Genomic DNA, 56,539 nt, shown 5'->3' on the forward strand with positions numbered 1-56,539 from the left:
GGGCCGGGACGGTCTGGACGGGCGGGCCGGTGAGCCGGAGGGGCCCGCCGCGCCGGCGCTGCCGCCCTCGCCGCCCGACCGCATCCGCATCCCGGCGATCCGGGTGGACGCGCCCCTGACCGGGCTCGGGCTGACCGGGAGCGGCAGCCTGGACGTGCCACCGGCCGCGCGCGCGAACCTGGCCGGCTGGTACGAGGCCGGCACCACCCCCGGCGAGCGGGGCACGGCGATCGTCGCGGGCCATGTCGACAACGCCGAGGGGCCCGCCGTCTTCTACGGCCTCGGCGCCCTGCGCAAGGGCAGCACGATCGAGGTGGACCGGCGGGACGGCAGCGTCGCCGTGTTCACCGTCGACGCCGTCGAGGCGTACGCCGCGAAGGACTTCCCCGACGAGAAGGTCTACGGCGCCGCCCGCCGCCCCGAGCTGCGGGTCATCACCTGCGGCGGCGCCTACTCACGCGCCACCGGCTACCAGGGGAACGTCGTCGTCTTCGCGCACCTCACCGGGAGCCGGTGACCCGCCCAGGACGTGGGTCCTGCCCCACACCCCGAGCGGTTCCAGCGCCTCGTTCAGGGCCACGCCCCGGGGCGTCAGGGAGTACTCCACGCGCGGCGGCACCTCGTCGTACGCCTCGCGGTGCACCAGCCCGTCGGCCTCCATCTCGCGCAGATGCGAGGCGAGCACCTTCTCGGTGATGCCCGGCAGCTCCCGGCGCAGCTCGCCGAAGCGGCACGGCCGCTCGTGCAGCGCCCACAGCACGAGCACCTTCCACTTGCCGCCGATCACGTCCATCGCGGCGTCGATCCCGCACACGTACGCCCCCGGGCGCCGCCCCGTCGTCCCCATGCCCGCGCTCCTCCCCTGCCGCTGCCTGGATCCTTCCCGCGAGGTAACCACCCACTTCCATGTGCGTACTTGAGCAGGCGCTGCCCCTGCGACGAGCCTAGACGCCATGACCGACAGCGCAGTTGCTCCCCGCACCCCCGTCACCCTGCTCGGCGCCGGCGCCATGGGCAGCGCCCTGGCCCGTGCCTGGCTCGCCGCCGGGCATCCGGTGACCGTCTGGAACCGCACCCCCGCCCGGGCCGAGGCCCTCGCCGCCGAGGGCGCGGCCGTCGCGCCGAGCGCCGCCGCGGCCGTCGCCGTGAACCGCCTGGTGGTGGTCTGCCTGCTGGACGACGCCTCGGTGGGCGAGGCCCTCGACGCCGCCGACCTCACCGGACGGGACCTGGTGAACCTGACCACCGGCACCCCGGGCGAGGGCCGTGCGCGGGCCGCCTGGGCCGGGGCGCGCGGCGCGCGGTTCGTGGACGGCGGGATCATGGCCGTACCGCCGATGATCGGGGTCCCGGAGTCCGGCGGTTACGTCTTCTACAGCGGTTCCCAAGAGCTGTTCGAGGAGCACCGCGACACCCTCGCCGTCCCGGCCGGCACCCGCTGGGTGGGGTCCGACCCCGGTTTCGCCGCGCTGCACGACGTGGCGCTGCTGAGCGCCATGAACGGCATGTTCGCGGGCGTGCTCCACGCCTTCGCCCTGGTGCGCGGGGAGGACATCGCCCCGAAGGACTTCGCCCCGCTGCTCGCCGGGTGGCTGACCGCGATGGCCCCGGCCGTCCACCAGACCGCCGAGCAGCTGCAGAGCGGCGACTACACCAAGGGCGTGGTCTCCAACCTGGCGATGCAGGCGGCGGGCATCCCCACCTTCCTGCGCACGGCCGAGGAACAGCGCGTCAGCCCCGAGCTGCTGACGCCGTACCTGGAGCTGATGCGCGAGCGGGTGGCGCGGGGGCACGGGGACGAGGACGGCACGGGGATGATCGAACTGCTGGACCTGCGCGCCCGCTCCTAGGCGATCCACTGCTCGTACGCCAGATTGCCCACCAGCGCGAACACCACCGTCAGCAGCACGATCCGGACGAAGCCGCTGCCCTTCTTCAGGGCGGTGCGGGCCCCGAGGGTGCCGCCCGCGAGGTTGAAGACGGCCATCAGGGCGGCCAGCTGCCACAGGACCGCGCCCTGCCAGGCGAAGGTGGCCAGGGCGCCGGCGGTGGGGGTCCCCCTGTTCGAGCGGAGACGAGAGCTTGGGGGAGCAGCAGTTGACGATCTTGGCCGTGGCGGAGGCCGTGACCAGGTCGAGGTGGAGCACGGCGGTGAGGGCGAGGACCAGGAACGTGCCGGTGCCCGGGCCGATGAGCCCGTCGTAGAAGCCGATGCCGAGGCCCGCCAGGCCGATCGCGGCGAGGATCTGCCGGCGGGTGGCCGGGCCGGTCGCGGGGGCCGTGCCGAACACGGGCCGCAGGATCACGAACGCGGCGACGCCGAGCAGCACCACCATGATCACCGGCTTGAGGACCTCGGTGCTCATCCCGGCCGCGAAGAAGGCCCCGGCGGAGGAGCCGGCGAGGGCGGCCAGCCCGATGCGGACCGCCGTGCGCACGTCCACCGGGCCTTGCGGGCGTAGGTCACGGCCGCGCCCGTGGTGCCGACGATGGCGACCGCCTTGTTGGTGCCGAGGGCGTGCGCGGCCGGCGTGTGCGACGGCAGGCCGAGCAGCAGCACCGGCAGCAGCAGGACGCCCCCGCCGCCGACCACGGCGTCGATCCAGCCGGCGGCGAGGGCCGCCAGACAGAGCAGGACGATCATGGTCAGCGATATGTCGGGCATGATCGCGACCCTATGCGAAGCGCGCCTCACCGCTGGTCGCCGCCCGCATCCCGGAACCCTCACACCCTCCCCGCTCCCCTGCTGAGGGCAGCGTTCCCCGTGGGAAACAGATGTGATGCTGCCGGGTAACACCGGCATCGCACGCTCGACGTCATGACCTCGAACGAGCGTGTGGTGGTGATCGGCACCGGCCTCGCGGGCGTACGGCTCGCCCGGCGGCTCGGTGAGCTCGGCACGCCCGCGACCCTGATCGGCGAGGAGGAGCACCGGCCGTACAACCGGGTGCTGCTCGCCGAGGTGCTGGCCGGACGGTACAGCCCCGAGGTGATCGCCCTGCCGGCACCCGCGCGGGTCGTGCGCGCACGGGTCACCGGGATCGACCGCGAGCGGCGCGGCGTCGCCTGCGCGGACGGCTCGGTGATCGCATACGACCGGCTGGTCCTGGCCACCGGCTCGAACCCGGTGCTGCCGCCCCTGCGCGGCCTGTTCACCGAGGACCGGGAACTGCCCGAGGGCGTGCACGCCTTCCGCACCATGGACGACTGCCTGGGCCTGTCCAAGGCGGTCCGGCCGGGTGTGCGGGCGGTCGTCATCGGGGGCGGGCTCCTCGGGGTCTCCGCGGCCCGGGCGCTCGCCCTGCGCGGTGCCCAGGTGGTGCTCGCCCAGCAGTCCGAGCGGCTGATGGAGCGCCAGCTCGACCCGGCCGCCTCCCGGCTCGTGCGGCGGCACCTGAGCGACCTGGGCGTCGAGGTGCACACCGAGTGCCGTGTGCGGGACGTGCGCTGCGTGGGCGGCGCGGTCCGTTCCGTGGAGCTGGCCGACGGGTACGCCCTCGACGCCGACCTGGTGGTCGTCGCCTGCGGTGTCCACCCCCGGGCCGGTCTCGCGCAGGCCGCCGGCCTCGACGTCCGCAAGGGCGTCGTCGTCGACGACGAGCTGCGCACCTCGGACCCGCACATCCACGCGATCGGCGACTGCGCCCAGCACGACGGCGTCCTGTACGGCCTCGCCGCTCCCGCGCTGGAACAGGCCGACGCCCTCGCGGCCCTGCTGGCCGGCGACACGACCGCCCGCTACACCGGCACCCGCTCCCTGACCCGGCTCACGCTCGACGGGCACGACAGCCCCCTGGACCTCGCCGCGTTCGGCGAGACCGAGGCGCTCCCGGGCGACGACGTCGTCCAGCTCACCGACGCCACCCGCGGCACCTACCGCAAGGTCGTCGTCCGCGACGACCGCCTGGTCGGCGGGGTTCTCGTCGGCGAACTCGGCACCGTCGGCGCGCTCGCCCGCGCCTGGGAGGGAGCAGAGCCGCTCCCCTCCGACGGCGGCCCGCTGCTCCACCTGCTCACCAACGATGGAGGCTCCTGATGACGGCCACCCCCGGGGCTACCCCCACGATCGTGCTCGTCGGCCACGGCATGGTCGGCCAGCGCTTCCTCGAAGCGCTCGCCGAGCGCGGCCTGACCGCCACGCACCGCGTGGTCGTGCTCTGTGAGGAGCCGCGTCCGGCGTACGACCGGGTCCAGCTCACCTCGTACTTCTCGGGCCGGAGTCCGGAGGACCTGTCCGTGACGGACATGAGGTTCATCGAGGACCACGGCATCGAACTGCACATCGGCGACCCGGCCGAGACGATCGACCGGGAGGCCCGCCGGGTCACCGCCCGCTCCGGACTCGCCGTCGACTACGACGTGCTGGTCCTGGCCACCGGCTCCTACCCGTTCGTGCCGCCGGTGCCGAACAAGGACGCCGAGGGCTGTTTCGTCTACCGCACGATCGAGGACCTGCTCGCCATCGAGGAGTACGCCGCGAGCAGGGCCACCACGGGCGCCGTGGTCGGCGGCGGGCTGCTCGGCCTGGAGGCCGCGGGAGCGCTGAAGGGACTCGGACTCGACGCGCACATCGTGGAGTTCGCGCCCCGGCTGATGCCCGTCCAGGTCGACGAGGGCGGTGGCGCCGCCCTGCTGCGCACCATCGAGGAGATGGGCCTGAGCGTCCACACGGGCGTGGGCACGCAGGAGATCGTCGTCGGCGAGGACGGTGCCGTGACCGGCATGAAGCTGTCCGACGGCTCCGAACTCGCCACCGACATGGTGGTGTTCTCCGCCGGTGTCCGCCCGCGCGACCAGCTGGCCCGCGACTGCGGCCTGACCGTCGGCGAGCGCGGCGGCATCGCGGTCGACGAGCAGTGCCGTTCGGTCGCCGACCCGCACGTGTTCGCGATCGGCGAGTGCGCGCTGGCGGCGGACGGCCGGGTGTACGGCCTGGTCGCGCCGGGCTACGAGCAGGCCGAGACCGCCGCCGCGACGATCGCCCGGGACGAGGCGGAGTTCACCGGCGCCGACCTGTCCACCAAGCTGAAGCTGCTCGGTGTGGACGTGGCGTCCTTCGGTGACGCGCACGGCACCGCCGAGGACTGCCTGGACGTCGTCTACTCCGACTCCCGGGCGGGCCTGTACAAGAAGCTGGTCATCGCCCGGGACGGCACGCTGCTCGGCGGCATCCTGGTCGGCGACGCGGAGGCCTACGGCACGCTGAAGGCGTTCACCGGCTCCGTCCCGCCCGTCTCGCCCGAGTCGCTGGTGCTGCCCGCCGGTGCCGGCGCCCCGGCCCAGCTCGGCCCGGCCGCGCTGCCGGACGAGGCGATCATCTGCTCCTGCAACAACGTCACCAAGGGCACCATCCGCGGCGCGGTCACGGAGCACCAGTGCACCACCGTGCCGGAGGTGAAGAAGTGCACCAAGGCCGGTACGACCTGCGGCAGTTGCGTCAAGGTCCTCGGCCAGCTGGTCACCGCCGAGCTGGAGGCGTCCGGCGTCGAGGTCGACAAGGGCCTGTGCGGCTGCTTCGCCCAGACCCGCGAGGAGCTGTACGAGATCGTCCTGGCCCTGCGCATCACCTCCTACCAGGACCTGCTGGACCGCCACGGCCGCGAGGAGGCCCGGGGCGGCGACGGCTGCGAGGTCTGCAAGCCCGCCGTGGGCTCGATCATCGCCTCCCTCGCCCCGACGATCGGCGCGAGCGGCTACGTCCTGGACGGCGAGCAGGCCGCGCTGCAGGACACCAACGACCACTTCCTGGCCAACCTGCAGAAGAACGGCTCGTACTCGGTCGTGCCGCGCATCCCCGGCGGCGAGATCGCCCCGGAGAAGCTCATCGTCATCGGCGAGATCGCCCGCGACTTCGGCCTCTACACGAAGATCACCGGCGGTCAGCGGATCGACATGTTCGGCGCCCGCGTCGAGCAGCTGCCGCTGATCTGGGCACGGCTGGTGGACGCCGGCTTCGAGTCGGGCCACGCCTACGGCAAGTCGCTGCGCACGGTGAAGTCCTGCGTCGGCTCCACCTGGTGCCGCTACGGCGTCCAGGACTCGGTGAAGATGGCGATCGACCTGGAGCTGCGCTACCGGGGTCTGCGCTCCCCGCACAAGCTGAAGTCGGCGGTCTCCGGCTGCCAGCGCGAGTGCGCCGAGGCCCAGTCGAAGGACTTCGGCGTGATCGCCACCGCCAACGGCTGGAACCTGTACGTCGGCGGCAACGGCGGCGCCACCCCGCGCCACGCCGACCTGCTCGCGCAGGACCTGTCGGACGCCGAACTGGTCCGGCTGATCGACCGGTTCCTGATGTTCTACATCCGTACGGCCGACCGCCTGGAGCGCACCTCGACCTGGCTGGAGCGGATCCCGGGCGGCCTGGACCACGTGCGGGACGTCGTCGTGCACGACTCGCTCGGCATCTGCGACGAGCTGGAACAGCTGATGCGGGCCCATGTCGCGCACTACCGCGACGAGTGGTCCGAGACCATCAACGACCCCGAGAAACTGGCCCGGTTCGTGTCCTTCGTCAACGCGCCGGACACCCCCGACCCGGTCGTCGCGTTCGTGCCCGAGCGCGACCAGATGAAGCCCGACCTGCCGCTGCTGTCCATCGGCACGCGGCCCGCCGACGTCCTGGAAGGAAGCGCCCAGCGATGACCCTGGCTCCCGAGACGACCGACCTGAAGGTCCAGCTCTCCCTGGACGGCGACTGGTTCACGGTCTGCGACCTGAGCACGCTGCTCCCGGGCCGCGGGGTGGCGGCACTGCTGCCCGACGGCCGCCAGGCGGCGATCTTCCGCGACCGCACCGGCGAACTGTTCGCCCTCGACAACCGCGACCCCTTCACGGGTGCGGCCGTCCTCTCCCGGGGGCTGACGGGCACTCACCGGGGCCGCCCCTTCGTCGCCTCCCCGCTGCTGAAGCAGCGCTTCGACCTCGCCTCCGGCCAGTGCCTGGACGACGAGACGGTGCGGGTGACGGCGTACGCGGTGCGGACCGCGTAACGGCCGGGGCCGGCTCACCGCGCACGCTGTCGAGTTGCTGTCGGGTTCCGCCGACCGGGTTCGCCTCCGGGGGTGCGTCGCGTTTCATCGGATGCGTCGCGTCACACCCCCACCTTCCTGGAGGTCCGACCATGACCCGGAACCACCCCCGGCCGTCCCGGCGCACGGTGCTCGGCGGGGCCGTGGCCGCGCTCACCGTGGCCGCCGGCACTCCAGCCGCGCAGGCCGCCGGTGAAAGCCGTTGGCCGGCCGAGTTCCCGCTGCCCGACGGCTGGCTGCCCGAGGGCATCACGATCGGCGGCAGGCCGTACGCGTACCTGGGCTCCCGCGCGAACGGCGCCGTGTACCGCACCGACCTGCGCACCGGCCGGGGCCGGGTGCTGCACGCGGGCGGCCCGGGGCTCACGTCGATCGGTCTGAAGCTGGACCACGACGGGCTGCTGTACGTGGCCGGGGGTGGCGGCGGCACCGCGCGGATCGTCGACGCGCGCACCGGCGAGCTGCTCACCACCCACCGGCTCACCGAGGACGCCGCGCCCTTCGTCAACGACGTGGTGCTGCACGAGGACCGCGCCTGGTTCACCGACTCCCGCGCCGCGGTGCTGCACGGCGTGCCGCGCGGCCGCGCGGGCAGGGTCCGCGCCCTGCCGATCGGCGGCGAGTGGGTGCAGGCGCCCGCCGGGACCAACAGCGCCAACGGGCTGGTCGCCACCCCCGACGGGAGCGCGCTGATCGTCGTCAACGCGGGCCGCCTGTACCGCGTGTCCCTGCGGACCGGTCACGCCACCGTGATCGCCCTGGAGGGAGCGGCCGACGTGACCAACGGCGACGGCCTGGTCCGCGTCGGCCGCACGCTGTACGTCGTGCAGAACCGCCTGAACAAGGTCACCGTGTGGCACCTGGACCGGCACGCCAGGACCGCCACCCTCGCCAGGACGATCACCGACCCGCGCTTCGACGTGCCGGCGACGGCCGCCCGCTGGGGCGACCGCCTCTACCTCGTCAACGCCCGCTTCACCAGCCCGCAGACGCCCGAGACGACGTTCAACGCGGTGGCCGTGCCGCTGTAGCCGCATCCAGGGGCGACGCCCGGGCCCGGTTCCGGACCCGGGCGTGGTGCGGCCCGTGACCGCTACAGCGGGGCGCCGTGGCGCTGTTCCTCCGGCAGGGGCCGGGTGTCGAGGTAGAACCACTCGGCGTCGGCGGAGGGCAGGGGCGACGGCCGGGCCGGTCCGTCCGCCGGGGCGGCGACCGGGCGGCGCCGGGGCAGTCGGCCCGGCACCGGGACCCCGGGGGCGGCGGCGTCCGGAGCGGCGGCATTCGGGGCGGCGGCGTCCGGGGCACGGTCCGGGCGCGTCTCCTCGCCCGGCATGAACAGCTCCACGCGCAGGCCCAGTTCCCGCTGCTGGGCGGTGAACTCCTCGACCTGGCTGCGGCAGGCGTGGTCCAGGTGGGTCACGCCGGTGAGGTCGAGCCGGATCCGCCGCTTCCCGGACGCGGCGGCGGCCTCCAGGGCCTCGATCACCTGCGGCAGCCGCAGGAACGTGGCGTTGCCCGCCATGACGACGTTCGCCGTGTCGTCCTCGACGTGCTGGCGGACCACGGTCCGCGACATGCGCAGCGCCGCCAGCACGATCCCCGCGGCGAGCCCGAACAGCACGCCCTCCAGCAGCGCGGTCGCCACGATGACCAGCGTGGTCAGCGTCATCACCGCGAACTCGCCCTTGTCCTGCCGCCACATCTTCGGGAACTCCGCCGGGGCGAACAGCTTCCAGCCGCTGTGCACGAGCACGCCCGCGAGGACCGAGATGGGGATGAGCGCGAGCACCTGGGGCAGCAGCAGCGCGAACGCGAGCAGCCACAGGCCGTGCAGCGTGCGGGAGAGCCGGGTCTTCGCCCCGGCCTGGACGTTGGCGGAACTGCGCGCCACCACCGCGGTGATGGGCAGCGCGCCGAGGAACCCGGCGACGGTGTTGCCGGCGCCCTGGGCGATCAGCTCGGTGTTGTAGCGGGTGCGCGGACCGCTGTGCATACGGTCCACCGCGGCGGCCGTGAACAGGCTCTCGGCGGACGCGATGACCGTGAAGGTGAGGATGGCGGTGATCACCGCCCCGTCCGCGAGTCGGGCGAACTGCTCCGCGCCCGGCACCTGTACGGACGCGAGCAGATTGCCGACCTGGAGCGTCCTCACGTCCACGCCGGGCAGCGCGGCGACGACGATGCCGATGCCGACGGCGACCAGCGCGGCCGGGATCTTCCCGGCCGGGCCGGGCACCTTCTTCCACACGAAACTGAGCACGATCGTGACCACGCCGAGCAGGGTGGCGATCATCGCCTGCGGGTCCGTCAGGACGCCGGCCAGCAGGGCGGGGATGCCAGCCATGTTCTCGACGGGCGTGCCGGGGGCCTTGGCGTCGGCCATCGGATACGCCTGGCTGAACATCAGCGGCACGCCGATGCCGGCCAGCATGCCCTGCACCACGGCGACCGAGATGGCCTGGAACATCCGGCCGAGCCGCACCAGCCCGAGGACGATCTGCAGCAGGCCGGTGAACAGCACGATCACGCCGAGCATGGCCACGCCGACGTCGGCGACGGTCTCCGCGACCAGCGCGGCGAGTCCGGCCGCCGGGCCGCTGACCTGGAGCGTGCTGCCCCGGATCGCGCCGACGACCAGCCCGCCGATCACCCCGGAGATGATCCCGAGCTCGGCCGGGACACCGGAGGCCACGGCGACGCCGATGCACAGCGGCAGCGCGACGAGGAAGACGACGAGCGAGGCGGTGACGTCGACGCCGATATCGCCCCGGGCCCCGCCCTTACCGCCGAGAGCTCCACGGAGCACCCCGCCGAGTGCACCAAGTCCCCCGGCGCCGCCGGATCCGCCGACAGCCACTTCCTGAGCGCCCCGGGCCGCGCGTGCCGCACGTGCCTCGGGCTCCCGGACGGCACCCACCCGCGGCCCCCCGGCCGCGCCCCCTGCCCCGGCAGGTCGGGCGGTACCTCCACCCGGACCCCATGCGGCGCCCCCGGTGCCGCCCCCGCCGAACAGGTCCGCGGTCTCCCACCCCCCGGTGCCGGCCGCCGGGCCGGACCCCCACTCACCGGCCGTACCGCCGCCGCCCCACTCCCCGGCCGAACCGCCGCCGCCCCACTCCCCCGTCGTACCGCCGTCGCCCCAGCTCCCCGCCGTACCCCCGCCGCCCGGGGCCGTGACCGGGCCGCTGGCCGTTGCCCGGCCGGGGGCCGGGGCGGCGGCTCCGGCCCGGCCGCGGCCGCGGCCGCGGGCGTGTGCCCCGCTCACGCGGCATGCACCCGGAAGTCGCCCTCGGGGCCGAGTTCGTAGACGAAGCCCGTGTCGACCTCGTAGTACCAGCCGTGCAGCCGCAGCCGGCCCGCGTCGAGGCGCTGCCGGACCACGGGGTACGTGCGCAGGGCCGCGAGCTGGTTGACGACGTTGCCCTGGGAGACCTCCGGCAGCGACGGGTCGTCCGGGGCCGACTCCAGCACGGAGGCCAGCTCGGGGCGGGCGATGCGCAGCCAGGCGTCCACGCCGGGCAGCGCGGACAGGTCGTCGCCGGACTTCAGCGCGCCCATCGCGCCGCAGTGTGAGTGACCGCACACCACGATGTCCTGAACCCCCAGCACCTCCAGTGCGTACTCGAGGGTGGCCGCCTCTCCGGAGGCCGCGGGCCGTCCGCAGGGCGGCACGATATTGCCCGCGTTACGCAGCTCGAATATCTCGCCGGGCCGTGCGCCCGTGATCAGCGCGGGAATGACACGCGAGTCCGAGCAGGTGATGAACAACACCTCCGGATATTGCCCTTCGGCCAGTTTCCGAAATGTGCCGCTGTCGAAATCCACGCGCGTCCTGAACGTACGGGCGCGATCCAGCAGTGCCTTCAACTCGACCTCCTGAGCTGCGGTTTCACCTGGTGCATCCACCGTAGACGGGCGACCTGCAGAGGAAGGTTAAGGAAAGTCCAGCATCCGTCCAGGAATGGAACATTCTTTGTCCTGCATTCCCACGGGCAGCGTCTTCTTGTAGCGTGTGGACTCCGCGGCAGGCCATGCGAATTCACGCTGCCCGGATTCATGCCGGATTCACGGAGAGACAGGACGTATGGGCCTACGAGTGCTGCTCATCGAGGACGACGAGACCATCGCCGAGCCGCTCACCGAGGGGCTCGGCCACTTCGGGCTGACGGTCGACCACGTGGCCACCGGGACGGACGGCCTGAGAGGCCCGTACAACGACGTCGTCCTGCTCGACCTCGGACTGCCGGACATGGACGGCATCGACGTCTGCCGGGGCATCCGGCAGGTGTCCGACGTGCCCATCCTGATCCTCAGCGCCCGGGGCGAGGAGGCCGACCGCGTGCTGGGCCTGGAGCTGGGCGCCGACGACTACCTGGCCAAACCCTTCAGCGTGCGCGAACTGGTCGCCCGCGTACGCGCGGTGACCCGCCGCACGCAGCGCACCTCCCAGGCGTTCCCCGAGGCGCCGGCCGCCCCGGACCCCGCCGTCGCCCCCGCTCCCGTTCCCGAGCCCGCGCACGCGCAGGACCCGGGCCCGCTCGTCGTGGACCGCCGCACCCGCCAGGTGTGGGTCGGTGACGCCGCCGTCCCGCTCACGCCCAAGGAGTTCGACCTGCTGGCGCTGCTCAGCGAGGACCCCGGCGCGGTCTACTCGCGCCAGCAGATCCTGGACCGCGTCTGGGACCCGCACTACGACGGCCCCACCAAGACGCTCGACGTCCATGTGGCGGCGCTGCGCCGCAAGCTGGGGCACCCGGCGTGGATCCGCACCCTGCGCGGCGTCGGCTTCCGGCTGGCGGTGCACGGGCCGCACGCCCCGGCGGCCTCTCCGTGACCCGCCGGCTGCTGCTCGGCTACCTCAGCCTCGCCGTGCTGGTGCTGCTCTGCCTGGAGATCCCGCTGGGCTTCGTGTACTCGCGCGGGGAGCGGGAGCGGGTGGTCAACGCGGCGACGGACGAGGCCGAGTCGGTCTCGGCGTACGCCGCGCTGTCGCTCGCGGCGGGGCGGGGCGAGCGGGACCTGCCGGAGCGGGTGGCGCACTGCGCGCGGCGCATCGGCGGGAAGGTGGTGATCGTCGACGCGGCCGGGACGCCGCTCGCGGCCTCGCACCCGGGGGACGCCGGGATGTCCGGCGGCCTGGCGTCGCGGCCGGGCATCGCGGCGGCGCTGCGGGGCACGTCGACGGTGGACGTGCGCACCTCCACCATCGGCGGCGTGGAGTACCTGTCGGTGGCCGCGCCGGTGGGGCAGGAGGCGCGGCCGGTGGGTGCCGTGTGGCTGACGGTGCCCACGCGGACGGTGCATGAGCGGGTCCATCACGTGTGGCTGCTGCTGGCGCTGGGCGGGTTCGCGGTGCTGACGGCGGTGGCGGTGGTGGGGTTCGCGTTCGCCCGGTGGGCCGGGCGGCCCATCCGCGAACTGGAGGAGGCCACGCACGAGTTGGCCGAGGGCGGCCGGTTCGCGCCGGTGACGATCACCAAGGGCCCGCCGGAAGTGCGCAGTCTGGCCGCCGCGTTCAACCGCACGGGGGCGCGGCTGGCCCATCTGCTGGCCTCGCAGCGGGCGTTCGCGGGTGAGGCCTCGCACCAGCTGAAGACGCCGCTGGCGGCGCTGCGGCTGCGGCTGGAGAACCTGGAGCCGGACGTCGCCGCACGGGCGCGGGGCAGCCTCACCGCCGCCGTCACGGAGACGGACCGGCTCGCCCGGATGGTGGAGCAACTGCTGGCGATGGCCCGGCTGGAGGAGCACGCGGCCATCCCCGTGACCGTGGACCTGGGCGGGGTCTGCGCCGAGCGGCACCGCACCTGGCGGCCCGTGTTCGCGCAGCGGGACGTCTCCCTCGTGCTGTTCGCGGGGAGCGTGGGCCCGGTGCTGGCGGTGCCGGGAGCGGTCGAGCAGATCATGGACAACGTGCTGTCCAACGCCCTGCGGGCGTCCCCGGCGGGCAGCACGGTCACGATCGAGCTGCGGCTGCGGGTCCCCTCCCGGCGCGCGTTGCGCGAGTCCCGGCCGCGCTGGGTCGACCTGCATGTGACCGACGAGGGGCCCGGCATGACGGAGGAGCAGCGGGCCCGCGCCTTCGACCGCTTCTGGCGCGCCCCGGGCGCGCCCAAGGGCGGCACGGGCCTCGGACTGGCCCTGGTGCAGCGTCTGGCGCACGCCAGCGGCGGCGAGGCGACCCTGCAGGCGGCGGCGACGGGCGGCCTGGACGTGGTGATCCGCCTGCCGGCGGCCCGCCCGCCCGACGAGGAACCGGGCCCGGACGGAGACCGCCCCCGCAGGCCCAGACGAGAAGCCCCGGCCCTCCCCGCGTAACCCTCCCGGCAACACCGCCCCGCCCTCCCGGAGCCCCGCCGCCTCTCACCCACAGGCGGCTCACAGCATGCCGCTCGCCGGCCACTGGCTGTCCACGCCCCGTCAACCCGGTGCCTCTAGCGTCCCTTTCCGCCTCCCCCCACGCACGACCCTGCCGTCGACCGGCGGCGGGGCGGTACGGCACCTCTGGAGTGAGAGTGGAACGTCGTAGCCTCCTGCGTGCGGCCGTCCTCGGCGGTACGTCCGCCGCCCTGGGCGGAACCCTGTGGCGCGGCGCCGCGTACGCGGCCCCGGCCCAGCCCGGCACCGGCCCCTACGGGGCGCTGGGCGCCCCGGACGCCAACGGCATCAGACTCCCCAGCGGCTTCACGAGCCGGGTGATCGCCCGTTCCGGCCAGCGGGTCGGCAGCACGTCGTACACCTGGCACAACGCCCCGGACGGCGGCGCCTGTTACGCCGACGGCACCGGCTGGATCTATGTCTCCAACTCCGAGATCAACCCCTCGGGCGGCGCGAGCGCGGTGAAGTTCTCGTCGACCGGCGCGATCACCGGCGCGTACCGCGTCCTGTCCGGCACCCGCCAGAACTGCGCGGGCGGCACGACCCCGTGGAACACCTGGCTGTCCTGCGAGGAGGTCGACCGCGGCTACGTCTACGAGACGGACCCCTGGGGCGTGAAGGCGGCCGTCCGCCGGGACGCGATGGGCCGGTTCAAGCACGAGGCCGCGGCCGCCGACCCGGTCCGCCGGGTCGTCTACCTGACCGAGGACGTCACCGACGGCTGCTTCTACCGCTTCCGGCCGACGACCTGGGGCGACCTCTCCTCCGGCACGCTGGAGGTGATGGTGGCGGGCAGCGGCACGAGCGGCCCGGTCACCTGGGCGCGCGTGCCCGACCCGACCGGCGCGACCGCCACCCGCAACCAGGTCTCCGGCGCCAAGCGCTTCAACGGCGGCGAGGGCTGCTACTACGCCGACGACACCTGCTGGTTCACCACCAAGGGCGACAACCGCGTCTGGCAGTACAACGCCGCCGCGCAGACCATCGAACTCGCCTACGACGACTCCCTGGTCACATCCGGCACGGCCCCCCTCACCGGCGTGGACAACGTCACCGGCTCCTCCTCCGGCGACCTCTTCGTCGCCGAGGACGGCGGCACCATGGAGATCTGCGTCATCACCCCCGCCGACGTGGTCGCCCCCTTCCTGCGCGTCGACGGCCAGTCCGCCTCGGAGATCACGGGCCCGGCCTTCTCCCCGGACGGCACCCGCCTGTACTTCTCCAGCCAGCGCGGCACCACCGGCAGCTCCTCGGGCGGCATCACCTACGAGGTCCGCGGCCCGTTCCGCGTGTAGGCCCCACCCGCCGGGCTTCACGTGACCATCACAAAATGGTCACCTCTCCCTCATCCAGGGCCGCCCGGTCCTACGGTCATCCCCTCACGTACCACCGCTGGGGGGATGACCATGACCAATCCGTACGCGGGACCGCACAACGGTCCGTACCCACGGCCGGACCGGCCGGCGCCCCGCTGGGCCCGCAAGCGCTATGTGCTGCCCGCCCTCGCTCTGGCCCTGTTCCTCGGCGCCGGGATCGGGGCCGGCGGCGGGGAGAGCGGCACCGACGCGAAGCCCGCGTCCGCGAAGCCGCGGCCGACCGTCACGGTCACCACGACGGCCACGACCACCGCGACCCCGGCCGCCGAGAAGCCGGAACCGGCGCCCACCGTCACCGCGACGAAGACCGTGCGGGCCACCACCACCGTCACCGCCCGGCCGGCGGCCGGCGGCTCCGACGACGGCGGGAGCGACGCCGGCACGGGCGGCGGCGCGGCCGTGTACTACGACAACTGCAGCGAGGTCCGGGCCGCCGGCGCCGCCCCCATCCGCCGGGGTGAACCGGGCTACGCCTCCCACCTGGACCGGGACGGTGACGGGGTCGCCTGCGACACCTGAGCAGGACCCGTCGGTGACCATCGGCGGGTTCGGCCGTTCCTCCGTTGGGGGCAGTTCGTCCGGGCTGTCCTGCCGACGGAAGGGACATCACCGTGGACACGACCGCGCCCGCCACCGACGTACCGCGCGTGCTGCCGCGTGCCGAGTGGGTCAAGACGCTGCCGCAGACCATCGTCGCGTCCTGCGTCCTGCTGCTCGACGCGGAGGACCGGATCCTGCTGCTGCGCTACGCCGCGGGCCAGCCGGGTGCCGGGCTCTGGGGGCTGCCGGGCGGCATGCTCGACCACGGCGAGGACCCCGTCGGTGCCGCCTGCCGGGAGGTGCACGAGGAGACCGGGCTGGTGCTGGACGGCCCGCCCCGGCTCGTCGGCTACGACCACCGCGCCGACGTGAAGGGCACGGGCCCGGTGATCGACTTCTACTACTACGGCGGCCGGCTCCCCGCCGAGGCGACCGTGCGGCGCAGCGGCGAGCACGACGACCACGGCCTGTTCGCCCTGGACGAGCTGGGCTCCACGGCCCTGCTGCCCGCGCTGCCCGCGCTCACCGCCCTGCACACCGCGGCCCTGGCCGGCACGGTCGTACCGCTGCGGGAAGGCCTGCCGGTGTGAGTCCTGCGGGGCGTCTCGTGGCCGCGCTCCCCGGTCCACGTCGGCCCCGGTGCCGTGCGGGCGGTGAGGGCCGTTCAGGGGGCGGGCAGGAGGTCCACGGCCCGTACCCGGTCCTGGTGGATCAGGACGTCGTAGGTGCGGGCCAGTGCGATGTCGTAGGTGTTGCGGGGTTGCGGGTAGGCGGTGCCGACGCTGCGCGTGGGCCGGGCCCCGGCCAGCCAGCGGCGGGCCGGGGCCGGGGCGGTGCGCAGGTCCAGCACCCAGCGGTCGTGGCGCACCCGGTCGAGGGTGTGCTCGTTGCTGCCGGGCGGCATGGGGCCGACCGTGTGGGTGAGCATCCGCGTCTCCTCCGGGTCGGTGGCCTTGAACGAGCCCTGCCCGAAGGTGAGTCCGACGCTCGTGTAGCCGCCGCCGAGCCGGTCGCGCAGGACCGCGCCCTGGGTCCGGGGCAGGACCTGCGGGTCCTCGGGCCGGTAGCCGATGTGGTTGTCGTGCCCGGACAGCAGGACGCGGTGCCCGGTGTGGGCCTGCCACCAGAGCACGTTGTCCGCCATGTCCTGGTCCCGCCGGCGCATGGCGTCGGCGACCTGGTCCGGGTCCTCGAAGTCGAAGCCGTACCCGGTGGCGGTCTGGTCGATGACCGTGGCGTGCCGCAGGACCTCGGCGAACTCCCGGCGCGCGGCCGTCTGGCCGGGCGCGAGCGCGCGCAGCAGGCGCAGGGCGCGGCCGGTCCTGGCGGCCATCTCCCGCCGTTCGGCGAGCGGCCGGGCCAGATACGCCCGCTGGTACTCACCGGAGGGCACGGCCGGCCGCAGCCCCCGGTAGAGCGCCTCGAACCGCGGCACGAGCCCCGGCCGGACGCGGGCGACGTAGTCCGTCACCCGGTCGTACAGCTCCGGGCCGGTGTAGCCCCAGTCGTCGCCCATGAAGCGGACCGGGTCGTGCGGATGGCGGCGGTTGTACTCCCGCATCCACCGCACCAGGGCCAGGTTCTCGGCGGTGGGGTTCAGCGCGTACGTGTACTGCAGGTCCTCGCGCATGATGCGCTCCGGGTCGCCCTTGCCGTGCACGACGTAGTCGTCCAGCCGGACCCCGGTGCTCCAGGCCGTCTCCAGCGCGAACGTACGGAAGCCGCGCCGCTCCACGAGGTACCGGAAGACCCGGTCCTTCAGGGTGAGGAAGTCGTGTGACCCGTGCGTCGCCTCGCCCATCCCGACCACGGCGGCGTCCCCGACGGCCCGGCCGAGCGGCTCCAGGTCACGCGGGTCCCCGCCGGGCTCGGCGGTGCGCAGCGGACGCGCGCCCCGCTCCAGGGCCGCCACGACCGGATCCGGCGGCGTGCGCCCGGCGGCGGCCGCGGGCGCCGGGGCGAGGAGGGCCACCGCCAGCACGAGGAGGGTCCAGGGACGCAGTGACGACATGCCGGCATACGTGCCCGGCCCGCCCCGGCGGCGAACCCGCGTCCACCTGAACGGAACCCGCGCCCACCTGAACGGAACGCGAGAGCGGGCCCCGCCCCCGCACAGGGTGGGGCCCGCTCTCCTTCGTGGACCGGAGCCGCCGCGATCGGTGAGGGTCGGGGACCGCCGACGGCTCCGGGTTCTCCACCCCCGGGTCAGCGGTGGTCGCTGCCCTGGGACTGGACGGCCGCCCGGCCCGCCTCCAGGCGGGCGACCGGGATGCGGAACGGGGAGCAGGAGACGTAGTCGAGTCCGACCTCGTGGAAGAAGTGGACCGACTCGGGGTCGCCGCCGTGCTCGCCGCAGACGCCGAGCTTGAGGTCGGGCCGGGTCTCGCGGCCGGCCTTGGCGGCCAGCTTCACCAGCGAGCCGACGCCGTCCTTGTCGATCGTCTCGAACGGGGAGACCCCGAAGATGCCCTTCTCCAGGTACGCGGTGAAGAAGCTCGCCTCCACGTCGTCCCGGGAGAAGCCCCACACCGTCTGGGTGAGGTCGTTCGTGCCGAAGGAGAAGAACTGGGCGGCCTCGGCGATCTGACCGGCGGTCAGGGCGGCGCGCGGCAGCTCGATCATCGTGCCGATGGACAGCTTCAGCTCGGCACCGGAGGCCGCCTCGACCTCGGCGATGACCTGGTCGGCCTCCTCGCGGACGATCTCCAGCTCCTGGACCGTCCCGACGAGCGGGATCATGATCTCGGCGCGCGGGTCGCCCTTGGCGGCCTTGCGCTCGGCCGCGGCCTCGGCGATCGCCCGGACCTGCATGGTGAACAGACCGGGGATGACCAGGCCGAGACGGACACCGCGCAGACCCAGCATCGGGTTCTGCTCGTGCAGGCGGTGCACCGCCTGGAGCAGGCGCAGTTCGTTCTCGTGCGGCTCCTGGCGGGACTCCGCCAGGGCGACGCGGACCGACAGCTCGGTGATGTCGGGCAGGAACTCGTGCAGCGGCGGGTCCAGCAGGCGGACGGTGACCGGCAGGCCGTCCATCGACTCGAAGAGCTGGACGAAGTCCTGCTTCTGCAGCGGCAGCAGCTGCTTGAGGGACTCCTCGCGCTCGGCGTCCGTGTCGGCCAGGATCAGCCGCTCCACCAGCTCGCGCCGGTCGCCGAGGAACATGTGCTCGGTGCGGCACAGGCCGATGCCCTGGGCGCCGAAGCGGCGGGCGCGCAGCGCGTCCTCGGCGTTGTCGGCGTTGGCCCGCACCCGCAGGCGGCGCTTGCGGTCGGCGAAGGCCATCATGCGGTGGACGGCCTCGACGAGCTCGTCGGCGTCGTCGGCGCCCGGGTGCATCCGGCCCTCGAAGTACTCCACGACCGGCGACGGCACGACCGGCACCTCGCCGAGGTACACCTTGCCGGTGGAGCCGTCGATGGAGACGACGTCGCCCTCCTCGACGACGTGTCCGCCCGGCACGGTCATCCGGCGGCGCTTGGTGTCGACCTCCAGCTCCTCGGCGCCGCAGACACAGGTCTTGCCCATGCCGCGGGCGACGACGGCCGCGTGGGAGGTCTTGCCGCCGCGGGAGGTGAGGATGCCCTCGGCGGCGATCATGCCGTCCAGGTCGTCGGGGTTGGTCTCGCGGCGGATCAGGATGACCTTCTCGCCGGAGCGGGACCACTTGACGGCCGTGTAGGAGTCGAAGACGGCCTTGCCGACAGCCGCGCCCGGGGAGGCCGCGATGCCGCGCCCGACCTGCTCGACCTTGGCGCTCTCGTCGAAGCGCGGGAACATCAGCTGCGCGAGCTGGGCGCCGTTGACGCGGGTGAGCGCCTCGGCCTCGTCGATCAGGCCCTGGTCCACCAGCTGCGTCGCGATGCGGAAGGCCGCGCCCGCGGTGCGCTTGCCGACGCGGGTCTGGAGCATCCACAGCACACCGCGCTCGATGGTGAACTCGATGTCGCAGAGGTCCTTGTAGTGGTTCTCCAGCGTCTCCATGATCTGCATCAGCTGGTCGTACGACTTCTTGTCGATCCGCTCCAGCTCGGCGAGCGGCACGGTGTTGCGGATGCCCGCGACGACGTCCTCGCCCTGCGCGTTCTGCAGGTAGTCGCCGTAGACGCCCTGCTGGCCGGAGGCGGGGTCGCGGGTGAAGGCGACGCCGGTGCCGGAGTCGGGGCCGAGGTTGCCGAAGACCATGGAACAGACGTTGACGGCCGTGCCCAGGTCGTGCGGGATGCGCTCCTGGCGGCGGTAGAGCTTGGCCCGGTCGCCGTTCCAGGAGTCGAAGACGGCCTTGATGGCCAGGTCCATCTGCTCGCGCGGGTCCTGCGGGAAGTCCCGTCCGGCCTCGGTCTTGACGATCTTCTTGAACTTGGTGACGAGCTTCTTGAGGTCGGCGGCCTCCAGCTCGGTGTCGACGGTGACCTTCTTGGCCGCCTTCGCCGCCTCCAGCGCGTCCTCGAACAGCTCGCCGTCGACGCCCAGCACGGTCTTGCCGAACATCTGGATCAGGCGGCGGTAGGAGTCCCACGCGAACCGCTCGTCGCCGGCCTGCTTGGCCAGGCCCTGCACGGACTTGTCGGAGAGGCCGATGTTCAGGACGGTGTCCATCATGCCGGGCATGGAGAACTTGGCGCCCGAGCGCACCGACACCAGCAGCGGGTCGTCGGCCTGGCCGAGCTTCTTGCCCATGCGGGCCTCCAGCGCGTCGAGGTGCGCACTCACCTCGTCACGCAGTGCCGCCGGCTCCTCGCCGCTGTCCAGGTAGACCTTGCAGGCCTCGGTGGTGATCGTGAACCCGGGCGGGACCGGAAGGCCCAGGTTCGTCATCTCTGCGAGGTTGGCGCCCTTGCCACCGAGGAGGTCCTTGAGGTCCTTGTTGCCCTCGGTGAAGTCGTAAACGAACTTCACGCCCTCAACGCTCGCGGCCTGCTCGGCTACCGGGAGATCTTTGTTTTCCGACACGGGTCTCGACTCCTCGAGGACGCGGTGGCTGCCCTGACGGCGAGGAACATACCCAGATCAAAGGCTTCTGGGGAGGTCCACTCGCGCGTCATGCGCCTGTAACCACTCGTCCGCCAGCGGATCGAAAGTCAAGGCTCGGCAAGCGATCACAGCCGCATGTTTTCACTTCTTGAACGCAAGAACCTTCCTGCACCCTGCTGAGCGCTCATGTGAGCGGTGTTTCCGCACACTTGATTTCGCTCGATGAACGATCAAAGGGTGGCACTCAGTGCCACCCTTTGAGGAAGTGCAGCCGCTCAAGATCCGCTCATCTGAGCGCAACCCTTATCAAGGGTGGCGAGAATCACGCTGCCACAGCCGACGGGATTTCACCATGCGGACGCGTCTTCGGCCCGAAACGCGCTCGTCACACGCCGAGCGCGCGCAGCCGCTCCTCGGCCCGCTCGGGCGCGTAGAGGTGCTCCACGACCATCGCACCGGCTCCCACCAGCCCGGCCCGCTCGCCCAGCCGTGCCGTGACGACGTCGAGGTGGGCGGTGGAGCGGGGCAGCGCCCGCTGGTAGAGCAGTTCGCGCACGCCCGTGAGGAAGGCGGTTCCGGCCAGATCTCCGGCGATCATCAGCACGCCGGGGTTGAGCAGGGTCACGACGGTCGCGAGGACGTCCCCGACGCGGCGCCCGGCCTCCCGGGCGAGTCCGACCGCCTCGGGGTGCCCCGAGGCCAGCAGGTCCCGTACGTCCGAGCCGGACGCGGCCGGCACCCCCGCCTCCGCGAGCCGCCGCGCGACCGCGCCGCCGCTCGCGACGGCGGCCAGACAGCCGTAGGAGCCGCAGCGGCACAGCGCCTGGGCGCCCTCGGGCACCCGGATGTGCCCGATGTCCCCGGCTCCGCCGTCGACGCCCCGGAACACCGCGCCGTCGACCACGACCCCGGCGCCGATGCCGGTGGAGACCTTGACCAGTACGAAGGCGGAGCAGTCGGGATAGCCGGTGCGCTGCTCGCCGTAGGCCATGAGGTTGGCGTCGTTGTCCACCAGGACCGGCACCGGGCCCGCGCCCGTGTGCTCGGTGAGGGCGCGCGCCATGCGGGCCGTTATGTCGTAGCCGTCCCAGCCGGGCATGATCGGCGGCTGCACGACGCGGCCGGTCTCGCTGTCGACCGGCCCGGGCACCGCGAGTCCGACCCCGCACACCGCCTGGGCCTGCTGCCCGGCCTTCTCCAGCAACTCGGCGAACCAGCGGCCCAGTTCGCCGAGCACCACGTCCGGGCCGTCCTCGACGACGAGGGTGCCGGAGTGCTCGGCGAGGATCTCGCCGCTCAGCGACAGCACGGCCGCCCGGGCGTGCCGGGTGTCGAGGTCGGCGGCCAGCACCACCGCGTGCTCGTCGTCGAACTCCAGCGTGATGGAGGGCCGTCCGCCCAGCGGGGAGTCCACCGGCCCCCCGGCCCCCTCGCGCAGCCAGCCCGCGCGGAAGAGCCGGTCCAGCCGCTGTCCCACGGTCGCCCGGGACAGTCCGGTCGCCTGCTGCAGCGCTCCCCGGGTCGTGGCGCGACGACTGCGCACCAGTTCGAGCAGATCCCCGGCGCTGGCCTGAACGCGTCCCGTCATGCGCACCCCCTTGTGTTTCCCAACCCTGCATTACATATTAGGTTTTGCGTGTTAAATAGACGTAACCCTACGGTAGCCCCTGCCGATCCTGGCAGGAGTACGTCTTTGGGAGAGCCCCGAGTGGATCGCATCGCCCAGCTCACCACGCGCCCCGCGGGGCGCGAGATCGCATACGATCCGGCCGCCGCGCCGCCCTCTTTGCAGGTCAGGGCCGCGCAGGTGCTGGAGGGCAACTGGACGGGCCGGTCCACCGTGCCCTCCCGCGGCCTGTATCCGCACCAGTGGTCGTGGGACTCGGCGTTCATCGCGATCGGCCTGCGGCACCTGTCGCCGTTACGGGCCCAGACGGAGCTGGAGACGCTGCTCGCGGCGCAGTGGGGGGACGGGCGGATCCCGCACATCGTCTTCAACCCCTCCGTCCCGCTCGACGCGTACTTCCCGAGCCCCGACTTCTGGCGCTCGTCGGCCGCGGGGCGCGCCGCGGGCGCCCCGCGCACCGTACAGACCTCCGGGATCGTGCAGCCACCGGTCCACGCGCTCGCGGTGTGGCTGGTGCACCTCGCCGACCCGGGCCTGTCGCGGGCGCGCGGCTTCCTGCGCCGGGCCTACCCCCGGCTCGCCGCCTGGCACCGGTACCTGGTGGCCCGGCGCGACCTGGGCGGAGGCGGCCTGGTCTCCGTCGTGCACCCCTGGGAACAGGGTATGGACAACAGCCCCTGCTGGGACCGCCCGCTGTCCCGGGTCACTCCCGCCCCGGCCCGTTCCTTCCGCCGCGCCGACCTCGACCACGGCGCGCCCGAGGACCGGCCGACGGACCTGGACTACGGGCGCTACGTGCGGCTGGCGGCGGACTACCGGGACGGCGGATACACCGACGGGCAGGGCGAGTTCGCCGTGGAGGACCCCGCCTTCAACGCGCTGCTCATCGCCTCCGAGCACGCCCTGGCCCGGATCGCCGGCGAGCTGGGCGCATCCGGCCGGGAGCGCGCGGCCCGGGCCGAGCGGCTGACGGCGGCGCTGGTGGAGCGGCTGTGGGACCCGGCCGCCGGGATGTTCCTGTGCCGGGACGTGCGCGCCGGGGAGCCGATCCCCGAGCGCGGCGTCTCCGGACTGATCCCGCTGCTGCTGCCCGGCCTGCCGCGCGACCTCGCGGCCACCCTGGTCCGCACGGTCTGCGGCCCCCACTTCGGCCTCGGCGGCACGACCCGCCTGGTCCCGAGCTACGACCTGCTGGGCGAGGCCTTCGACGCGCACCGCTACTGGCGCGGCCCGGCCTGGTTCAACACCAACTGGCTGCTGGAGCGCGGCCTGCGGCTGCACGGCGAGCGCGGCCGGGCCGACGCCCTGCGCAAGGGCATCCTGCACACCGCCGGCGCCTCCGGCTTCGCGGAGTACGTCGACCCGTACACGGCACAGGCCTGCGGCACCACCGGCTTCGGCTGGACCGCCGCGCTCGCGCTCGACCTGCTGCACGACCGTCCCTCAGGGGACCGGAACGGCCTCACGGCGATCAAGGGAGGGGACCGGGGATGACGGACCGGCATCATCTGCTCGTGCACGGCCAGACGTTCGCCGCCGTGGGCGATCGCGGCGACATCAGCGGCTACCGGGGCGGCAGCGCCCCGGACGGCATGTTCGTACGGGACGCGCGGCACCTGAGCCGCTGGCAGCTCACCGTCGACGGCGCCGTGCCGGAGACGCTGACGCCGGTGGCCGACGGGGACACCGCGCGCTGCGTCCTCGTGCCGCGCGGCGGCCGCAACGAACCGCCCGCCTGCACGCTCTTTCGCGAACAGGCCGTCGGGGACGCCTCGTTCGTGGAGTCGCTGCGCGTCACCAGCAACCGGCCGGTGCCGACGACGGTCCGCCTCGCGGTCACGGCCGACGCCGACTTCGCCGACCAGTTCGAGCTGCGCTCCGACCACCGCACCTACACGAAGGCCGGAGCCGTCCGCTCCCGTCAGGTCCTCGACCACGGCGTGGAGTTCGTCTACCGGCGCGGCGAGTGGCGCTCGGTGACGAGCGTGACGGCCGAGCCCCGGCCGGACGCCGTGGAGGAGACCGGCACCGGCGCCCGCCGCCTGGTGTGGACGGTGGACCTCGCCCCGCACGGCACCGCCGAGCTGGTCCTGCGGGTCATCGCCCGCCCGCACGGCGACCAGCGCGCCCTGCGCGTGCCCCGCTCCCCCGCCGCAGTCCAGGAGCACCTCATCGCGCGGGAGGGCGCGTTCATGGAGGGCGTGGCGTTCCCCAGCGGCTGGCCCGAGCTGGCCGCGGCCTGCGCGCGGGGCCTGGCGGACCTGGCCGCGCTGCAGGTCCCGGCGACCGGCCCGGACGGCGAGGAACTGCGCGTCCCGGCCGCCGGCGCCCCCTGGTTCCTCACCCTGCTGGGCCGGGACGCCCTGCTGACCTCGCTGTTCGCCCTGCCCTACCGGCCGGGTCTGGCCGCCGCGACGCTGCCCGCGCTCGCCGCGACCCAGGCCACCCGGACCGGCGCCGACGAGGTCGCCCAGCCGGGGAAGATCGTGCACGAGGTGCGGCACGGCGAGCTCGCCCACTTCGGCCAGGTCCCCTACCGCCGCTACTACGGCTCGGTCGACGCCACCCCGCTGTTCCTCGTGCTGCTCGGCGCGTACACCGAGCACACCGGTGAGACGGCCCTGGCCCGCCGCCTCGAACCCCACGCCCGCGCCGCCGTCGGCTGGATGCTCGACCACGGCGGCCTCACCTCGCGCGGTTACCTGGTCTACCGCGCCGACCGGGGCGGCCTCGCCAACCAGAACTGGAAGGACTCCCCCGGCGCCATCTGCTCCGCCGACGGCACCCGCCCGCACGGCCCCGTCACGGCGGCGGGCGCCCAGGGCTACGCCTACGACGCGCTGCGCCGCACGGCGTGGCTCGCGCGCACGGTGTGGCAGGACGGGACGTACGCGGACCTGCTGGAACAGGCGGCCGGTGATCTGCGCGACCGGTTCCAGCGGGACTTCTGGATGCCGGAGCGGTCCTTCCCGGCCCTCGCGCTGGACGGCCGCGGCGACCGGGTGGACGCGCTCGCCTCCGACGCCGGGCACCTGCTGTGGTCGGGCCTGCTGGACAAGGAGTACGGCGAACAGGTCGGGCGGCGCCTGCTGGAGCCGGACTTCTTCTCCGGCTGGGGCGTGCGCACCCTGGCCGCCGGGCAGGCGGCGTACCACCCGCTGTCCTACCACCGCGGTTCCGTCTGGCCGCACGACAACGCGCTGATCGCCCTGGGCCTGGCCCGCTACGGACTGCACGACGAGGCCCGCGCGGTCGCCCACGGCCTGGTCGACGCGGCGGCCGTGACCGGGCACCGGCTGCCGGAGGTGCTCGCCGGGTACGGGCGCGACACCCACCCGGAGCCGGTGCCGTACCCGCACGCCTGTGTGCGCGAATCCCGGTCCGCGTCCGCCCCCTTGGCGCTGCTCACGGCGGTCGGCGGCGCCTGAGGGGCCGGTTGGGCGTTCGTTTGCCGGGTGTTTGCCGAGCGTCGGCCCGGCGGGCTGAACACACCCGCCGGGCGCCCCGTACGGAACGGAGGCGGACCCGTCCCCCCACGCGGGTCCGCCACTTCGCCGGGTTTCGTACGGGAAGGACCTCCGGGTGCCTGTCTTCACACGCCTGAGCCAGTCGTCGCCGTCGGGCGGTCCGGAGGCCGGGCCCGCGACGGAGCCGGAGGCGGCACAGGAGGCGGGGGCATCCGCCCCCGTGTCCCGGCTCGCGCACCTGCGGGCCTGGCGCACCCGTCACCCCCGGGCCGCCCGCGCCCTGCGCCGCACCACCACCGCCCTCGCGTCCGCGCTGGTCCTCGGTGCCCTGCTCCTGCCCAACACGCTCCCCGCCCTCGCACCGGGCAGCTTCACCCGGGTCCCGGCGGAGGCGGTCGCCGGGGTCGTCGTCGCGCTGGCACTGCCCCGCCGGCCCCGGCTGGCCGCGGCCGTGCTCTACGGACTCGGCCTCACCGTGCTGACCGCCGTGAACCTGCTCGACATGGGCTTCAACGAATACCTGGGCCGGGGCTTCAACGCCGCGCTGGACTGGGACCTGCTGCCGGACGCCCAGGCGTACGTGGCGGACACGCTGGGCGCAGCGGTCGCGACGGCGGCCGCCGTCGGCGCGGTCGTCCTGATCCTGCTGCTCGCCGCCGTCCTGGTGGCTGCCACGGTCCGGCTCGCGGAGACGCTGGCCCGCCACCGGGCCCGGGCGACCCGGGGGGCGCTGGCCGCCGGGACCGTCTGGGTCACCTGCTCCGCCCTCGGACTCACGCTGTTCGGCGGTCCGATCGCCTCCGAGCGGGCGGCCGGTGCGCTGCGCGCGCACGCCCAGCGCACGGTGGACTCGCTGCGCGACGAGGCGGCGTTCGCGCGGCAGGCGAAGGCGGACAGCTTCGGCGCCACCCCGCCCGGTCAGCTCCTGCCCGACCTGCGCGGCAAGGACGTGATCTTCACGTTCATCGAGAGCTACGGCCGCAGCGCCATCGAGGACCCGGTCATGGCTCCCGGCGTCGGGCGGACCCTCGACACGAGCACCGAGGCCCTGGCCGAGGCCGGCTTCCACGCCCGCAGCGGCTGGCTGACCTCGGCGACCTTCGGCGGCAGCAGCTGGCTCGGCCACTCCACGGCCATGTCCGGACTGTGGATCGACAACCAGCGGCGCTACCGCACCGTGACCGCGGGCGAGCATCTGACCCTCACCAAGGCGTTCCGGAAGACGGGCGCGTGGGACACGGTCGGTGTGATGCCGGGGGTACAGAAGGGCTGGCCGGAGGAGGAGTGGTACGGCCTCGACCGGCTCTACGACGCCTTCGACCTGGGCTACCGCGGCCCGAAGTTCAGCTGGTCGACGATGCCGGACCAGTACGCGCTGGAGGCGTTCCAGCGCCGGGTGCACGGCAGGAAGCGGGACAAGCCGCTGATGTCGTTCGTCATCCTGACCTCCAGTCACCAGCCCTGGGCACCGATTCCGAGGATGGTCGGCTGGGACGAACTCGGCGACGGCTCCGTCTTCGACGCGATCCAGAAGGCCGGCAACAAGGCCTCGGACGTCCTCACCGACACCACCAGGTCCCGCGAGGAGTACGGGAAGTCCATCCAGTACTCGGTCACCAGCCTCACCCAGTGGCTGGAGCGCTACGGCACCGACGACACCGTCCTGGTCTTCCTCGGCGACCACCAGCCCATCGCCCGGGTCAGCGGCGACCGCGCCTCGCGGGACGTGCCGGTGTCCCTGGTCGCCAAGGACCCGAAGGTCCTGGAGAAGATCGACGGCTGGAACTGGACGGAGGGCCTCAAGCCCGCGGCCGACGCGCCGGTGTGGCGCATGGACTCCTTCCGCGACCGCTTCCTGAAGGCCTACGGCTCGACACCGCACCCCTCGAAGGGCTGATCAGCCGCCGGAGGTGTCGAGTTCGGCGTCCTCGCCGACGCCGGCGCAGTCGTAGGGGTCCTTGAGCCAGCCGTCCGGCAGCACCACCCGGTTGTTGCCGGAGGTGCGGCCGCGGGGTCCGTCGGCGCCGGCGGGCCAGGGCTGGTCGAGGTCCAGCTCGTCCAGGCCGGAGCGCAGCTCCTCCAGGGACGAGGTGATCGCGAGACGCTTGCGCATCTCGGAGCCGACCGCGAAGCCCTTGAGGTACCAGGCGACGTGCTTGCGGAAGTCGATCACGCCCCGGGACTCGTCGCCGATCCACTCCCCGAGCAGGGTGGCGTGCCGGACCATGACGTCGGCCACCTCGCGCAGGGCGGGGCGGGCGATGTCGTCGGTGCGGCCCTCGAAGGCGGCGACCAGGTCGGCGAAGAGCCACGGCCGCCCCAGGCAGCCGCGCCCGACCACGACTCCGTCGCAGCCGGTCTCGCGCACCATCCGCAGGGCGTCCCCGGCCGACCAGATGTCGCCGTTGCCGAGGACCGGGATCTCCGGGACGTGCTCCTTGAGCCGGGCGATGGCGTCCCAGTCGGCGGTGCCGCCGTAGTGCTGGGCGGCGGTGCGGCCGTGCAGCGCGATGGCGGTGACGCCCTCCTCGACGGCGATCCGGCCGGCGTCGAGGTAGGTGATGTGGTCGTCGTCGATGCCCTTGCGCATCTTCATCGTCACGGGCAGCTCGCCCGCGCCGCTGACGGCCTCGCGCAGGATCGCCCGCAGCAGGTTCCGCTTGTACGGCAGCGCCGAGCCGCCGCCCTTGCGGGTGACCTTCGGCACCGGGCAGCCGAAGTTCAGGTCGATGTGGTCGGCCAGGTCCTCCTCCGCGATCATGCGGACGGCCTTGCCGACGGTGACCGGGTCCACGCCGTAGAGCTGGATCGACCGGGGCCGCTCACTGGCGTCGAAGTGGATGAGCTGCATGGTCTTCTCGTTGCGCTCGACCAGCGCCCTGGTGGTGATCATCTCGCTGACGAACAGCCCCTTGCCGCCGCTGAACTCCCGGCACAGGGTGCGGAAGGGCGCGTTGGTGATCCCGGCCATGGGGGCCAGGACGACGGGCGGCTGGACGGTGTGCGGGCCGATCTGCAGGGGCGTGGACATGCCTCCATTGTGCCGTGCAATGGAATGGCAAAATTCATTAGTTAGGCACACTATCGAAATCGGCGTACGATGGACCGCATGCCCGAGCTCAGTCCCCGCCGCCGCGTGCTCGTGCTCGCGATCTGCTGCATGAGCCTGCTGATCGTGAGCCTGGACAACACGGTCCTGAACGTGGCCCTGCCCGCCATGCAACAGGACCTGCACGCCAGTACCTCGGGCCTGCAGTGGACGATCGACGCCTACACGCTGGTCCTGGCCTCGCTGCTGATGCTCGCGGGCTCCACCGCCGACCGGATCGGCCGCAAGCGCGTCTTCATGGCGGGCCTGGTCGTCTTCACGCTCGGCTCGGTGCTGTGCTCCCTCGCGCCGGACCTCGACGCCCTGATCGCCTTCCGGATGGTCCAGGCGGTGGGCGGCTCCATGCTGAACCCGGTCGCCATGTCGATCATCACCAACACCTTCACCGACCCGCGCGAGCGGGCCCGGGCGATCGGCGCGTGGGGCGCGGTCGTCGGCATCTCCATGGCCGCCGGCCCGCTGGTCGGGGGCCTGTTGGTGGAGTCGGTCGGCTGGCGCTCCATCTTCTGGATCAACCTGCCGGTGGGCCTGGCGGCCCTGCTGCTCACCCTGCGCTTCGTCCCCGAGTCCCGCGCGCCCCGGGCCCGTCGCCCGGACCCGGTCGGGCAGGTGCTGGTGATCACGCTGTTCGGTTCGCTGACGTACGCGATCATCGAGGCGCCGAGCACGCCCCCCGCGTCGCCGGCCCCGCTGCTGGTGCTGGCCCTGGCGGCCCTCGCCGCCCTGCTCCGGTACGAGCCGCGCCGCGCCGAGCCCCTGATCGACCTGCGCTTCTTCCGCTCGGCTCCGTTCAGCGGCGCGACGGCCATAGCCGTCAGCGCGTTCGCGGCGCTCGGCGGATTCCTGTTCCTGTCGACCCTGTACCTGCAGAACGTACGGGGGCTGACCGCCCTGGAGGCGGGTCTGTGGATGCTGCCCATGGCGGTGCCCACGTTCCTGTGCGCGCCGCTGTCCGGCCGCCTGGTCGGCACGCGGGGCCCCCGGCTGTCCCTGGTGATCGCGGGCCTGGCGATGACGGCGAGCGCCGTCCTCTTCGCCGCGTTCGAGGCGGAGACGTCGAACGTCACCCTCTTCCTCGGCTACGTCCTGTTCGGTGTCGGCTTCGGCTTCGTCAACGCACCCATCACCAACACGGCGGTCTCCGGCATGCCGCGGGCCCAGGCGGGCGTGGCGGCGGCGGTCGCCTCGACGAGCCGGCAGCTCGGGCAGACGCTGGGCGTCGCGGTGGTCGGGGCGGTGCTCGCCTCGGGCGTGGGCGCGTCCTCGTACCGGGAGGCGTTCGTCTCCGCCGCGCGGCCGGGGTGGTGGATCCTCGTCGCGTGCGGGCTCGCGGTGCTGGCGCTCGGGGCCGTGACCAGTGGCCGGTGGGCCCGCGCGACCGCCGAGCGCACGGCCGCGAGGCTGGCGTCGCCGGAGGTGCGGGACGTGGCGGTGGCCGCGGAGCGCGCCTGACCGCGGGCGGGCCGGATGGTCGGTGCGATGCGCTTCACTGAGCGCCATGGAGCTCACACAGGCGACCGTCGGCGACCTGCTGGACCGCATCGGCCCGGAGGACGGCTGTCTCCACCCGCCCGGTGACACCGACCCGCAGGAGCTGACCGAGCTGCTCGGGGACCGCTACGGGGCACCGCGCACGCTCGTGCTCGACGGCGTCGCCGATCCTGCGGCCGGCGAGTCCGGCTGCTCGGACCTCCTCCTGCCCTTCGGGGACCGGGCCGTGACGCTCAGGGTGTGGGCGTACGGGGGGCAGTGGGTCGGTGCGGGGACGGCGCGTGACGGTGAGGGGGTCGTGCGGCCGGTGCCGGCCGTCGCCCGGCGCGAGGTGCCCGAGCCGCCGGCGGCCGGCCCGGGCGAGGGCGTCGACTGGGTGGAGCGGCTGGAGCGGATCACCGGCTGGACGCGGACCGGCCGGCGGCCGGAGGCGGACTGGGCGCAGACCGCGGCCCGCCTGGGCACCCCGCTGCCGGGCGACTACCGGCGCATGGTCGAGACGTTCGGCGCGGCGGCCTTCGACGCCTATCTGGACCTGTACCAGGAGCCGTGGACGCATCTGAGCGAGGACGGCCTGCTCGTCTGGGCGGGCACCGAGCACGAGGACCAGTACTGCTGGCGGACCGACGGCGACGACCCGGACCGCTGGCCCGTGGTCGTCCGGTCCTTCGACGACGAGGACGTGCTCTTCGCCTGCGGCAGCGCGGAGTTCGTCTGCCGCATCCTCACCGACCCGCGGCACCGCTTCACCATGGCCCGCTGGTTCGACACCCACTGGTTCATGCCCTACCGCGCGAGGGTCTGAGGGCCGCGTCACGTGATCGCGGCCGCGCGGTCTGACAATCCGCCCCCGGGGAAACCCTGTTGATGTTGGTCTTGCTGCACACTCCTTGCTGCGGGCCGACCGGACGGGCCGGATTCCTGGACGCGGGAGGCGTCATGGCACACATCGACACGAGCAAGGTCAGCCGCTGGGACCTGCACGGGCGCGAGCACGTGGTGCAGGTGCTGCGCACGGGCGTGCAGCGCACGATCAGATGCGACACCTGCGGCTGGCGCCGAGGCGCCCAGTTCCTGCCCTGGCTGAAGGCGCAGGAGCACCTGGCCCAGGCCCACCAGGCGACGGTGGACCCGACGGCGGCGTGAGCGGACGGGGCGGGAGCGGTCCTAGTAGAGGATCGAGGGCAGGTAGGCCCCGTCCGGCCGGTTGTAGAGGCCGACGGTCATCAGGCTCATCAGCTGCACGACCTTGAGACCGTGGGACAGGCACCACCGCAGCAGCACCGCGTCGCTCACGGGGACGAGGATGCCCGGGCCGCCGAACTGCGGGGCCGCCGCGATCAGTGCCTGGAGGTCCGGGGTGGTCTCGCCCACGGCGTGCGCGAAGAACGCCAGGTCGGTGGCGTATCCGGTGACGCGTCCCGCGCGCTCCACGACCCGGGCCGTGCCCTGTTTCAGCGCGTCGGCGACCTCGCCGCCGCGGTCGACGCCGTGGACCTGCCGGCACAGGTCGTTGCAGACGCCCAGGTCCGCGTCCGTGGCCTCCCGCACCGTGTACCCGGGCAGCGCGCGCTCGAGCGGCGGTCCCTGCACACAGGCGACGGTGGCGCGGTGGACGAAGCCGAGGCTGACATACAGGGAGAACGACCGGTTGTGGTAGCCGCTCTGCAGCAGGCGGACGCCCGGTGCCCCGCGCTCGGCGGCCCGCTCCAGCACGTCGCGCATCAGGCGGCGGCCCACGCCCGCGTTCTGCACGGCCGGGTCGACGGTGACCGGCCCGACCCCGACGACGGCCGAGCGCTCGTCGAGGAAGTTGCTGCCGACGATCCGCCCGTCGAGCTCGGCGACGACACCGTAGAACCCCGGGTGCGTCAGGGCGCCCTCGATCAGCGCGGCACCGGTCTCGGGGCTCGGGATGCCCGGCGGGAAGGCGTGCTCCGCGGCGACCCCGGCGAAGGCCTCGTAGCAGATGCGGCCGCACTCCGCGGCGTCGTCCGGGGTGCCCGGGCGGAGTATGAGTTCCACGATCGCCATCCCCTTCTTCGCGCATCCCCCGCGGCGACCCGCCCCTCGGTTTCCATCCTGGGCCTCCCGGGACCCGGGCGCACCCGGTGCGGCGCCTTGCTCAGGGCCGCAGGCCGCGCAGCAGCACGTCGACGACCGCCGTGAAGTCCGCCTCCGCCCCCGGCTCCTCCCACTCCCGGGCGTAACAGGGGTCGTGGAAGCGGCCCGTGGCCTGGAAGACCGCGCGGGCCGTGGCCTGCGGGTCGTCCGAGGCGAAGTCGCCGCTCGCCACGCCGTCGCGGACGATACGGGTCAACTGGGCGGTCAGGTCGGCGATGTGCTCGCCGACCGCCGTGCCGTTCTCGCCCGTGAGGACCGTGTACGTGGCGAACAGCTCCGGGTCCGCGCCCGCCTTGCGGCGCTTGGCGGCGAACAGCGCGGCCAGCCAGTCGCGCAGCCGGGTCGCCGGGTCGCCGTCACCGGCCGCGATCCCGGACAGCTCGCCGGAGGTGCGGTCCAGCCAGCGCTTGGTGACCGCCTCGCGCAGCGCCGCCTTCGTCCGGAAGTGCCGGTAGACGCTGCCGTGGCTGACGCCGAGCGCGCGGGCCACGTCCACCACGGTGGCCTTGGCCGGGCCGTGGCGGCGCAGCACCTCCTCGGTCGCTTCGAGGATGCGCTCGGCGGTCAGGGTCTCGCTGGTCGGTGCCATGTCCTGACCGTACCCGGAGCCCGGTTCACGCTTCGAGGTGCGCCATCTGCGCCGCCGGGTAGCGGTCGCCTGCCGCCGCACCGTCGGGCACGGCCTGTTCGATCGCGGCGAGGTCGCCCGCGTCCAGCGTCACGTCCAGGGCGCCCAGCGCCTCGGTGAGCCGGTCGCGGCGGCGGGCGCCGACCAGCGGCACGATGTCCTCCCCGCGGCTGAGCACCCAGGCGATGGCGATCTGCGCGACGGTGACGTCCTTCTGCTCGGCGATCTTCCGCAGCGCCTCGACGAGGCCGAGGTTGTGGGTGAGGTTGTCGCCCTGGAAGCGCGGCGACATCGCCCGGAAGTCGCCGGCGCCCAGCTGCCGGTCCGCCGTGAAGTGGCCGGAGATCAGGCCCCGGGAGAGGACCCCGTAGGCCGTGACGCCGATGCCCAGTTCGCGGACGGCCGGCAGGATCTCGGCCTCGATACCGCGCGAGATCAGGGAGTACTCGATCTGGAGGTCCGCGATCGGTGCCGTGGCGGCGGCCCGGCGGATGGTCGCGGCGCCGACCTCGCTGAGGCCGATGTGTCGTACGTACCCCGCCTCGACCAGCTCCGCGATCGCGCCGACCGTCTCCTCGACCGGTACGCCGGGGTCGAGCCGGGCGATGCGGTAGACGTCGATGTGGTCGACGCCGAGCCGCTGCAGGGAGTAGGCGGCGAAGTTCTTCACGGCGGCGGGCCGGCCGTCGTAGCCCGACCAGCTGCCGTCCGGGCCGCGCAGGGCACCGAACTTCACGCTGACCAGGGCCTGTTCACGCCGGGCGGCGGGCGCCGCGCGCAGGGCCTCGCCGATCAGCATCTCGTTGTGGCCCATGCCGTAGAAGTCGCCGGTGTCGAGCAGGGTGACGCCCGCTTCGAGCGCCGCGTGGATCGTCGCGATGGACTCGGCCCGGTTCGCCTCGCCGTACAGGGCGGACATGCCCATGCAGCCGAGACCGAGGGCGGAGACCTGGGGGCCGGTGGTTCCGAGGGATCGGGTTCGCATCGTCATGCCCTCCACGATGACATGACAGCTGACAGATTTCAATATCTGTCATTCAATACTTGTCAGCCCGCCTCCCGGTCCGCCTGTCCGCCACCGCGCCGTGACCGGCAGGAAGGCGGCCGGCAAAAAACGACGGTGCCGGGCCCCTCGCGGGAGGGGCCCGGCACCGTTGTGCGGAAGAGAAGGCGTCAGCAGCCGATCAGGCGGGCTGCCAGGTAGCCCTCGATCTGGTCGAGGGAGACGCGCTCCTGCTTCATCGAGTCACGCTCGCGGACGGTGACCGCGTTGTCCTCGAGCGTGTCGAAGTCGACGGTCACGCAGAACGGCGTGCCGATCTCGTCCTGACGGCGGTAGCGGCGACCGATGGCGCCGGCGTCGTCGAACTCGATGTTCCAGTGCTGCCGCAGCGCCTGGGCGAGGCCCTTGGCCTTCGGCGACAGCTCCGGGTTGCGGGACAGCGGCAGCACGGCGACCTTCACCGGGGCGAGGCGGTGGTCCAGGCGCAGCACCGTGCGCTTCTCCATCTTGCCCTTGGCGTTGGGCGCCTCGTCCTCGACGTAGGCGTCCAGCAGGAACGCCAGCATCGCGCGGCCGACACCGGCCGCGGGCTCGATGACGTAGGGGGTCCAGCGCTCGCCGGCCTCCTGGTCGAAGTAGGTGAGGTCCTGGCCGGAGGCCTTGGCGTGGGCGCCGAGGTCGTAGTCGGTGCGGTTGGCCACACCCTCCAGCTCGCCCCACTCACTGCCGCCGAACTGGAAGCGGTACTCGATGTCGGCGGTGCGCTTGGAGTAGTGGGAGAGCTTCTCCTTCGGGTGCTCGTACCACCGCATGTTCTCCTCGCGCAGGCCGAGGCCGGTGTACCAGTTCCAGCGCTGCTCCATCCAGTACTCCTGCCACTTCTCGTCCTCGCCCGGCTTGACGAAGAACTCCATCTCCATCTGCTCGAACTCGCGGGTGCGGAAGATGAAGTTGCCGGGCGTGATCTCGTTGCGGAAGGACTTGCCCATCTGGGCGATGCCGAACGGCGGCTTGCGGCGCGAGGTGGTCTGCACCTGCGAGAAGTTGGTGAAGATGCCCTGCGCGGTCTCGGGGCGCAGGTAGGCGACGGAGCCGGAGTCCTGCGTGGGGCCGAGGTGCGTGGACAGCAGGCCCGAGAACTGCTTGGGCTCGGTGAACTGGCCCTTGTTGCCGCAGTTGGGGCAGTTGACGTCGGCCAGGCCGTTCTCCGGCAGGCGCTTGTGCTTGGCCTCGTAGGCCTCCTCCAGGTGGTCCGCGCGGAACCGCTTGTGGCAGGAGGTGCACTCGGTCAGCGGGTCCGTGAAGGTGGCGACGTGGCCGGAGGCGACCCAGACCTCGGGGGCCAGGATCACGGACGAGTCGATACCCACGACGTCCTCGCGGGACGTCACCATGTAGCGCCACCACTGGCGCTTGAGGTTCTCCTTGAGCTCGACACCCAGCGGGCCGTAGTCCCAAGCGGCGCGCTGGCCGCCGTAGATCTCACTACAGGGGAATACGAAGCCACGGCGCTTGCTCAGGCTGACGATGGTGTCGATCTTGTCGGCGGCCACGGTGCTCTCTTCATTACGACGACGGGCGACGAAGCGAGATGCTTCCAGCGAATGACTCAGGTTACCGGCGGGGGCGCCCCCTCAATCAAATCGCTCCCCCTCCGGCGCCCTCAAGGCCCCGGTCAGGACGTTTGTTGACAACGGTTTCCATATTTGTTGAAAATGAGTGTCATGAACGTACGACGACGCCTCATACCCGCCGCCCTGGCCTCCGCTCTCGGCCTGGGCGCCCTGACCGCCTGCTCCAGCGACAGCGCGGCGACGGGCAACACGGACAAGTTCGACGTCGTCGCCTCCTTCTACCCGATGGCGTTCCTCGCCGAGCAGATCGGCGGCGGCCACGTGAACGTCACCAGCCTGACCGAACCCGGCCAGGAACCGCACGACCTGGAGATCAGCACCCGGCAGCGGGCGCAGCTGGAGGAGGCCGACGCGGCGCTCTTCCTCAAGGGCCTGCAGCCCGCCGTCGACGAGGCCGTCGCGCAGACCGGCATCAAGACGAAGATCGACGCGGCCTCGCTCACCACCCTCGAGGACCACGGCACCGGCGGCCACAGCCACGAGGGCGAGGAAGGGCACGCGGAGGAGGAGGGCCACTCCGAGGAGGAGGAGCACGCCCGCGACCCGCACGTCTGGCTGGACCCGGTGAAGTACGCCGAGATCGCCGAGGGCGTCGGCAAGGCCTTCGAGAAGGCCGACCCGGACCACGCGGCCGACTACAAGAAGAACACCGAGGCGCTGGTCGCGAAGCTGAACGGCCTGAACGGGGACTTCGAGAACGGCCTGAAGAACACCAGGACCAAGGTCTTCTTCACCAACCACGCCGCCTTCGGCTACCTCGCCGAGCGCTACGGCCTCACCCAGGAGGCCATCTCCGGCCTCGACCCCGAGAGCGAGCCCAGCGGGGCCCGGGTCAGGGAGCTCCAGGAGGAGGCCAAGGCCGACGGCGTCACCACCGTCTTCTACGAGACACTGGTCTCCGACAAGACCGCGAAGACCCTCGCCCGCGACGCGAACCTGAAGACGGACGTCCTCGATCCGCTGGAGGGCATCACCGACAAGTCCCGCGGCGACGACTACTTCCAGGTCATGGAAGCCAACCTCAAGGCCCTGCGGAAGGCCCTGGGAGCCAAGTGATCGACCCACCGGAGGACGGCATGACCGAGCCCGTCGTATCCCTGCGCGGCGTCCGCGCGGACCTGGGCTCGCGCCCCGTGCTGCGCGGCATCGACCTCACCGTGCGCCACGGCGAGGTCGTCGCGCTGCTCGGCGCGAACGGCTCGGGCAAGTCCACGGCCGTGCGCAGCGTCATCGGCCAGGTGCAGACCGCCGCCGGCGAGATCCGGCTGTTCGGCACGGACCGCGGGCGGTTCCGCGACTGGCACCGCGTCGGCTACGTGCCGCAGCGCACCACGGCCGCGTCCGGCGTGCCCGCCACGGTGACCGAGGTGGTCTCCTCCGGCCGTCTGTCCCGGGCCCGCTTCGGCGTGCTGCGCAAGGCGGACCACGCGGCCGTCCGGCGCGCCCTGGACCTCGTCGGCATGGCCGACCGGGCCAAGGACCCCGTCGACGCCCTCTCCGGCGGCCAGCACCAGCGCGTCCTGATCGCCCGCGCCCTCGCCTGCGAACCCGAGCTGCTGATCATGGACGAGCCGATGGCCGGCGTCGACCTGGCCAGCCAGGAGGTCCTCGCGCACACGCTGAGGGAACAGGTCTCCCAGGGCGCGACGGTCCTGCTCGTGCTGCACGAGCTGGGCCCGCTGGAGCCCCTCATCGACCGGGCGGTCGTCCTGCGCGACGGCTGCGTCGTCCACGACGGCCCGCCCCCCAAGGCCGTCGGACAGCACGCCCTGCCCGGCCACGACCACGTACACCCGCACGCACCGGCGGGCGCCGAACCGATCCGCACGGGACTGCTGAGCTGATGGACTTCCTCGACTACGCCTTCATGCAGCGGGCCCTGCTCGCCGCCGTCCTGGTCGGCATCACCGCTCCGGCCGTCGGCATCTACCTCGTGCAGCGCCGCCAGGCCCTGATGGGCGACGGCATCGGTCACGTGGCGATGACCGGCGTCGGCCTCGGCTTCCTGCTGACCTGGTCCCCGGTGTGGATGGCGACCCTGGTCTCCGTCCTCGGCGCGGTCCTCATGGAGCTGATCCGCTGGTACGGCAAGACCCGCGGCGACATCGCCCTCGCGATGCTCTTCTACGGCGGCATGGCCGGCGGTGTGATGTTCATCAACCTCGCGCCGACGGGCTCCAACGCCAACCTCACCTCCTACCTGTTCGGCTCCCTGTCGACGGTGTCCGAGTCGGACGTGACGGCCATCTGCGTGCTGGCCGCCTTCGTCGTGCTGGTCACCCTGGGCCTGCGGCGGCAGCTGTTCGCGGTCAGCCAGGACGAGGAGTTCGCGCGGGTGACGGGCCTGCCGGTGCGCGCCCTGAACCTGCTCACGGCGGTCACCGCGGCCGTCACCGTGACGGTGGCGATGCGCGTGGTCGGGCTGCTCCTGGTGAGCGCGCTGATGGTGGTGCCCGTGGCGGCCGCCCAGCAGATCGCCCGCAGCTTCGCCGCGACCTTCGTGGTCGCCGTCGCCATCGGGGTGAGCGTGACGATCGGCGGCACGGTCACCTCGTACTACCAGGACGTGCCGCCCGGCGCGACGATCGTGCTGCTGACCATCGGCGCGTTCATCGTGCTGACGGCGCTCGCGGCCCCGCTGGCCCGCCGCCGCGCCCGGGCCCGGGCCGCCGCGCACGCCGCGGGCGACCCCGCCGAGTGCGCGATCCCGGGCAGCCGGGAGGCCGCCGACGAGGTCGGTGTCTGACCGCCCTCACCCCGGGCTGGCACAATGGCCCGGGCAAGGCAGACGTGAGGAGGCAACGGTGACGACCGCTGGACCGTCCGTGAAGGGCCGCGCCACCAAGCAGCGGGCCGCCGTGGCGGCGGCCCTGCAGGAGGTCGACGAGTTCCGCAGCGCGCAGGAACTGCACGACATGCTCAAGCACAAGGGCGACTCGGTCGGGCTCACCACGGTCTACCGCACCCTGCAGTCCCTCGCCGACGCCGGCGAGGTCGACGTGCTGCGCACCGCCGACGGCGAGTCCGTCTACCGCCGCTGCTCCACCGACGACCATCACCACCACCTCGTGTGCCGCGCCTGCGGCAAGGCCGTCGAAGTCGAGGGCCCGGCCGTGGAGAAGTGGGCCGAGGCCATCGCCGCGGAGCACGGCTACGTCAACGTGGCCCACACGGTGGAGATCTTCGGCACCTGCGCCGACTGCGCGGCGGCCGCGAAGTAGACGACCGAACGCATCGCGAGCCGCGATCCGGCCTTTCGCTCCCACGCGGGCGCGCCGGCCCGGCGCCCCGAGCGGCACCTCCGTGCGGCGGTAGCCGCGGACCGGCCGGTTCTGTCGCAGGCGGCGCCGGCCCGGCCGCCGAGAGCGGCACCACCGTAGGGCGGCGGCGCAGGCGGTCAGCCCCCTCCTGGCTCCCCGGCACGCTCCGCACGCCTCGGCAGCGCCGAGGTGACCGCCGCGAGGAGCAGCACCGCGGCGGCGATGACGAGCAGCGCCCGCCCGGTGCCCAGCGGCACCAGCAGCAACGTGCCCAGCACACCCCCGGTGAAGATGCCGCCGACCGTGGCCGTCCAGCGCGTGCGCGCCAGCCGCTGCTGCGCCGGCATCCCGCGCAGCACCGTCCGGGGGCGCTTCAGCACATCGTTGACGAGTTCGGCGATGGCCGTCTGGGTCAGCAGGGTCGGCATGCCGGGGACGTGGACGCGCAGCGCGGTCGAGGCCCGTACCCCCATGGCCAGCGCGACGAGCGCGATGACGGCGTGGTCCTGGCCCGCGTCGGCGGCCGTCCGGGTGCCGTGCCGCCACAGCGTCACCACCCCGGCGGCCACCAGCAGCACGGCCTCGCAGCCCAGCCCGGCCGGGAACCACGCCCTGCCCCGCTCCGCGAGGGCCTTCAGCGCGACACCCGCGAGGGCGGCACCGGCGACGAACGCCCCGATCGCGGTGGCGGGCCGCGCCACCGAAACGTCGCCCTCCCTGGCGAGCGCGAAGGACAGGAAGAGCACGTTCCCGGTCGCCAGCGCGCAGAACACCTTGCCCATCGTCAGGAAGCTGACGGCGTCGACGGCACCGGCCAGCACGGTGAGCACGGTCAGCACCGTCACCCGCCGGGCATCACTCGCGAGGGCCGGGGACGCGTCGGGCATGCGGCCAGTGTGGGCGGCACGGCGGCCGCCCGCCGGGAGCGGACGGCCCAACACGCGGTCGATGGCTACGGCCGGCCTACCGCGGCCGGGCCGGGCCGCCGGCCGGGGCTACTGCTGCCTGCCCTCCATGGCCAGCAGCTCCTCGTTCGGGATGGCCCCGCCGAAGCGCCGGTCGCGGGAGGCGAACTCCAGGCAGGCCCGCCACAGGTCGCGCCGGTCGAAGTCCGGCCACAGCACGTCCTGGAAGACCATCTCGGCGTAGGCGCTCTGCCAGATCAGGTAGTTGGAGGTGCGCTGCTCGCCGCTCGGGCGCAGGAACAGGTCCACGTCCGGCATGTCCGGGTAGTACATGTACTTGGCGAAGGTCTTCTCGTTGACCTTGGACGGGTCGAGCCTGCCGCTGCGCACGTCCTCCGCGAGTGCCTTCGCCGCGTCGGCGATCTCGGCCCGGCCGCCGTAGTTCATGCAGAAGTACAGGGTCAGCCGGTCGTTGCCCTTGGTCTGCTCCTGGGCGATCTGGAGCTCCTTGGCGACGGACCGCCACAGCTTCGGCATCCGCCCGACCCAGCGCACCCGCACGCCCAGTTCGTCGAGCTGGTCGCGGGTCTTGCGGATGAAGTCCCGGTTGAAGTTCATCAGGAAGCGCACCTCGTCGGGCGAGCGCTTCCAGTTCTCGGTGGAGAAGGCGTACAGCGAGATGGCGCCCACGCCCATCTCGATGGCGCCCTGCAGCACGTCCAGCACGCGCTCGGCGCCGACCTTGTGTCCCTCGGTGCGGGGCAGGCCGCGGTCCTTGGCCCAGCGGCCGTTGCCGTCCATGACGATCGCCACATGCTGCGGTACGAGCTCCCCGGGGAGCTTCGGCGGCCGCGCGCCGGACGGGTGCGGCTCCGGCGTCCTGTACTCCCGGCGCTGGCGCCCCAGGATCCCGCGTACGGCCATGTGTGTCTCGTCTCCTCGTGCTTGCTTGCTTCGGTCACTTCTCGACGTAGCGCAGCGAGCGCAGGCCGCGCTCCATGTGCCAGTGCAGATAGGCGGACACCAGTCCGCTGCCCTCCCGGACGTGGCGCGCCTCGCACGCGTCGGCGGTCTCCCAGTCTCCCGTAAGCAGCGCGCCGAGGAGTTCCAGGGCCTGGGGCGAGGGTACGACGCTGCCGGGCACGCGGCAGTCCACGCAGACGGAACCGCCCGAGGCGACCGAGAAGAACCGGTTGGGGCCCGGCATCCCGCACTTCGCGCAGTCGCTGAAGGTCGGGGCGTAGCCGTTGACGGCGAGGGAGCGGAGCAGGAACGCGTCGAGCACGAGGTGCGGCGCGTGCTCGCCCCGGGCGAGGGTGCGCAGGGCGCCGACGAGCAGCAGGTACTGCTGGACGGCCGGCTCGCCCTCGTGGTCGGTGAACCGCTCGGCGGTCTCCAGCATGGCGGTGCCGGCGGTGTACCGGGCGTAGTCGGTGACGATCCCGCCGCCGTAGGGCGCGATGGTCTCGCTCTGGGTGCACAGCGGCAGCCCGCGGCCGACCAGCTCGCTGCCCTTGGCGAAGAACTGCACGTCGACGTGGGAGAAGGGTTCGAGGCGCGCACCGAACTTCGACTTGGTCCGGCGCACGCCCCGGGCGACCGCGCGTACCCGGCCGTGACCGCGCGTGAGCAGCGTGATGATCCGGTCCGCCTCACCCAGCTTCTGGGTGCGCAGCACGATGCCGTCGTCGCGGAACAGACTCATGGCGCCATTCTCGCAGGGTCAGTGCGTCAAGGGACCTCGCCCCTGCTGCGGGCGTTGGCGTACGCGGTCGCCGCGCGCAGCCGCTCGGCGGGGGTGGCGTGCCGGACGGCGCGGGGATCGGCGTCCCACTCCCTCCCGCCCCCGTACGGCCGCAACTGCACATAGGGCCCCTCATGCCCCATGACGATGCCGATGCGTCCGCTGCGGGTGTCCACGACGTAGGCGCCGACGGGGGGCTTCATCGCACCACCGCCGCGGCCGGGCGGGCGGGCCGGAGGGAGGGCCGGGCCTGGTCCGTGAGCGGGCAGGGGGCTTTCCGCGCGAAACTCACCGGGGCGAGTCCCGATGCCGGCCGGGACATTCCGGTCCTGGCGTTTTCCGCCCGCAATTCTTTCACCGCGTCCTCCGCTTCTTCGGCGCAGAGCGCCGAGTGTCGTGCCTCCACCGGCCTCCCCTTCCTTCCGGAGTTTCACTCTTCGCAATTTTTTGGTGACTCTCCGCGTCTATACTCGGGAAGGGTCTGTGTCGTACAACTGCGGCGCGGCACAAAGGGGTTCGGCATGATCGAATCGTGAATACGACAGGGAGGCCGCCCGGGACAGCGCCGGAGCCGCGAGCGGACCGGGAATGGTCCCTGCGCGCCGCGGAACCGGCCGATGTGGAGGCGATAGCGGAACTGCGGGCGGTGGTGATGCGCCCGGATCTGGAAAGGCTGGGCCGCTACGACCCGGACCGGGTGCGCCGGCGCCTGCGGGACGGCTTCCGCCCCGAGCACACGTCGGTCGTCCTGGTGGCGGGCGCCTTCGCGGGCAGCGTCGCCCTGCGCCCGGCGGAGGAAGGCCACTGGCTGGAGCACTTCTACCTCGCGCCCGGCGTCCAGGGCCGGGGCCTCGGCTCGGCGGTGCTGCGTACGCTGCTGAGCGGGACGGACGCCACCGGTACCGCCGTCCGTCTCGACGTCCTGCGGGGCAGCCCGGCGCGCCGCCTCTACGAACGTCACGGCTTCCGGGTGGAGAGCGAGAACGCGACGGACGTCCTCATGCTCCGCCCCCCGGCGGGAGGCGGGGGTAATCCCCCGGCGGAATGAGGGAGTTGCCCGGATGTGGGGTGGAGCCGGGGCGCGTCAGGATCGGCTCATGGACTGGAAACAGATCACGCGTCACGCCTCACTCGCCGCGGCCTCGGCGGTGCTGCTCTCCCTCGCCGTCCCGCTGACCGCGTCCGCCGGCAGCGCCGAGCCGCTCACCTGGTCCGCCTGCTCCGGCGACGGCCTCGACCCCAGACAGCAGTGCGCCACCGTCGAAGTCCCCATGGACTATTCCGACCCGGACGGGCGGACCATCGAGATCGCCGTCTCCCGCATTCCGAGCGAGAAGCCCTCCGCCCGCCGCGGCGCGCTGTTCCTCATCCCCGGCGGCCCGGGCGGGGACAGCCTCTCCGACCCCTCCGGCAAGGGGCAGAAGCTGCCGCGGAAGGTGCGCGAGGCCTACGACCTCATCGGCTTCGCGCCGCGCGGCATGGCGCCCTCCACCGCCGTCGACTGCAAGCTCGACCCCGCCGACCTCAGCCGGACCAAGCTGCTGCCCTGGCCCGGCCCTGACGGTTCCGTCGCCGGGAACATGGCCACCGCCCGGCGCATGGCCGAGGCCTGCGGCCGCAACGGCGGTGAGCTGATCCGGCACATCAGCACCGCCAACGAGGCACGCGACCTCGACCGCGTCCGGGCCGCGCTCGGAGAGCCGAAGATCTCCGCGTGGGGCGTCTCGTACGGCACGTACGTCGGCGCCGTCTACCGCCAGTTGTTCCCGCACCGCACCGACCGCATCGTGCTGGACAGCAACAACGACCCCGACCCCACCCGGGTGACCCGCGGCTGGCTCGCCGCCTTCGAGCGGGGCGTGGAGGACAACTTCCCCGAGTTCGCCGCCTGGGCGTCGCGCCCCGGGAATCCGTACCGGCTGGCCGATTCCGCCGCCGGGGTGCGCTCCGGCTTCCTGCGCCTGGCCGCGCGGCTGGACCGCGAGCCGCTGCCCTGGCCCGGCGCCGACCCGGAGCGGCTGGACGGCACCGTGCTCCGCCAGACCATGCTGAGCAGCCTCTACGACCCCGACGACTATCCGGTCCTGGCCCGGACGATCCTGGCCGCCCGCAAGGGCACCGTGCCGCCCGTGCCCGAGTCCCCGCCCGAGCCGGTCCTGCAGAACGTCGCCGCGGTCGGGATCGGCACCATCTGCAACGACGTCGACTGGCCCGACTCGGCCGCCGCCTACCAGGGGGACGTCGACGAGAGCCGGGCGCGGTTCCCGCTGACGGCGGGCATGCCGCGCGGGCCGATGGCGTGCGCCGCCCTGCCGTACGAGCCGAGGGAACCGGCCGTGCGGATCACCGCCCGCGGGCCGTCCAACGTGCTGCTCGTGCAGAACGAGCGGGATGTCGCGACCCCGCTCAGCGGCGCCCTGAGGCTGCGCCGGGCACTCGGCGACCGGGCCGTGATGGTCACCGTGAACTCCACGGGCCACGACGCCTACCTCGCCAACGGCAACGCCTGCGGCGACCGGGCCGTCTCCCGCTTCCTCGCCACCGGCGAGCGGCCCGGGTCCGACCTGTACTGCGCGTGACGTCGTCAGCGGGAGGCCGGGCGGCTCACCCCCGGCCGAAGCGGAGGACGTACCGCCGCTGCCAGGGCGTCTCCACCGCCCGCCGGTCGTAGTGCCGCCGGACGTACGCCACCGCCTCAGGGGCGGGTACGCCGTCCAGCACCGCGAGGCAGGCCAGGGCCGTGCCGGTCCGGCCGCGTCCGCCCCCGCAGGCGATCTCCACCCGTTCCCCGGCGGCCCGCTCCCACGCCACGGCCAGGACCGCGCGGGCGGCCGCCGTATCCGCCGGGAGCCGGAAGTCGGGCCAGCGGATCCACTCCGACTCCCAGGGCACCCCGGGCGGCCGGCGGCCCAGCAGATAGACGCCGTAGGAGGGGTGGGGCGCGGTGGGGTCGAGGGGGTGGCGCAGGCCCCGGCCGCGCACCGACCGGCCGGAGGGCAGATGCAGGACACCGGCGTCTCGCTCGCTCCACAGGTCGCTCACGCCCGCCATCATGCCCCGTGACCGCCGCGCGGGCGGGGGGATTCAGCCCACGCCCCGCGACGCCTCGGCCGCCCGTGCCTCGATGCCCCGGAAGTGCACGGCCATGGCGCGCTGCGCGCCCTCCGCGTCACGGGCGCGCAGGGCGGTGACGATGTCGCGGTGGCGGCGGGCGGTGATCCCGGGCGGGGGGTCGTAGGGCCGGCCGCGGGCGCCGGAGACCCGCCGGAAGACCGTCCAGAAGGCGGCGAGGAGCTGTGGGACGAGGTCGTTGCCGAGGGACGCGTAGAGCACCTCGTGGAACTCGCGGTCGAGATCCGGGAAGGAGCGGTCCGCGCGGCCGTCGTCCTTCCCGGCGCCCGTTCCGGCGGCGGCCTCCATCCTGGCCACCACCTCCTCCAGCTTTTCCAGTTCCGCCTCCGTGACCGTCGTGGCCACCCGGCGGATCAGGCCCACCTCCAGCACCTCGCGGACCTGGAGGATCTCGGCGAGGGCGCCCGGGTCGTCCTCGTGGCGGGCCAGGGTGCGGAAGGTGAGGCCGTCGACGAGGGGGGTGAGCGAGGCCCGGCCGACATAGGTGCCGTAGCCGTGCCTGATCTCCACGATGTCGAGGGCCTGGAGGGCCTTGAGCGCCTCGCGGACGGAGTTGCGGCTGACGCCGAGGGCCTCCGTCAGCTCGGCCTCGGTGGGCAGCGGGGCCCCGGCGGTGAGTCTGCGGTCGAGGATGAGCTGGACGACCTCGCGCTGTATCCGGCTGGTCCTGGGCTCCTCGGCCATGCGCCGCATCGTACGCGCCCCGGACATCCCACGTCCCACCTCCGGCGCCACCGGGTGCGACAACGGGGCCGACAGAGAGTCAACTCGCGCCACTCTTCCGCGCCATTGGTGCGACCTCTGACGGATGGGCCATTCGTGTGCGAGCCCTTGACCGGCCCCACGGCCCCTCCTATGGTCGCGCTGACCGCAGGACGTAGGACGTCGTATCTCCTCAGCCAGTCCCTTCCCCCCAGACCTCGCTGGAGGACCCGTGCGCGACGTGACCCCCGACGTGCCGGCGCCGCACCGCCGGTCGTTCCTGAAGTACACCGGCGCGCTGGGCGCGGCAGCCGCCGTCTCCGCGTCGCTGTCGGCCTGTTCGTCCGGGCCAGAGTCCACGAACGACACCGGCGAGGGCGGCAGCGGGGCGAACCGGACGCTGACGGCGGTGATCGGCTACGGCAACGACGGCAGCTGGGACCCCACCCAGACGGCCTCCGCGTTCTGCATGGCCGCCAACCACCACATCTACGAGGGGCTGCTGGACACGGACCCGATCTCCCGCGAGCCGTACGCGGCCCTGGCGACCGAGGTGCCGAAGGACCCGCGCGCCACGTCCTGGAGGTTCACCCTGCGGGACGGCGCGACGTTCCACGACGGCAGGCCCGTCACCGCCGACGACGTGGTCTTCGTCTTCGACCGGATCCTCGACCCGGACACCCAGACCCTCGCCAAGGGCTTCTTCGCGAGCTGGCTGAAGGAGGTCCGCAGGATCGACGCACGACAGGTCGAGCTGGTGCTCAAGTTCCCCTTCCCGGACGGGCTCTCGCGGCTGACCCTCGCCAAGATCATGCCGAGGCACGTCTTCGGACGGCCCGGCGGCTGGGACGACGCCATCAAGGGCAAGGCGGTCGGCTCGGGCCCCTACCGGCAGACCGCGCACCACCCGAAGTCGAACACGACCTTCGAGGCGTTCGACGCCTACAACGGCCCGCGCAAGCCCGCCTTCAAGAAGATGAACTGGCTGACGATCGTGGACGCGGCCCCCCGGGTCGCGAAGATCTCCGGGTCGAGCGCGGGCGCGCAGATCGCGGACAACATCCCGTACGCCAACATCGGCCAACTGGAGGGCAGCGGGCTCACGGTCGCCGGCGGGGCCGGGATGAACAACCTGTTCCTGATGTTCAACACCGCGCACAAGCCCTTCGACGACGTCCGGGTGCGCCAGGCCCTGCACTACGCCATCGACACCGGGAAGATGGTGGAGGTCGCCCTCAAGGGCCACGGCACACCGGCCAGTTCCTTCCTCGACGAGAGCAACCCCTCCTACCGCCGCGCCACAACCGTCTACGACCACGACCCGGACCGGGCGAAGGCGCTGCTGAAGGAGGCCGGGGTCAAGGGCCTGAGCGTCGACATCCTGGCGGTGAACGTCAGCTGGATCGTCGACTGCCTGCCGACGATCAAGGCGTCCTGGGACGCGATCGGCGTGCGCACGACCCTGTCCCCGCAGGAGACCACGGCCGTGTTCACGAAGCTGGACCAGAAGCAGGACTACCAGGTCGTGGCCGCCGCCTCGAACCCCAACCAGTTCGGCCTCGACGCCGACCTGATCATGCACTACAACCACGGCCCCGGGAACCTGTGGATGCAGTACACCCGGTGGGCCTCCGACCCCGTCGCCAGGCAGCTCTTCAAGGACATGGACCGGGCGACCCGGGAGCCGGACCCCGAGAAGAAGAAGGCGATGGTCCAGGACTACATCGACGTCGTCGCCGAACAGGCCGTGCTCTACCCGGTCGTCCACAACGAGCTGATGACCGCCTGGGACCCGAGGCGGCTCAGCGGCATAAGGGCCCAGCCCTACCCGGGCATCAACCTCCTCCGGGCCAAGTGGGCCTGACGGCATGACGGCCGTCCTGCGGATCCTGCTGCGCCGCGTCGCCCTGCTCGTGCCGCTGACGCTCGGCATCGTGCTGTTCGTCTTCCTGGTGATGCGGTTCTCGGACGTCGACCCGGCGTCCGCGTTCTTCCAGGGCGCCAACCCGACCCCGCGGCAACTGCACGACTTCCGCGAGGAACACGGCCTGCTCGACCCGCTGCCCGTGCGCTACGCCGCCTTCGTCGCCGACCTGCTCCACGGCGACCTGGGCACCAGCGCGCTGACCCGGGCACCGGTGATCGACCAGGTCATGACCGCCCTGCCGCTCACCCTCCAGCTCACCTTCCTCGGCCTCGGCATCGCGGTCGTCGCGGCCCTGCTGGGCGGCGTCACGGCGGCGATCCACCGGGACCGGCTGCCCGACCAGCTCATCCGGGTCGTGTCGCTCACCGGGGTCGCCGCTCCCGGCTTCTGGCTGGCGCTGCTGATGATCCAGTACCTGGCGGTCGACCTGGGCTGGTTCCCGACCGGCGGGTACGTCAACCCGGCCGACTCCTTCACCGGCTGGCTGCGGACGATGACCCTGCCGGCGTTGGCGCTGTCGCTGCCGGTGGCGGCGCAGCTGACCCGGATCGTGCGCACGGCCGTGGTGGAAGAACTGGACAAGGACTACGTGCGCACGGCGGTCGGCAGCGGGCTGCCGCCCCGGGTGGTGGTCGGGCGGAACGTCCTGCGGAACGCCCTGATCAACCCCCTCACCGTGCTCGGTCTGCGCGTCGGCTACCTGCTGGGCGGCGCGGTCGTCATCGAGACGATCTTCTCGCTGCCCGGCATGGGCAAGCTGATGATCGACGCCGTGAAGAACGGCGACCCGGCCGTCGTCCAGGGTGTCGTGCTGACCACGGCGGCCGGGTTCGTGGTGGTCAACCTCGTCATCGACGTCCTGTACCTGCTGGTCAACCCGCGACTGAGGGATGCGACCACATGATGACCCGCCTGACGACCCGCAAGGGCCTCACCGAGACGCTGTCCCGGCCCGGGGTGCGGCTGCGCGGCCGGCGCCGGCTCCCGCTCCTGTCGAAGGCCGCCGTCTGCTTCCTGGCGGTCGTCGTCCTCATGGCCCTGCTCGCGCCGCTCCTCGCTCCGCACGACCCGCTCGACCAGCAGCCGCCCGTCGACGGCACGGGCCACCCGTCCGCCGGGCACTGGATGGGCCAGGACAGCCTGGGCCGGGACATCCTGAGCCGGCTGATGTACGGGGCGCGCTGGTCGCTCGCGATCGGGCTGGGCGCGACCGGGCTGGCCCTGGTCGCCGGAGCGCTGCTCGGGGCGATCGCCGCGACCTCCCGCAAGGCCGTCGACGAGACGCTGATGCGCTGCCTGGACGTGGTGATGGCGTTCCCGGGCATCGCCCTCGCGGCCGTGCTGGTGGCGGTGTTCGGCGGTGGGATCACGGTGCTGATCTGCGCGATCGCCTTCCTGTTCACCCCACCGGTGGCCCGGGTGGTCCGGGCCAACGTCCTCGACCAGTACGGCGAGGACTACGTGACCGCGGAACGGGTCATCGGCGCCCGCACCCCGCACATCGTGCTGAGGCACGTGGCGGTCAACTGTGCCGCGCCCGTCCTGGTGTTCTGCACGGTCCAGGTCGCCGAGGCGATCGTCTTCGAGGCCTCGCTGTCCTTCATCGGGGCGGGCGTGCGGCCCCCCGACCCGTCCTGGGGCAGCGTCATCGCCGACGGCAAGAACATGGTGCTGACCGGGGGCTGGTGGGCGACCGTCTTCCCCGGGCTGCTGATGCTGGTCACGGTGCTGTCCCTGAACGTCCTGTCCGAGGGCGTCTCCGACGCGTGGGCGGCCCCCTCGGCCCGGGAGGTGCGGACGCCCGGCGAGGACCGGCTGGAGGCGCCCGAGCCCGGCAGCGGGGAGATCGTGCCGCTGCCCGGTCTGACGGAGGCGGCCCGCAGGCTGCGGGCCCGGGCCCGGCACGTCCCCCGGGACGGGCAGCCGGTGCTGGCGGTGGAGAACCTCGCGATCGGCTTCGACGGGCGGCACGGCGGCGTGGACATCGTGGACGGCATCAGCTTCGAGGTGCACCCCGGCGAAGTGCTGGGGCTGGTAGGGGAGTCGGGCTGCGGCAAGTCGCTGACCGCGCTGGCGGTCATGGGCCTCCAGCCGAAGGGCGCACGGGTGCGCGGCCAGGTCCGCTTCCACCAGCGGGACCTGCTCGCCGAGCCGGTGCGCGTGCGCCGCAGGCTCCTCGGCCACGAGATGGCGATGGTCTACCAGGACGCGCTGTCCTCCCTGAACCCCGCCATGACCATCCGCGCCCAGCTCAAGCAGGTCGTACGGCGCGGCGGGCGGCGCACTCCCGCCGAGTTGCTGACGCTGGTCGGCCTGGACCCCGAGCGCACCCTGCGCAGCTACCCGCACGAACTGTCCGGCGGGCAGCGCCAGCGCGTCCTGATCGCGCTGGCCCTGTCCCGCGACCCGAGTCTGATCGTCGCCGACGAGCCGACGACCGCGCTCGACGTCACCGTGCAGGCGCAGGTGATGGAGCTGCTGCTGCGGCTGCGCGAGGAGCTGGGCTTCGCGCTGATCCTGGTCTCGCACGACCTGGCGCTGGTCGCGGACGTCACCGACCGGGTGGTGGTGATGTACGGGGGGCAGATCGTGGAGACGGGCGTCACGGCCGACTTGGTGGAGTCCCCCGCCCACCACTACACGCGCGGCCTGCTCGGCAGCGTGCTGTCGCTGGAGTCGGCGCAGGAGCGCATGACGCAGATCAAGGGCGTCGTGCCGTCCCCGGCCGGCTTCCCCGCGGGCTGCCGCTTCGCCGGCCGGTGCCCGCGCGCGAGCGAGGTGTGCCGGACGACGGCCCCCGTCCTGGCCGGGACGCGGGCGCACACGGCGGCCTGCCATCACCCGGCCCTGGACCTGGCCACGACGGAGACCGAGGCCGTGTCATGAGCGCCCTGGTGGAGCTGTCCGACGCGCACGTCGTCCACAAGGCCCGCAGCGGGGGCGTGTTCACCCGGGACCGGGTGTACGCGCTGACCGGCGCGGACCTGGCCGTCGCGCCCGGCGAGACGGTCGGTGTGGTCGGCGAGTCGGGCTGCGGCAAGTCGACCCTGGCGAAGGTGCTGGTCGGGGTGGAGCGGCCGACCCGCGGGACGGTCGCGTTCCGGGGACGGGACCTGTGGGCGATGCCGGCCGCAGAGCGCCGCAGGGCCGTCGGCGCGAGCACGGGCATGATCTTCCAAGACCCCTCGACCGCCCTGAACCGCCGGCTGCCCGTCCGGCGGATCCTGCGCGACCCGCTGGACGTGCACGAGCGGGGGACCCGCGCGCAACGCGAGGAGCGCGTGCGGGAGCTGATGTCCCTGGTCGGCCTCCCCCGGGCCCTCGCCGACGCCCTGCCCGGCCAGTTGTCGGGCGGGCAGCGCCAGCGCGTCGCCATCGCCCGGGCCCTGGCCCTGGACCCGGACCTGGTCGTGGCGGACGAGCCGACCAGCGCCCTGGACGTGTCGGTCCGGGCCCAGATCCTCAACCTCCTGCTCGACCTGAAGGAACGTCTGAACCTGGCCCTGGTGTTCGTCTCGCACGACATCCAGACGGTCCGGCGGATGAGCGACCGGGTGATCACCATGTACCTGGGCCGGATCGTCGAGGAGTCCCCGGCCGCCCTGGTCACCGACCGGGCCCGGCATCCGTACACGCGCGCCCTGTTCTCCGCCACGCCCGGTCTGCTCGACCCGATCGAGCCCATCCCGCTGGCCGGTCCCGTCCCGTCGGCGACCCGCCCGCCGAGCGGCTGCCCGTTCCGCACCCGCTGCTGGAAGGCGGACGACGTCTGCGCGGAACGGATGCCGGGCTTCTTGGCCGCGTCGGCGCCCGCGCACCGCTTCCGCTGCCACCATCCTGTCCGGGAGGACGAGTCGACCCGTGACCTCGTCCCCCGGCGCGACCCGATGGAGGCCCCATGACGATCACCCCGCCGGCCGGTGTCATCCCGCCCCTGTGCACGCCCCTGACACCGGACGGCGAGGTGGACGTCCCCTCGCTGCTCAGGCTCGTCGACCATCTGGTGCGCGCAGGAGTGCACGGCCTGTTCGTGCTCGGCTCCACCTCCGAGGCGGCCTATCTGACCGACGCGCAGCGCAGGCTGGTGGTCGAGTCGGTCGTGCGTCACGCCGGCGGGCAGCTTCCGGTACTGGCCGGGGCGATCGACATGACCACGCCCCGGGTGCGGGACCACGTCGCCGCGGTGACGGCCGCGGGCGCGGACGCGGTCGTCGTCACCGCCCCGTTCTACGCCCGCACCCACCCGGCGGAGATCGCCCGCCACTACCGCGCGGTCGCCGCCGCGAGCCCCGTCCCGGTCCTCGCCTACGACATCCCCGTCGCCGTCCACACCAAGCTGCCCGGGGACGTCGTGCTGGAGCTGGCCGCCGACGGGGTGCTGGCCGGGCTGAAGGACTCCAGCGGCGACCTGGCCGCCTTCCGGCAGGTCGTGACCGGCGTCCGCGACCACCGGGGCATCACCGGCTTCAGCGTGCTGACCGGCTCCGAGCTGATCGTCGACGCGGCCCTGGCGATCGGCGCGGACGGCGTGGTGCCCGGCCTGGGCAACGTCGACCCGCACGGCTACGTCCGCCTGGACCGCCTGTACCGCGCCGGGGACACCGAGGAGGCCCGTGCCGAACAGGAGCGGCTGTGCGCCCTGTTCGGCCTGGTGTCCGTCGGCGACCCGGCCCGCATGGGCCCGGGCTCCTCCGCGATCGGCGCCTTCAAGGCCGCGCTGCACCTGCGGGGCGTGATCGACTGCCCGGTGACGGCCGAGCCGCAGGTGCCGCTGTCGCCGGGCGAGGTGGAGCGGGTCGGGAAGTACCTGGCCGCGGCCGGGCTGCTCTAGAGCGCACCGGCCGGGATCCGGCGGAACTCGATCGTCTCGTAGCTGCCCCGGACGCCGGTCTCGTAGAGGATCCCCACCGACCCGCGGCCGAGCGGCACCAGGTCGGAGTAGGCGGCCGGCTGCTGGGAGAGCGTCAGCGCCCGGGTGAAGGTGGCGCCGCCGTCGGTGCTGCGCCACACGGCCATCGCCCGGCGGGCGGTGGGGTCGGACGGGCCGGAGAACAGCAACGGCGCGTGCCGGCCCGGTGGTTGCAGCACGCTCCCCTGGACGACCGGGACGTCGTTCAGGGTGGGCTGCACGGCGTAGGGCCGGTCGAGGGAGGCGCCGCCGTCGCTCGACCGGCTGTCGAGGCGGTGGCCCGCGCTGGTGCCGTGCTGGTCACGGGCGCTGAAGTACACGTCGCCGTCGGGGAGTTGGGCGGCGGTGGACTCGTTGGCGTTGTCCGTCCCGTCGTAGGAGTCGTCGACGAAGCCGGGCCGCCAGGTGCGGCCGCCGTCGTCGCTGAGGAGCGCGTGGGCGCCGTAGTGGCGGGGTTCCCGGCCGGTGTCCGGGGAGCCGGGCGGCGGGGATGCCGAGTGGTTGGCGGGGACGACCAGACGGCCCGCGTACGGGCCCCGGGTGAGGGCGAGCGCGTGGCCGGGGCCGGTCGCGTACCAGCGCCAGGACGGGTGCTTCACCTGGGCGGTGATCTCGCGGGGCGCGGTGTAGCGGCGGCCGTCGTCCCGGCCGCGCTGCACGAAGACGCGGCGGCTCTGCTCGGGCGTGACCTCCCCGCGCATGATCTGCGCCTCCGTCACGTCCCCGCTGTTGTAGGAGGTGAGGAGCACGACGTCGCCGCTGCGCGGGTCGACGACGGGTGCCGGATTGCCCCGGGTGTCGCCGTCTCCGGCGGCGACGACCGTGAGCGGGCCCCAGCTGCAGCCGCCGTCCACCGAGCGTCTGAGCACGACGTCGATGTCGCCGCTGTCGCCCGCCCCGCCGCGTCGGCCCTCGGCGAAGGCGAGGACGGTACCCCGGGGCGTGACGACGGTGGCGGGGATGCGGTACGTGGCGTAGCCGCCCTCGCCCGAGACGTACGGGACGGAGGACGTGCAGCCGGGGGCGGCCGAGGCGGTGGCGGCTTGCGCGGTGAGGGGGGTGAGGAGGACCGAGGTGACCAGGAGGGTACGGCTGAGGAGTCTCATCCCTCAGATGCTCCCCGGCGTCACCATCCCCGACTCGTAGGCCACGATGACCAGCTGCGCCCGGTCCCGGACCGCAAGTTTGCCCATGATGCGGCTGACGTGGGTCTTCGCGGTCAGCGGGCTCAGGCCCAACGCCTCGGCGATCTCGGTGTTGTTGAGGCCGCGCGCGACCAGCGTGAGCACCTCCCGCTCGCGGTCGGACAGGCACTCGGGCCCACCGGTCGCCGGTGCCGTGGGACTGCGCAGGAACCGCTCGATCAGCCGTGCCGTGGGCCCGGGCGACAGCAGGGACTCACCGGCCGCGACCGTCCGGATGGCGTCCAGGAGTTCGGCCGGCCGGGTGTCCTTGACGAGGAACCCGGACGCGCCGGCGCGCAGGGCGTCGACGATGTTCTCGTCGGTGTCGTACGTGGTGAGCACGAGCACCCGGACGCCCGCGAGGTCCTCGTCGGCCGCGATGAGCCGGGTCGCCTCGATGCCGTCCAGGTCGGGCATGCGGATGTCCATCACCACGAGGTCGGCGTGTGCGCCGCGGGCCAGTTCCACGGCCTGCCGGCCGGTGGCGGCCTGTCCGACGACCGCCATGTCCCGGGCGGAGTCCACGAGCATCGCGAACGCCTCGCGCACCAGGGTCTGGTCGTCCGCGAGCAGCACCCGAATCGTCATCCGGTCCTCTCCCCCGTCGTGGTCAGCGGCAGGACCGCCGTCACCTCGAAACCGCCCCCGGACCGCGGCCCGGCGTCGAGTGTGCCACCTACGCTGCGGGCCCGCTCGCGCATTCCGACCAGCCCGAATCCCGGGGTGCCGCCCGCGGCCGGTCCGGCGCCGTCGTCGCTGACCGACAGGTGCAGGGCGCCCGCCCGCTCGTCCAGCTCGACCCGGACGGCCGGTCCGGGCCCGGCGTGCCGTACGGCGTTGGTGAGGGCCTCCTGCACGATGCGGTAGGCGGCGGCGCCGACGGCGGGCGGCACGTGCCGTATCCGTACGGTCTGCTCGACCCGGGCACCGGCGAGCCGCGCGGCCTCGGCCAGGTCGGGCAGCCCGTCCAGGCCCGGCAGCGGGCCGCGGGTGCCGGCGCCGTCGTGCGCGGCGTCGTGGGCGCGCAGCACCTCCAGTGTGGTGCGCAGTTCACCGCGGGCGCCGCGGCACGTCTCGGCGATGTCGTCCAGGGCCTTGGCGACCGTCTCCCGGTCCAGCCGCTCGGGGTCGGCGGACAGGACGTGGGCGGCGACGGAGGTCTGCACGCCGATGAGGGTGATGCTGTGGGCCAGCAGGTCGTGCAGGTCCCGGGCGATCCGCAGCCGCTCCTCGGCGACGCGCCGCCGGGCCTCCTCCTCACGGGTGCGTTCGGCCCGTTCGGCCCGCTCCACGATGGAGGCGACGTACTGGCGGTAGAAGCGCACGTCGACTCCGCAGAACAGCACGGCGACGACCCACCCGGAGATCTTCAGCAGTTCCAGGGCCTCGTGGGCGCTGACGGTGAGCATCACGCTGACGGAGAGGGTGATGACCCCCGTGCCGACCAGGACCGTGCGCAGCGGGCGGCCGGTGACGGCGACGGTGTAGAGGGCGATGCAGGTGGCCGGGGTGGGCGCGGAGTGGACGTTGTCCAGCGCGTGGTACGGCGCGACACAGGCCACGACCAGGGCCAGCACGAGCAGCGGCCGGCGCCGCCGCCAGGGCAGCGGCGCGTGCGCGGCGAGCAGCAGCGTCCAGCCGAGCGCGTCGGGTTCGCGCCCGTCGTCGACCAGCAGCGCGATGCCGGCCGCGAGCGCCGCCGCGACGAAGGCGAGCAGGGTGTCGTTGCGGAAGGCGTGCGGTGCGGTCAGGGGGTCGCGGTTGACGGCGGCCATGACCCGCTCGGCGGTGCGCGACCGGCTCGTGGACGCGGTGGTGGGCTGCTGCACGGGCACCATCCTCGGCGAGGACGGCGTCCCTCCGGGAGGGGAGGGACGCCGTCGGCGGGTCAGGGGGCGTGCGCGGAGACGGGCTCGTCCCGCGTCGCCGGTGTGCTGCGCGGTGCGCGCGAGAGCCTCCCCGGCCACCACATCCGCCGCTTCAGCAGCACACTCGCCGTGGTCACCAGATACGTCCGAACCAGGAACGTGTCCAGCAGCACCCCCACCGCGATGACGAATCCGAGCTCGACAAGCCCGACCATCGGCAGGGTCGTCAGCACCGCGAACGTCGCCGCGAGCACGACCCCCGCCGAGGCGATCACCCCGCCGGTCGTCCGCAGCGCGGTCAGCGCCGCCGCCTCCGGTTCGGCCCCCCGCACGGACTCCTCCCGCATGCGGTGCATCAGGAAGATGCCGTAGTCGACCCCGAGGGCGACCAGGAACACGAAGGACAGCAGCCCGAGCCCGGGATCCGTCCCGCCGAAGCCGAGCACCGGCCCGAACACCAGCCCTCCGATGCCGAGCGCCGCGCCCCACACCGCGACCACGGCCACCAGCAGCAGCAACGGCGCGACCAGGCTGCGCAACAGCCCGACCAGGATGACGAACACCGCGGCCAGCACCAGCGGCACGATCACCTTGCGGTCCCGCGCCTCACTGGCGGCGAGGTCGATCTGCTGGGCGCTCGGCCCGCCGACGTACGCGCCCTCGGGGTCGAGTCCGGCGCGCAGGGCCTCGACGGTGCGGGTCTCGGCCGGGGTCTCCGGCGGCGCGGTGGCGAAGACGGCGATCTCGGTCCAGCCCGCGCCGCTGCGCCCGGGGACCGCCTCGGCGACCCCGTCGGTCGCCCGTGCCCGCTCCAGGACCGCCTCGGCCTCGCCGTCGGGCGCGATGACGGTCAGGGGCCGGCTGCTGCGCTCGGGGTACTCCCGCGCCAGCGTCTGCATCGCGGTGATGGACTCGGGCCGCTCGGTGAAGGAGTCCTCCTGCTTGATGCTGCCGGACAGGTTCAGCGTGCCCAGGGCGAGCGCGCCGAGCAGCACGCCACCGCCGGCCAGCACGGCGGCGGGCCGGCGCGTCGCCGAGGTGCCCATCGCGGCGAACAGCGACCGCCGTGCCTTCGGCTCGCTGCCGAACGCGGGGATCAGCGGCCAGAAGACCCGCCGTCCGAGCAGCACCAGCACCGCGGGCAGCAGCGTCGTCATGGCGACCAGTGCCGCGAGCACCCCGACCATGCCGACCGGCCCCATGCCGCTGCTGCTGTTGAGGTCGGCGGCGAGCAGGCACAGCAGCCCGGCCGCGACGGTCCCCGAGGAGGCGAGGACGGCCGGACCGCAGCCGCGCAGGGCGGCGCGCATGGCGTCGTAGGGCCGCTCGTGGCGGCGCAGTTCCTCGCGGTAGCGGGAGACGATCAGCAGCGCGTAGTCGGTACCGGCGCCCAGGACGAGGACGGTCATCACGCCGCCGCTCTGCCCGGTGACGGTGACGTCGAACAGTTCGTGCAGTCCGTACCCGGCGGCCATCGCGACGGCGGCGGCGACGCCCGCGACGGCGAGCGGGACCAGCCACAGGATGGGGCT

General features: G+C 73.2%; 51 protein-coding genes and 1 pseudogene (2 of these 52 only partly in view). 28 read left to right on the forward strand and 24 right to left on the reverse strand.

All coding sequences use genetic code 11. From position 1 onward, the window contains the following. On the forward strand, positions 1-517 hold the 3' portion of the coding sequence (locus CHR28_RS26155) for a class F sortase (RefSeq protein ID WP_094056146.1). The gene continues 185 nt to the left of window position 1, outside the view; the window shows 517 of its 702 coding nt (coding positions 186-702); its start codon lies beyond the left edge, outside the window; the stop codon is at positions 515-517. On the opposite strand, the gene CHR28_RS26160 is transcribed toward CHR28_RS26155, so the two are convergent. Then, complete coding sequence (locus tag CHR28_RS26160) at positions 455-847, reverse strand: winged helix-turn-helix transcriptional regulator (protein ID WP_094056147.1); 393 nt, start codon at positions 845-847, stop codon at positions 455-457. The genes CHR28_RS26155 and CHR28_RS26160 overlap by 63 nt on opposite strands. A 106-nt stretch (positions 848-953) precedes the next feature. On the opposite strand from CHR28_RS26160, the gene CHR28_RS26165 reads away from it, so the two are divergent. Continuing rightward, on the forward strand, positions 954-1,850 hold the full coding sequence (locus CHR28_RS26165) for an NAD(P)-dependent oxidoreductase (RefSeq protein WP_094056148.1): 897 nt from the start codon (positions 954-956) through the stop codon (positions 1,848-1,850). Here CHR28_RS26165 and CHR28_RS38840 read toward each other — a convergent pair. The 3 genes and pseudogenes from CHR28_RS38840 to CHR28_RS38850 form a co-directional block, all read right to left on the reverse strand. Then, positions 1,847-1,987 (reverse strand): hypothetical protein, encoded by a 141-nt coding sequence (locus tag CHR28_RS38840; protein WP_306437578.1) that lies wholly within the window; start codon positions 1,985-1,987, stop codon positions 1,847-1,849. The genes CHR28_RS26165 and CHR28_RS38840 overlap by 4 nt on opposite strands. Before the next feature lie 163 nt (positions 1,988-2,150). After that, positions 2,151-2,366: pseudogene (locus tag CHR28_RS38845) on the reverse strand (TSUP family transporter); the annotation flags it as partial. Beyond that, complete coding sequence (locus CHR28_RS38850) at positions 2,363-2,665, reverse strand: TSUP family transporter (protein WP_306437579.1); 303 nt, start codon at positions 2,663-2,665, stop codon at positions 2,363-2,365. The gene CHR28_RS38850 and the pseudogene CHR28_RS38845, both read right to left, overlap by 4 nt. Before the next feature lie 153 nt (positions 2,666-2,818). On the opposite strand from CHR28_RS38850, the gene CHR28_RS26175 reads away from it, so the two are divergent. The 4 genes from CHR28_RS26175 to CHR28_RS26190 all read left to right on the forward strand — a co-directional run bounded on the left by CHR28_RS26175 (position 2,819) and on the right by CHR28_RS26190 (position 8,059). Next, positions 2,819-4,036, forward strand: coding sequence for an NAD(P)/FAD-dependent oxidoreductase (locus tag CHR28_RS26175; protein ID WP_094056149.1), 1,218 nt, complete (start codon positions 2,819-2,821; stop codon positions 4,034-4,036). Further along, entirely contained in the window at positions 4,036-6,642 is a 2,607-nt protein-coding gene (gene nirB / locus CHR28_RS26180; RefSeq protein ID WP_094056150.1) for a nitrite reductase large subunit NirB, read from the forward strand. Before CHR28_RS26175 ends, nirB begins: the two co-directional genes overlap by 1 nt. Next, positions 6,639-6,989 (forward strand): nitrite reductase small subunit NirD, encoded by a 351-nt coding sequence (gene nirD, locus CHR28_RS26185; RefSeq protein ID WP_094056151.1) that lies wholly within the window; start codon positions 6,639-6,641, stop codon positions 6,987-6,989. The genes nirB and nirD overlap by 4 nt, the downstream gene beginning before the upstream one ends. Positions 6,990-7,120: 131 nt before the next feature. Further along, positions 7,121-8,059, forward strand: coding sequence for an SMP-30/gluconolactonase/LRE family protein (locus CHR28_RS26190; protein ID WP_094056152.1), 939 nt, complete (start codon positions 7,121-7,123; stop codon positions 8,057-8,059). Positions 8,060-8,121: 62 nt separating this feature from the next. Here the strand turns inward: CHR28_RS26190 and CHR28_RS26195 are convergent, their stop codons facing one another. Together CHR28_RS26195 and CHR28_RS26200 are read right to left on the reverse strand one after the other, a co-directional pair. After that, positions 8,122-9,834, reverse strand: coding sequence for a SulP family inorganic anion transporter (locus tag CHR28_RS26195; protein WP_256984410.1), 1,713 nt, complete (start codon positions 9,832-9,834; stop codon positions 8,122-8,124). Positions 9,835-10,289: 455 nt separating this feature from the next. After that, entirely contained in the window at positions 10,290-10,895 is a 606-nt protein-coding gene (locus CHR28_RS26200) for a carbonic anhydrase (protein ID WP_094056154.1), read from the reverse strand. 217 nt (positions 10,896-11,112) lie between these two features. Here CHR28_RS26200 and CHR28_RS26205 point away from each other — a divergent pair, with 217 nt between their 5' ends. The 5 genes from CHR28_RS26205 (at position 11,113) to CHR28_RS26225 (ending at position 15,909) form a co-directional block, all read left to right on the forward strand. Continuing rightward, positions 11,113-11,862, forward strand: a complete 750-nt coding sequence (locus CHR28_RS26205; protein WP_094056155.1) for a response regulator transcription factor — start codon at positions 11,113-11,115, stop codon at positions 11,860-11,862. Beyond that, positions 11,859-13,343, forward strand: coding sequence for a sensor histidine kinase (locus CHR28_RS26210; RefSeq protein ID WP_094056156.1), 1,485 nt, complete (start codon positions 11,859-11,861; stop codon positions 13,341-13,343). The genes CHR28_RS26205 and CHR28_RS26210 overlap by 4 nt, the downstream gene beginning before the upstream one ends. Before the next feature lie 197 nt (positions 13,344-13,540). Next, on the forward strand, positions 13,541-14,698 hold the full coding sequence (locus CHR28_RS26215) for an alkaline phosphatase PhoX (RefSeq protein ID WP_094056157.1): 1,158 nt from the start codon (positions 13,541-13,543) through the stop codon (positions 14,696-14,698). Positions 14,699-14,809: 111 nt separating this feature from the next. After that, on the forward strand, positions 14,810-15,298 hold the full coding sequence (locus tag CHR28_RS26220) for an excalibur calcium-binding domain-containing protein (RefSeq protein WP_094056220.1): 489 nt from the start codon (positions 14,810-14,812) through the stop codon (positions 15,296-15,298). A 92-nt stretch (positions 15,299-15,390) separates the two neighbouring features. Beyond that, positions 15,391-15,909: an NUDIX hydrolase gene (locus CHR28_RS26225; protein ID WP_094056158.1), complete on the forward strand. Its 519-nt coding sequence runs from the start codon at positions 15,391-15,393 to the stop codon at positions 15,907-15,909. Between the two features lie 74 nt (positions 15,910-15,983). Here the strand turns inward: CHR28_RS26225 and CHR28_RS26230 are convergent, their stop codons facing one another. The 3 genes from CHR28_RS26230 to CHR28_RS26240 all read right to left on the reverse strand — a co-directional run bounded on the left by CHR28_RS26230 (position 15,984) and on the right by CHR28_RS26240 (position 21,881). After that, the gene (locus CHR28_RS26230) at positions 15,984-17,330 is read right to left on the reverse strand and encodes an erythromycin esterase family protein (RefSeq protein ID WP_094056159.1); all 1,347 of its coding nucleotides are present in this window, start codon (positions 17,328-17,330) and stop codon (positions 15,984-15,986) included. Between the two features lie 194 nt (positions 17,331-17,524). Further along, on the reverse strand, positions 17,525-20,272 hold the full coding sequence (gene ppdK, locus CHR28_RS26235) for a pyruvate, phosphate dikinase (RefSeq protein ID WP_373453389.1): 2,748 nt from the start codon (positions 20,270-20,272) through the stop codon (positions 17,525-17,527). A gap of 406 nt (positions 20,273-20,678) precedes the next feature. After that, positions 20,679-21,881 carry an ROK family protein gene (locus CHR28_RS26240; protein ID WP_094056161.1) on the reverse strand — a complete coding sequence of 401 codons (1,203 nt, stop codon included), beginning with the start codon at positions 21,879-21,881 and terminating at the stop codon, positions 20,679-20,681. 120 nt (positions 21,882-22,001) lie between these two features. Between CHR28_RS26240 and CHR28_RS39010 the strand changes: the two genes are divergently transcribed. From CHR28_RS39010 to CHR28_RS26255, 3 genes are all read left to right on the forward strand, one after another. Continuing rightward, entirely contained in the window at positions 22,002-23,414 is a 1,413-nt protein-coding gene (locus tag CHR28_RS39010; protein ID WP_094056162.1) for an MGH1-like glycoside hydrolase domain-containing protein, read from the forward strand. Next, entirely contained in the window at positions 23,411-25,348 is a 1,938-nt protein-coding gene (locus CHR28_RS39015) for an amylo-alpha-1,6-glucosidase (RefSeq protein ID WP_094056163.1), read from the forward strand. The genes CHR28_RS39010 and CHR28_RS39015 overlap by 4 nt, the downstream gene beginning before the upstream one ends. A 154-nt stretch (positions 25,349-25,502) precedes the next feature. Next, a complete protein-coding gene (locus CHR28_RS26255; protein ID WP_094056164.1) occupies positions 25,503-27,284 on the forward strand; it encodes a CDP-alcohol phosphatidyltransferase in 1,782 nt (593 codons plus the stop codon). Here CHR28_RS26255 and dusB read toward each other — a convergent pair whose 3' ends face one another. Then, complete coding sequence (gene dusB, locus CHR28_RS26260; protein WP_094056165.1) at positions 27,285-28,418, reverse strand: tRNA dihydrouridine synthase DusB; 1,134 nt, start codon at positions 28,416-28,418, stop codon at positions 27,285-27,287. Between the two features lie 78 nt (positions 28,419-28,496). Here dusB and CHR28_RS26265 point away from each other — a divergent pair, with 78 nt between their 5' ends. From CHR28_RS26265 to CHR28_RS26275, 3 genes are all read left to right on the forward strand, one after another. Next, positions 28,497-29,948, forward strand: a complete 1,452-nt coding sequence (locus CHR28_RS26265) for an MFS transporter (protein ID WP_094056221.1) — start codon at positions 28,497-28,499, stop codon at positions 29,946-29,948. A 46-nt stretch (positions 29,949-29,994) separates the two neighbouring features. Beyond that, complete coding sequence (locus tag CHR28_RS26270; RefSeq protein ID WP_094056166.1) at positions 29,995-30,792, forward strand: hypothetical protein; 798 nt, start codon at positions 29,995-29,997, stop codon at positions 30,790-30,792. 134 nt (positions 30,793-30,926) lie between these two features. Further along, positions 30,927-31,133 carry a hypothetical protein gene (locus CHR28_RS26275; RefSeq protein WP_094056167.1) on the forward strand — a complete coding sequence of 69 codons (207 nt, stop codon included), beginning with the start codon at positions 30,927-30,929 and terminating at the stop codon, positions 31,131-31,133. 21 nt (positions 31,134-31,154) lie between these two features. Here CHR28_RS26275 and CHR28_RS26280 read toward each other — a convergent pair whose 3' ends face one another. The 4 genes from CHR28_RS26280 to CHR28_RS26295 form a co-directional block, all read right to left on the reverse strand. Continuing rightward, a complete protein-coding gene (locus tag CHR28_RS26280; protein WP_094056168.1) occupies positions 31,155-32,021 on the reverse strand; it encodes a GNAT family N-acetyltransferase in 867 nt (288 codons plus the stop codon). A gap of 91 nt (positions 32,022-32,112) precedes the next feature. Beyond that, the gene (locus CHR28_RS26285) at positions 32,113-32,700 is read right to left on the reverse strand and encodes a TetR family transcriptional regulator (RefSeq protein ID WP_094056169.1); all 588 of its coding nucleotides are present in this window, start codon (positions 32,698-32,700) and stop codon (positions 32,113-32,115) included. Between the two features lie 25 nt (positions 32,701-32,725). Then, positions 32,726-33,730 carry an aldo/keto reductase gene (locus tag CHR28_RS26290; RefSeq protein ID WP_094056222.1) on the reverse strand — a complete coding sequence of 335 codons (1,005 nt, stop codon included), beginning with the start codon at positions 33,728-33,730 and terminating at the stop codon, positions 32,726-32,728. A 182-nt stretch (positions 33,731-33,912) separates the two neighbouring features. Then, positions 33,913-35,295, reverse strand: coding sequence for a glycine--tRNA ligase (locus CHR28_RS26295; protein ID WP_094056170.1), 1,383 nt, complete (start codon positions 35,293-35,295; stop codon positions 33,913-33,915). A gap of 171 nt (positions 35,296-35,466) precedes the next feature. On the opposite strand from CHR28_RS26295, the gene CHR28_RS26300 reads away from it, so the two are divergent. Genes CHR28_RS26300 through CHR28_RS26315 form a run of 4 tightly spaced genes read left to right on the forward strand, consistent with a single transcriptional unit; the run spans position 35,467 to position 38,597 of the window. After that, positions 35,467-36,432 carry a metal ABC transporter solute-binding protein, Zn/Mn family gene (locus CHR28_RS26300; protein WP_094056171.1) on the forward strand — a complete coding sequence of 322 codons (966 nt, stop codon included), beginning with the start codon at positions 35,467-35,469 and terminating at the stop codon, positions 36,430-36,432. Positions 36,433-36,452: 20 nt separating this feature from the next. Then, positions 36,453-37,220, forward strand: coding sequence for a metal ABC transporter ATP-binding protein (locus tag CHR28_RS26305; protein WP_094056223.1), 768 nt, complete (start codon positions 36,453-36,455; stop codon positions 37,218-37,220). Continuing rightward, positions 37,220-38,122 carry a metal ABC transporter permease gene (locus tag CHR28_RS26310; protein ID WP_094056172.1) on the forward strand — a complete coding sequence of 301 codons (903 nt, stop codon included), beginning with the start codon at positions 37,220-37,222 and terminating at the stop codon, positions 38,120-38,122. The genes CHR28_RS26305 and CHR28_RS26310 overlap by 1 nt, the downstream gene beginning before the upstream one ends. Positions 38,123-38,180: 58 nt before the next feature. After that, entirely contained in the window at positions 38,181-38,597 is a 417-nt protein-coding gene (locus tag CHR28_RS26315) for a Fur family transcriptional regulator (RefSeq protein ID WP_094056173.1), read from the forward strand. Positions 38,598-38,773: 176 nt separating this feature from the next. On the opposite strand, the gene CHR28_RS26320 is transcribed toward CHR28_RS26315, so the two are convergent. From CHR28_RS26320 to CHR28_RS26335, 4 genes are all read right to left on the reverse strand, one after another. Beyond that, a complete protein-coding gene (locus tag CHR28_RS26320; protein ID WP_094056174.1) occupies positions 38,774-39,523 on the reverse strand; it encodes a YoaK family protein in 750 nt (249 codons plus the stop codon). A gap of 108 nt (positions 39,524-39,631) precedes the next feature. Continuing rightward, complete coding sequence (locus tag CHR28_RS26325) at positions 39,632-40,465, reverse strand: isoprenyl transferase (RefSeq protein WP_094056175.1); 834 nt, start codon at positions 40,463-40,465, stop codon at positions 39,632-39,634. A 34-nt stretch (positions 40,466-40,499) separates the two neighbouring features. Then, positions 40,500-41,246, reverse strand: coding sequence for a DNA repair protein RecO (recO, locus tag CHR28_RS26330; RefSeq protein WP_094056176.1), 747 nt, complete (start codon positions 41,244-41,246; stop codon positions 40,500-40,502). 26 nt (positions 41,247-41,272) lie between these two features. Further along, on the reverse strand, positions 41,273-41,488 hold the full coding sequence (locus tag CHR28_RS26335; RefSeq protein WP_094056177.1) for a hypothetical protein: 216 nt from the start codon (positions 41,486-41,488) through the stop codon (positions 41,273-41,275). Positions 41,489-41,817: 329 nt separating this feature from the next. Here CHR28_RS26335 and CHR28_RS26345 point away from each other — a divergent pair, with 329 nt between their 5' ends. Next, positions 41,818-42,333, forward strand: a complete 516-nt coding sequence (locus tag CHR28_RS26345; protein WP_256984413.1) for a GNAT family N-acetyltransferase — start codon at positions 41,818-41,820, stop codon at positions 42,331-42,333. Between the two features lie 49 nt (positions 42,334-42,382). Then, on the forward strand, positions 42,383-43,864 hold the full coding sequence (locus CHR28_RS26350) for an alpha/beta hydrolase (RefSeq protein ID WP_094056179.1): 1,482 nt from the start codon (positions 42,383-42,385) through the stop codon (positions 43,862-43,864). Positions 43,865-43,889: 25 nt separating this feature from the next. Here CHR28_RS26350 and CHR28_RS26355 read toward each other — a convergent pair whose 3' ends face one another. Continuing rightward, positions 43,890-44,336 carry a protein-tyrosine phosphatase family protein gene (locus CHR28_RS26355; RefSeq protein WP_094056225.1) on the reverse strand — a complete coding sequence of 149 codons (447 nt, stop codon included), beginning with the start codon at positions 44,334-44,336 and terminating at the stop codon, positions 43,890-43,892. A 33-nt stretch (positions 44,337-44,369) separates the two neighbouring features. Continuing rightward, positions 44,370-45,110, reverse strand: a complete 741-nt coding sequence (locus CHR28_RS26360; protein ID WP_094056180.1) for a FadR/GntR family transcriptional regulator — start codon at positions 45,108-45,110, stop codon at positions 44,370-44,372. Between the two features lie 241 nt (positions 45,111-45,351). Between CHR28_RS26360 and CHR28_RS26365 the strand changes: the two genes are divergently transcribed. Genes CHR28_RS26365 through CHR28_RS26385 form a run of 5 tightly spaced genes read left to right on the forward strand, consistent with a single transcriptional unit; the run spans position 45,352 to position 51,877 of the window. Further along, positions 45,352-46,983 (forward strand): ABC transporter substrate-binding protein, encoded by a 1,632-nt coding sequence (locus CHR28_RS26365; protein WP_094056181.1) that lies wholly within the window; start codon positions 45,352-45,354, stop codon positions 46,981-46,983. A gap of 4 nt (positions 46,984-46,987) precedes the next feature. Continuing rightward, a complete protein-coding gene (locus tag CHR28_RS26370; RefSeq protein WP_094056182.1) occupies positions 46,988-47,950 on the forward strand; it encodes an ABC transporter permease in 963 nt (320 codons plus the stop codon). Beyond that, the gene (locus tag CHR28_RS26375; RefSeq protein ID WP_179272563.1) at positions 47,947-49,932 is read left to right on the forward strand and encodes a dipeptide/oligopeptide/nickel ABC transporter permease/ATP-binding protein; all 1,986 of its coding nucleotides are present in this window, start codon (positions 47,947-47,949) and stop codon (positions 49,930-49,932) included. The genes CHR28_RS26370 and CHR28_RS26375 overlap by 4 nt, the downstream gene beginning before the upstream one ends. Further along, positions 49,929-50,948, forward strand: coding sequence for an oligopeptide/dipeptide ABC transporter ATP-binding protein (locus CHR28_RS26380; RefSeq protein WP_094056183.1), 1,020 nt, complete (start codon positions 49,929-49,931; stop codon positions 50,946-50,948). The genes CHR28_RS26375 and CHR28_RS26380 overlap by 4 nt, the downstream gene beginning before the upstream one ends. Further along, entirely contained in the window at positions 50,945-51,877 is a 933-nt protein-coding gene (locus CHR28_RS26385) for a dihydrodipicolinate synthase family protein (RefSeq protein WP_094056184.1), read from the forward strand. Before CHR28_RS26380 ends, CHR28_RS26385 begins: the two co-directional genes overlap by 4 nt. Here the strand turns inward: CHR28_RS26385 and CHR28_RS26390 are convergent. The 4 genes in view from CHR28_RS26390 to CHR28_RS26405 are tightly spaced (at most 50 nt apart) and all read right to left on the reverse strand, a layout consistent with a single transcriptional unit that may run on beyond the window. Beyond that, the gene (locus tag CHR28_RS26390; RefSeq protein WP_094056185.1) at positions 51,874-53,061 is read right to left on the reverse strand and encodes a sialidase family protein; all 1,188 of its coding nucleotides are present in this window, start codon (positions 53,059-53,061) and stop codon (positions 51,874-51,876) included. The two genes, CHR28_RS26385 and CHR28_RS26390, sit on opposite strands and share 4 nt — an antisense overlap. 3 nt (positions 53,062-53,064) lie before the next feature. Further along, positions 53,065-53,727 (reverse strand): response regulator, encoded by a 663-nt coding sequence (locus CHR28_RS26395; RefSeq protein WP_094056186.1) that lies wholly within the window; start codon positions 53,725-53,727, stop codon positions 53,065-53,067. Further along, a complete protein-coding gene (locus tag CHR28_RS26400; RefSeq protein WP_094056187.1) occupies positions 53,724-54,977 on the reverse strand; it encodes a sensor histidine kinase in 1,254 nt (417 codons plus the stop codon). The genes CHR28_RS26395 and CHR28_RS26400 overlap by 4 nt, the downstream gene beginning before the upstream one ends. Before the next feature lie 50 nt (positions 54,978-55,027). Further along, positions 55,028-56,539, reverse strand: partial view of an MMPL family transporter gene (locus tag CHR28_RS26405; protein ID WP_094056188.1) — the 3' portion only. The gene runs 579 nt beyond the window's last position; 1,512 of the gene's 2,091 nt are visible here — the last part of the coding sequence; its start codon lies off the right edge, out of view; the stop codon is at positions 55,028-55,030.

Origin of the sequence: Streptomyces sp. XY006, from assembly GCF_002237655.1 — a bacterium.
In the GTDB taxonomy this organism is placed as follows: domain Bacteria; phylum Actinomycetota; class Actinomycetes; order Streptomycetales; family Streptomycetaceae; genus Streptomyces; species Streptomyces levis.

Bases quoted from the DNA above. Each gene is read 5' to 3' on its own strand.
- nirD (WP_094056151.1), top strand. From the start codon at position 6,639: ATGACCCTGGCTCCCGAGACGACCGACCTGAAGGTCCAGCTCTCCCTG.
- CHR28_RS38850 (WP_306437579.1), bottom strand. From the start codon at position 2,665: ATGCCCGACATATCGCTGACCATGATCGTCCTGCTCTGTCTGGCGGCC.
- CHR28_RS26160 (WP_094056147.1), bottom strand. From the start codon at position 847: ATGGGGACGACGGGGCGGCGCCCGGGGGCGTACGTGTGCGGGATCGAC.
- CHR28_RS26220 (WP_094056220.1), top strand. From the start codon at position 14,810: ATGACCAATCCGTACGCGGGACCGCACAACGGTCCGTACCCACGGCCG.
- CHR28_RS26165 (WP_094056148.1), top strand. From the start codon at position 954: ATGACCGACAGCGCAGTTGCTCCCCGCACCCCCGTCACCCTGCTCGGC.
- CHR28_RS39015 (WP_094056163.1), top strand. From the start codon at position 23,411: ATGACGGACCGGCATCATCTGCTCGTGCACGGCCAGACGTTCGCCGCC.
- CHR28_RS26350 (WP_094056179.1), top strand. From the start codon at position 42,383: ATGGACTGGAAACAGATCACGCGTCACGCCTCACTCGCCGCGGCCTCG.
- CHR28_RS26285 (WP_094056169.1), bottom strand. From the start codon at position 32,700: ATGGCACCGACCAGCGAGACCCTGACCGCCGAGCGCATCCTCGAAGCG.
- nirB (WP_094056150.1), top strand. From the start codon at position 4,036: ATGACGGCCACCCCCGGGGCTACCCCCACGATCGTGCTCGTCGGCCAC.
- CHR28_RS26240 (WP_094056161.1), bottom strand. From the start codon at position 21,881: ATGACGGGACGCGTTCAGGCCAGCGCCGGGGATCTGCTCGAACTGGTG.
- CHR28_RS26305 (WP_094056223.1), top strand. From the start codon at position 36,453: ATGACCGAGCCCGTCGTATCCCTGCGCGGCGTCCGCGCGGACCTGGGC.
- CHR28_RS26375 (WP_179272563.1), top strand. From the start codon at position 47,947: ATGATGACCCGCCTGACGACCCGCAAGGGCCTCACCGAGACGCTGTCC.
- CHR28_RS26205 (WP_094056155.1), top strand. From the start codon at position 11,113: ATGGGCCTACGAGTGCTGCTCATCGAGGACGACGAGACCATCGCCGAG.
- CHR28_RS26300 (WP_094056171.1), top strand. From the start codon at position 35,467: ATGAACGTACGACGACGCCTCATACCCGCCGCCCTGGCCTCCGCTCTC.
- CHR28_RS26400 (WP_094056187.1), bottom strand. From the start codon at position 54,977: ATGGTGCCCGTGCAGCAGCCCACCACCGCGTCCACGAGCCGGTCGCGC.
- dusB (WP_094056165.1), bottom strand. From the start codon at position 28,418: ATGTCCACGCCCCTGCAGATCGGCCCGCACACCGTCCAGCCGCCCGTC.
- CHR28_RS26265 (WP_094056221.1), top strand. From the start codon at position 28,497: ATGCCCGAGCTCAGTCCCCGCCGCCGCGTGCTCGTGCTCGCGATCTGC.
- CHR28_RS26320 (WP_094056174.1), bottom strand. From the start codon at position 39,523: ATGCCCGACGCGTCCCCGGCCCTCGCGAGTGATGCCCGGCGGGTGACG.
- CHR28_RS26280 (WP_094056168.1), bottom strand. From the start codon at position 32,021: ATGGCGATCGTGGAACTCATACTCCGCCCGGGCACCCCGGACGACGCC.
- CHR28_RS26230 (WP_094056159.1), bottom strand. From the start codon at position 17,330: ATGTCGTCACTGCGTCCCTGGACCCTCCTCGTGCTGGCGGTGGCCCTC.
- CHR28_RS38840 (WP_306437578.1), bottom strand. From the start codon at position 1,987: ATGGCCGTCTTCAACCTCGCGGGCGGCACCCTCGGGGCCCGCACCGCC.
- recO (WP_094056176.1), bottom strand. From the start codon at position 41,246: ATGAGTCTGTTCCGCGACGACGGCATCGTGCTGCGCACCCAGAAGCTG.
- CHR28_RS26355 (WP_094056225.1), bottom strand. From the start codon at position 44,336: ATGGCGGGCGTGAGCGACCTGTGGAGCGAGCGAGACGCCGGTGTCCTG.
- CHR28_RS26335 (WP_094056177.1), bottom strand. From the start codon at position 41,488: ATGAAGCCCCCCGTCGGCGCCTACGTCGTGGACACCCGCAGCGGACGC.
- CHR28_RS26310 (WP_094056172.1), top strand. From the start codon at position 37,220: ATGGACTTCCTCGACTACGCCTTCATGCAGCGGGCCCTGCTCGCCGCC.
- CHR28_RS26175 (WP_094056149.1), top strand. From the start codon at position 2,819: ATGACCTCGAACGAGCGTGTGGTGGTGATCGGCACCGGCCTCGCGGGC.
- CHR28_RS26190 (WP_094056152.1), top strand. From the start codon at position 7,121: ATGACCCGGAACCACCCCCGGCCGTCCCGGCGCACGGTGCTCGGCGGG.
- CHR28_RS26370 (WP_094056182.1), top strand. From the start codon at position 46,988: ATGACGGCCGTCCTGCGGATCCTGCTGCGCCGCGTCGCCCTGCTCGTG.
- CHR28_RS26385 (WP_094056184.1), top strand. From the start codon at position 50,945: ATGACGATCACCCCGCCGGCCGGTGTCATCCCGCCCCTGTGCACGCCC.
- CHR28_RS26380 (WP_094056183.1), top strand. From the start codon at position 49,929: ATGAGCGCCCTGGTGGAGCTGTCCGACGCGCACGTCGTCCACAAGGCC.
- CHR28_RS26325 (WP_094056175.1), bottom strand. From the start codon at position 40,465: ATGGCCGTACGCGGGATCCTGGGGCGCCAGCGCCGGGAGTACAGGACG.
- CHR28_RS26275 (WP_094056167.1), top strand. From the start codon at position 30,927: ATGGCACACATCGACACGAGCAAGGTCAGCCGCTGGGACCTGCACGGG.
- CHR28_RS26270 (WP_094056166.1), top strand. From the start codon at position 29,995: ATGGAGCTCACACAGGCGACCGTCGGCGACCTGCTGGACCGCATCGGC.
- CHR28_RS26390 (WP_094056185.1), bottom strand. From the start codon at position 53,061: ATGAGACTCCTCAGCCGTACCCTCCTGGTCACCTCGGTCCTCCTCACC.
- CHR28_RS26290 (WP_094056222.1), bottom strand. From the start codon at position 33,730: ATGACGATGCGAACCCGATCCCTCGGAACCACCGGCCCCCAGGTCTCC.
- CHR28_RS26395 (WP_094056186.1), bottom strand. From the start codon at position 53,727: ATGACGATTCGGGTGCTGCTCGCGGACGACCAGACCCTGGTGCGCGAG.
- CHR28_RS26360 (WP_094056180.1), bottom strand. From the start codon at position 45,110: ATGCGGCGCATGGCCGAGGAGCCCAGGACCAGCCGGATACAGCGCGAG.